General features: G+C 70.5%; 48 protein-coding genes and 2 pseudogenes (2 of these 50 only partly in view). 26 read left to right on the top strand and 24 right to left on the bottom strand.

Features of this window, described 5'->3' with window-relative positions:
- The 5 genes in view from wecB to AC07CM_RS31785 are tightly spaced (at most 50 nt apart) and all read left to right on the top strand, a layout consistent with a single transcriptional unit that may run on beyond the window.
- Positions 1-889: the 3' portion of a non-hydrolyzing UDP-N-acetylglucosamine 2-epimerase gene (gene wecB / locus AC07CM_RS31805; RefSeq protein WP_478879924.1), read on the top strand. Its footprint begins 227 nt before the window's first position; only the last 889 of its 1116 coding nucleotides appear in the window; its start codon lies beyond the left edge, outside the window; it ends in the stop codon at positions 887-889.
- 50 nt (positions 890-939) lie between these two features.
- Complete coding sequence (locus tag AC07CM_RS31800; protein ID WP_478879923.1) at positions 940-1785, top strand: Wzz/FepE/Etk N-terminal domain-containing protein; 846 nt, start codon at positions 940-942, stop codon at positions 1783-1785.
- The gene (locus AC07CM_RS31795) at positions 1748-3235 is read left to right on the top strand and encodes an oligosaccharide flippase family protein (RefSeq protein ID WP_478879922.1); all 1488 of its coding nucleotides are present in this window, start codon (positions 1748-1750) and stop codon (positions 3233-3235) included. The genes AC07CM_RS31800 and AC07CM_RS31795 overlap by 38 nt, the downstream gene beginning before the upstream one ends.
- Complete coding sequence (locus AC07CM_RS31790; protein WP_478879921.1) at positions 3232-4173, top strand: hypothetical protein; 942 nt, start codon at positions 3232-3234, stop codon at positions 4171-4173. Before AC07CM_RS31795 ends, AC07CM_RS31790 begins: the two co-directional genes overlap by 4 nt.
- Before the next feature lie 11 nt (positions 4174-4184).
- Complete coding sequence (locus AC07CM_RS31785; RefSeq protein WP_478879920.1) at positions 4185-4976, top strand: glycosyltransferase family 2 protein; 792 nt, start codon at positions 4185-4187, stop codon at positions 4974-4976.
- Between the two features lie 18 nt (positions 4977-4994).
- Here AC07CM_RS31785 and AC07CM_RS31780 read toward each other — a convergent pair whose 3' ends face one another.
- Both AC07CM_RS31780 and AC07CM_RS31775 read right to left on the bottom strand, forming a co-directional pair.
- Entirely contained in the window at positions 4995-5906 is a 912-nt protein-coding gene (locus tag AC07CM_RS31780) for a glycosyltransferase family 2 protein (RefSeq protein WP_478879919.1), read from the bottom strand.
- The gene (locus AC07CM_RS31775) at positions 5903-7882 is read right to left on the bottom strand and encodes an O-antigen ligase family protein (RefSeq protein ID WP_478879918.1); all 1980 of its coding nucleotides are present in this window, start codon (positions 7880-7882) and stop codon (positions 5903-5905) included. Before AC07CM_RS31775 ends, AC07CM_RS31780 begins: the two co-directional genes overlap by 4 nt.
- A 119-nt stretch (positions 7883-8001) precedes the next feature.
- Here AC07CM_RS31775 and AC07CM_RS31770 point away from each other — a divergent pair, with 119 nt between their 5' ends.
- Positions 8002-8658, top strand: a complete 657-nt coding sequence (locus tag AC07CM_RS31770) for a hypothetical protein (RefSeq protein ID WP_478879917.1) — start codon at positions 8002-8004, stop codon at positions 8656-8658.
- Positions 8659-8675: 17 nt separating this feature from the next.
- Here the strand turns inward: AC07CM_RS31770 and AC07CM_RS31765 are convergent, their stop codons facing one another.
- The 8 genes from AC07CM_RS31765 to AC07CM_RS31730 form a co-directional block, all read right to left on the bottom strand.
- Positions 8676-9722: a glycosyltransferase gene (locus AC07CM_RS31765; RefSeq protein WP_478879916.1), complete on the bottom strand. Its 1047-nt coding sequence runs from the start codon at positions 9720-9722 to the stop codon at positions 8676-8678.
- 73 nt (positions 9723-9795) lie between these two features.
- Positions 9796-13401 carry a DUF4082 domain-containing protein gene (locus AC07CM_RS31760; protein ID WP_478879915.1) on the bottom strand — a complete coding sequence of 1202 codons (3606 nt, stop codon included), beginning with the start codon at positions 13399-13401 and terminating at the stop codon, positions 9796-9798.
- Between the two features lie 69 nt (positions 13402-13470).
- Positions 13471-14589 (bottom strand): DegT/DnrJ/EryC1/StrS family aminotransferase, encoded by a 1119-nt coding sequence (locus AC07CM_RS31755; protein ID WP_478879914.1) that lies wholly within the window; start codon positions 14587-14589, stop codon positions 13471-13473.
- The gene (locus AC07CM_RS31750) at positions 14586-15275 is read right to left on the bottom strand and encodes an acetyltransferase (RefSeq protein ID WP_478879913.1); all 690 of its coding nucleotides are present in this window, start codon (positions 15273-15275) and stop codon (positions 14586-14588) included. Before AC07CM_RS31750 ends, AC07CM_RS31755 begins: the two co-directional genes overlap by 4 nt.
- A complete protein-coding gene (locus AC07CM_RS31745; protein ID WP_478879912.1) occupies positions 15272-16411 on the bottom strand; it encodes a DegT/DnrJ/EryC1/StrS family aminotransferase in 1140 nt (379 codons plus the stop codon). Before AC07CM_RS31745 ends, AC07CM_RS31750 begins: the two co-directional genes overlap by 4 nt.
- On the bottom strand, positions 16408-17382 hold the full coding sequence (locus AC07CM_RS31740; protein ID WP_478879911.1) for an SDR family NAD(P)-dependent oxidoreductase: 975 nt from the start codon (positions 17380-17382) through the stop codon (positions 16408-16410). The genes AC07CM_RS31745 and AC07CM_RS31740 overlap by 4 nt, the downstream gene beginning before the upstream one ends.
- 31 nt (positions 17383-17413) lie before the next feature.
- Complete coding sequence (locus tag AC07CM_RS31735; protein ID WP_478879910.1) at positions 17414-18487, bottom strand: Gfo/Idh/MocA family protein; 1074 nt, start codon at positions 18485-18487, stop codon at positions 17414-17416.
- Complete coding sequence (locus AC07CM_RS31730) at positions 18487-19926, bottom strand: sugar transferase (protein ID WP_478879909.1); 1440 nt, start codon at positions 19924-19926, stop codon at positions 18487-18489. Before AC07CM_RS31730 ends, AC07CM_RS31735 begins: the two co-directional genes overlap by 1 nt.
- A 285-nt stretch (positions 19927-20211) precedes the next feature.
- Here AC07CM_RS31730 and AC07CM_RS31725 point away from each other — a divergent pair, with 285 nt between their 5' ends.
- From AC07CM_RS31725 to tnpA, 7 genes and pseudogenes are all read left to right on the top strand, one after another.
- Positions 20212-21060: a glycosyltransferase family 2 protein gene (locus AC07CM_RS31725; protein WP_478879908.1), complete on the top strand. Its 849-nt coding sequence runs from the start codon at positions 20212-20214 to the stop codon at positions 21058-21060.
- A 24-nt stretch (positions 21061-21084) separates the two neighbouring features.
- Complete coding sequence (locus AC07CM_RS31720; RefSeq protein ID WP_478879907.1) at positions 21085-22356, top strand: MFS transporter; 1272 nt, start codon at positions 21085-21087, stop codon at positions 22354-22356.
- A 56-nt stretch (positions 22357-22412) separates the two neighbouring features.
- Positions 22413-23435, top strand: a complete 1023-nt coding sequence (locus AC07CM_RS31715) for a TolB family protein (protein ID WP_478879906.1) — start codon at positions 22413-22415, stop codon at positions 23433-23435.
- 176 nt (positions 23436-23611) lie between these two features.
- Positions 23612-24286, top strand: coding sequence for a hypothetical protein (locus tag AC07CM_RS31710; RefSeq protein ID WP_478879905.1), 675 nt, complete (start codon positions 23612-23614; stop codon positions 24284-24286).
- 117 nt (positions 24287-24403) lie between these two features.
- Complete coding sequence (locus AC07CM_RS31705) at positions 24404-25582, top strand: phosphatidylinositol-specific phospholipase C domain-containing protein (protein WP_478879904.1); 1179 nt, start codon at positions 24404-24406, stop codon at positions 25580-25582.
- A gap of 130 nt (positions 25583-25712) precedes the next feature.
- Positions 25713-26216 (top strand): hypothetical protein, encoded by a 504-nt coding sequence (locus tag AC07CM_RS31700; protein WP_478879903.1) that lies wholly within the window; start codon positions 25713-25715, stop codon positions 26214-26216.
- Positions 26217-26377: 161 nt separating this feature from the next.
- Positions 26378-26637 (top strand): annotated as a pseudogene (gene tnpA, locus AC07CM_RS31695) (IS200/IS605 family transposase); the annotation flags it as partial.
- A gap of 247 nt (positions 26638-26884) precedes the next feature.
- On the opposite strand, the gene AC07CM_RS31690 reads toward tnpA, so the two are convergent.
- On the bottom strand, positions 26885-27418 hold the full coding sequence (locus AC07CM_RS31690; RefSeq protein ID WP_478879902.1) for an SHOCT domain-containing protein: 534 nt from the start codon (positions 27416-27418) through the stop codon (positions 26885-26887).
- A 434-nt stretch (positions 27419-27852) separates the two neighbouring features.
- Between AC07CM_RS31690 and AC07CM_RS31685 the strand changes: the two genes are divergently transcribed.
- From AC07CM_RS31685 to AC07CM_RS31655, 7 genes are read left to right on the top strand one after another with little or no spacing between them, the layout of a single operon-like run.
- The gene (locus AC07CM_RS31685; RefSeq protein WP_478879901.1) at positions 27853-30606 is read left to right on the top strand and encodes a phosphoenolpyruvate synthase; all 2754 of its coding nucleotides are present in this window, start codon (positions 27853-27855) and stop codon (positions 30604-30606) included.
- The gene (locus tag AC07CM_RS31680) at positions 30603-32249 is read left to right on the top strand and encodes a hypothetical protein (RefSeq protein WP_478879900.1); all 1647 of its coding nucleotides are present in this window, start codon (positions 30603-30605) and stop codon (positions 32247-32249) included. The genes AC07CM_RS31685 and AC07CM_RS31680 overlap by 4 nt, the downstream gene beginning before the upstream one ends.
- A 14-nt stretch (positions 32250-32263) precedes the next feature.
- On the top strand, positions 32264-33397 hold the full coding sequence (locus AC07CM_RS31675) for an SDR family oxidoreductase (RefSeq protein WP_478879899.1): 1134 nt from the start codon (positions 32264-32266) through the stop codon (positions 33395-33397).
- Positions 33394-34338 carry a nucleoside-diphosphate kinase gene (locus AC07CM_RS31670; RefSeq protein ID WP_478879898.1) on the top strand — a complete coding sequence of 315 codons (945 nt, stop codon included), beginning with the start codon at positions 33394-33396 and terminating at the stop codon, positions 34336-34338. The genes AC07CM_RS31675 and AC07CM_RS31670 overlap by 4 nt, the downstream gene beginning before the upstream one ends.
- A gap of 10 nt (positions 34339-34348) precedes the next feature.
- Positions 34349-35329, top strand: a complete 981-nt coding sequence (locus AC07CM_RS31665; RefSeq protein WP_478879897.1) for a ScbA/BarX family gamma-butyrolactone biosynthesis protein — start codon at positions 34349-34351, stop codon at positions 35327-35329.
- Between the two features lie 42 nt (positions 35330-35371).
- Positions 35372-36274: a hypothetical protein gene (locus AC07CM_RS31660; RefSeq protein ID WP_478879896.1), complete on the top strand. Its 903-nt coding sequence runs from the start codon at positions 35372-35374 to the stop codon at positions 36272-36274.
- A complete protein-coding gene (locus AC07CM_RS31655; protein WP_478879895.1) occupies positions 36271-36915 on the top strand; it encodes a nitroreductase family protein in 645 nt (214 codons plus the stop codon). Before AC07CM_RS31660 ends, AC07CM_RS31655 begins: the two co-directional genes overlap by 4 nt.
- Before the next feature lie 45 nt (positions 36916-36960).
- Here AC07CM_RS31655 and AC07CM_RS31650 read toward each other — a convergent pair whose 3' ends face one another.
- Positions 36961-37629 carry a TetR/AcrR family transcriptional regulator gene (locus AC07CM_RS31650; RefSeq protein WP_478879894.1) on the bottom strand — a complete coding sequence of 223 codons (669 nt, stop codon included), beginning with the start codon at positions 37627-37629 and terminating at the stop codon, positions 36961-36963.
- A 59-nt stretch (positions 37630-37688) separates the two neighbouring features.
- Between AC07CM_RS31650 and AC07CM_RS31645 the strand changes: the two genes are divergently transcribed.
- Positions 37689-39311, top strand: coding sequence for an FAD-binding oxidoreductase (locus AC07CM_RS31645; RefSeq protein WP_478879893.1), 1623 nt, complete (start codon positions 37689-37691; stop codon positions 39309-39311).
- Positions 39312-39347: 36 nt separating this feature from the next.
- Here AC07CM_RS31645 and AC07CM_RS31640 read toward each other — a convergent pair whose 3' ends face one another.
- The 5 genes from AC07CM_RS31640 to AC07CM_RS31620 all read right to left on the bottom strand — a co-directional run bounded on the left by AC07CM_RS31640 (position 39348) and on the right by AC07CM_RS31620 (position 43979).
- The gene (locus AC07CM_RS31640) at positions 39348-39518 is read right to left on the bottom strand and encodes a hypothetical protein (RefSeq protein ID WP_478879892.1); all 171 of its coding nucleotides are present in this window, start codon (positions 39516-39518) and stop codon (positions 39348-39350) included.
- A 234-nt stretch (positions 39519-39752) separates the two neighbouring features.
- On the bottom strand, positions 39753-40760 hold the full coding sequence (locus tag AC07CM_RS31635; protein ID WP_478879891.1) for a DNA polymerase Y family protein: 1008 nt from the start codon (positions 40758-40760) through the stop codon (positions 39753-39755).
- Positions 40761-41145: 385 nt separating this feature from the next.
- Positions 41146-41613 carry a DUF2255 family protein gene (locus AC07CM_RS31630; RefSeq protein WP_478879890.1) on the bottom strand — a complete coding sequence of 156 codons (468 nt, stop codon included), beginning with the start codon at positions 41611-41613 and terminating at the stop codon, positions 41146-41148.
- A gap of 39 nt (positions 41614-41652) precedes the next feature.
- On the bottom strand, positions 41653-42537 hold the full coding sequence (locus AC07CM_RS31625) for an aldo/keto reductase (protein WP_478879889.1): 885 nt from the start codon (positions 42535-42537) through the stop codon (positions 41653-41655).
- On the bottom strand, positions 42537-43979 hold the full coding sequence (locus tag AC07CM_RS31620) for an MFS transporter (RefSeq protein WP_478879888.1): 1443 nt from the start codon (positions 43977-43979) through the stop codon (positions 42537-42539). Before AC07CM_RS31620 ends, AC07CM_RS31625 begins: the two co-directional genes overlap by 1 nt.
- A gap of 530 nt (positions 43980-44509) precedes the next feature.
- Here AC07CM_RS31620 and AC07CM_RS31615 point away from each other — a divergent pair.
- The gene (locus AC07CM_RS31615; protein WP_478879887.1) at positions 44510-45451 is read left to right on the top strand and encodes a helix-turn-helix transcriptional regulator; all 942 of its coding nucleotides are present in this window, start codon (positions 44510-44512) and stop codon (positions 45449-45451) included.
- A 17-nt stretch (positions 45452-45468) separates the two neighbouring features.
- Complete coding sequence (locus AC07CM_RS31610; RefSeq protein WP_478879886.1) at positions 45469-46488, top strand: aldo/keto reductase; 1020 nt, start codon at positions 45469-45471, stop codon at positions 46486-46488.
- A 210-nt stretch (positions 46489-46698) separates the two neighbouring features.
- Here AC07CM_RS31610 and AC07CM_RS31605 read toward each other — a convergent pair whose 3' ends face one another.
- The 3 genes from AC07CM_RS31605 to AC07CM_RS31595 all read right to left on the bottom strand — a co-directional run bounded on the left by AC07CM_RS31605 (position 46699) and on the right by AC07CM_RS31595 (position 49404).
- Positions 46699-47709 (bottom strand): DMT family transporter, encoded by a 1011-nt coding sequence (locus tag AC07CM_RS31605; protein ID WP_478879885.1) that lies wholly within the window; start codon positions 47707-47709, stop codon positions 46699-46701.
- On the bottom strand, positions 47706-48314 hold the full coding sequence (locus tag AC07CM_RS31600) for a TetR/AcrR family transcriptional regulator (protein WP_478879884.1): 609 nt from the start codon (positions 48312-48314) through the stop codon (positions 47706-47708). Before AC07CM_RS31600 ends, AC07CM_RS31605 begins: the two co-directional genes overlap by 4 nt.
- 199 nt (positions 48315-48513) lie before the next feature.
- On the bottom strand, positions 48514-49404 hold the full coding sequence (locus AC07CM_RS31595; RefSeq protein WP_478879883.1) for a helix-turn-helix transcriptional regulator: 891 nt from the start codon (positions 49402-49404) through the stop codon (positions 48514-48516).
- 164 nt (positions 49405-49568) lie between these two features.
- Here AC07CM_RS31595 and AC07CM_RS31590 point away from each other — a divergent pair, with 164 nt between their 5' ends.
- Positions 49569-50585 carry a zinc-dependent alcohol dehydrogenase family protein gene (locus AC07CM_RS31590; protein WP_478879882.1) on the top strand — a complete coding sequence of 339 codons (1017 nt, stop codon included), beginning with the start codon at positions 49569-49571 and terminating at the stop codon, positions 50583-50585.
- A gap of 238 nt (positions 50586-50823) precedes the next feature.
- Positions 50824-51027 (top strand): annotated as a pseudogene (locus AC07CM_RS31585) (alpha/beta hydrolase); the annotation flags it as partial.
- Between the two features lie 400 nt (positions 51028-51427).
- On the opposite strand, the gene AC07CM_RS31580 reads toward AC07CM_RS31585, so the two are convergent.
- The 4 genes from AC07CM_RS31580 to AC07CM_RS31565 form a co-directional block, all read right to left on the bottom strand.
- Positions 51428-51619 (bottom strand): hypothetical protein, encoded by a 192-nt coding sequence (locus tag AC07CM_RS31580; protein ID WP_478879881.1) that lies wholly within the window; start codon positions 51617-51619, stop codon positions 51428-51430.
- Positions 51620-52399: 780 nt separating this feature from the next.
- A complete protein-coding gene (locus AC07CM_RS31575) occupies positions 52400-52798 on the bottom strand; it encodes an STAS domain-containing protein (protein ID WP_478879880.1) in 399 nt (132 codons plus the stop codon).
- On the bottom strand, positions 52795-53886 hold the full coding sequence (locus AC07CM_RS31570; RefSeq protein ID WP_478879879.1) for a cobalamin B12-binding domain-containing protein: 1092 nt from the start codon (positions 53884-53886) through the stop codon (positions 52795-52797). Before AC07CM_RS31570 ends, AC07CM_RS31575 begins: the two co-directional genes overlap by 4 nt.
- Complete coding sequence (locus tag AC07CM_RS31565) at positions 53883-55553, bottom strand: PP2C family protein-serine/threonine phosphatase (RefSeq protein WP_478879878.1); 1671 nt, start codon at positions 55551-55553, stop codon at positions 53883-53885. The genes AC07CM_RS31570 and AC07CM_RS31565 overlap by 4 nt, the downstream gene beginning before the upstream one ends.
- 812 nt (positions 55554-56365) lie before the next feature.
- Here AC07CM_RS31565 and AC07CM_RS31560 point away from each other — a divergent pair.
- A protein-coding gene (locus AC07CM_RS31560; protein ID WP_478879877.1) for a family 78 glycoside hydrolase catalytic domain crosses the window boundary here: on the top strand, positions 56366-57671 show its start. 2351 nt of this gene lie beyond the right edge of the window; the window shows 1306 of its 3657 coding nt (coding positions 1-1306); the start codon lies at positions 56366-56368; the stop codon falls past the right edge of the window.

Here is a 57671-nt window from a genome sequence, read left to right as displayed (position 1 = left end):
GACCGCGTTCGAGCCGCTCCTCGACGAGGTGTCCCCGGACATCGTCGTCGTGGTCGGCGACATCAACTCCACCCTGGCCTGCGCCCTGGTCACCGCCAAGGCCGGTCCGCTGCTCGCACACGTCGAGGCCGGCCTGCGCAGCCGCGACTGGAGCATGCCGGAGGAGGTCAACCGCGTCGCCACCGACCGCGTCAGCGACTACCTGCTGGCCCCCTCCCCCGACGCAGCGGAGAACCTGCGCGCGGAGGGGTACCGGGAGGACCAGATCCACCTCGTCGGCAACGTCATGATCGACACGCTGCTGGCCAACCTGGAACGGGCCAGGGCCTCGGACGTCCTCGACCGGTACGGCCTGACCAGGGGTGAGTACGGCCTGGTCACCCTGCATCGTCCCGCCAACGTGGACGACCCCGAGGTACTCGCCGCGCTCCTGAAGGCCCTGGGCGAGATCGCCGGCCGCTGCCCGCTCCTGCTGCCGGTGCACCCGCGTGCGTCCGAACGGCTGGCCGACATCGGCGTCCCCGGAGGTATCCGGCTCGTGCCGCCCGCCGGCTACCTGGACTTCATCGCCCTGCAGGACTCCGCCCGCCTGGTGCTGACCGACTCCGGCGGCATACAGGAGGAGACCACCGCGCTGGGCGTGCCGTGCGTGACCCTGCGGGACAACACCGAGCGGCCCATCACGGTCGAGCAGGGCACCAACGTGCTGGCCGGCCGGGATCCGGCGCGCATCGTGTCCACCGTCAACCGGGTGCTGGACGAGCCGCCCGCACCGCGTCGGCCCGAACTGTGGGACGGGCGCGCGAGCGACCGCATCGCCGATGTGCTGCTGGAGGGAGGTACCGCGAGCAGGCGGCCGAGGCCCACCGACCAAACGTTCCCCATATGATCCGCTTGCAACATATGCTCGTCGAACGTCGGGTCGCTAGGGGGACCACCATGGATCTCGCTGAGATCTTCCGCGTCGTACGCAGGCGTTGGTACGTGCTGCTGCCCGGACTGCTGCTGAGCGCCTGCCTGATGGTCGCCGTGACCCTGCTGGTTCCGGTCACCTACCAGTCGCAGAGCACGGTGGTTCTCCTGAACTCCCAGAAGGCCACCGTGGCCTACGACGGCAACCCCTTCCTCAGCACCCAGACCTCGCTCACCGGTATGGCCGACAGCCTCGCGCGGAACCTCAACTCCGACGTCTCCCTCCGGGAACTCAAGTCCCGCGGTGCCAAGGGCACGTTCGAGGCCAAGCTCGCCGACAACGCCCAGGGGCCGCTCATGTGGCTCACCGTCACCGGCACCGACAAGGCCGCCGTCCTGGCCTCGGACCGCATTCTGACCGCGTATGCCAAGGAGCGGCTGGAGGCGTTCCAGAACCAGCAGTCGGTCGCCCCGAAGGCCATGATCCGCATGACGACCATCGTGCCCCCGCAGAACCCGGTGGCGCAGACCAAGACCCGCCTCGAGTACCTGATCATGGCCGGGGGCCTGGGCCTGGTGCTGAGCCTGGTCGCGACCTTCTACGTGGAGGCGCGCCGCCGGTCGCACACGGCGGCGCGGCCGGAGGAACCCGCGCCGCCGGTCACCGCCCCCGAGACCTCGGGCGAGGAACCGGTCGCGGAACAGACGATGGCGCTCCGGACGCCGCCCAGCTGGTCGCGGTCCGCCGAGAACAGAACCCCCGCGGAGCCGAGGGCCGGGCGGCCCGCCGTGGCCGTGGCACCCGCCGCCGAGCCGCTCGACGAGGAGTCGACTCATGGACAGCGTTCGCACACCGGACAGCGAGACCGCTGAACCGAGCGACATCCCCGCTCCCGCCTCCCTCGGCCGCAAAGTCCGTTCGGCGGCCCGCTGGAGCCTGATCAACACCGTCGTCATGCGTCTCGGCAACTTCGCCACGGGCATCCTGCTGGCGCGCTTCGCCCTCGGGCCGGCCGAGTGGGGCGTGTACGGCATCGCCCAGACCGTGCTCCTGGTCCTGCTCTCCGCGAACGAACTGGGCGTCAGCCTGGCCCTCGTCCGCTGGGAGGGCGACCCCCGCCGCTTCGCGCCGACCGTGCTGACCCTGGCCACGGCGTCCAGCGGCCTGCTGTACGCGGCCCTCTTCGTGTCGGCACCGACGGTGGCCGGGCTGCTCGACTCGCCCGGGGCCTCGGGCGTACTGCGCGTGATGTGCCTGTGCCTGCTGATCGACGGGGTGGCCCAGGTGCCGGCCGGCATCCTGACCCGGGAGTTCGCCCAGGGCAAGCGGATGATCGTCGACGCGCTCAACTTCGTCCTCAGCACCTCCGTGACCCTGGTGCTGGCCTTCGCCGGCTGGGGCGCGATGAGCTTCGCCTGGGGCGCTGTCGCGGGCAACATCGCAGCCCTCCTCGGCTGCGCCCTGTTCGCCCCGGGCACCCTGCGGTTCGGCTGGGATCCCGAACAGGCCCGCGCCCTGCTGAGGTTCGGGCTCCCGCTGGCCGGAGCGAGCCTGCTCGCCCTCGCCGTCGTCAACGTGGACACCATGGTCGTCGGGTCTTCCCTGGGCCAGGTCTCCCTCGGCTTCTACGTCCTGGCGTTCAACATGTCCGGCTGGCCGGTACGCATCATCTCCGAGGCGGCCCGGCGCGTCTCCTTCGCCGGCTTCTCCCGCCTCGCCGACTCCCCGCAGGCCCTCGCCCAGGGGTTCAGCCGTGCCCTGGGGGTGCTGGTCACCGGCACCGTACCGCTGTGCGCACTGCTCGGCGGCCTCGCCTCCCCGGTCGTCCACCTCGTGTACGGGAGCAAGTGGCTGCCCGCCGCCGACGCGCTGCCCTGGCTGATGGCCCTCGGACTGGTCCGCATCGGCTGCGAACTCGCCTACGACTGTCTCGTCGCCACCGGTCAGCGCCGGTCCCTCATCCTCGTCCAGGGCCTCTGGGTCGTCGCCCTCGTCCCCGTCCTCGTCGTCGGCGCCCGTCTGGGCGGCATCGTCGGCGTCTCCCAGGGCCACGTCCTGGTCGCCGCCGCCCTCGTCGTCCCGGTGTACCTCTACGCCCTCGGCCGGGCCGGGATCAGCCTCGTCCACATCGCCAGGGCCTGCGCCTGGCCCTTCCTCGGGGGAATCGTGACAACCCTGTTGATCATCTCCGCCAAGCGTCTCCTCGGCGAGAGCACGCCCGCCCTCTTCGCCATCGGCACAGCCGCCCTGGCCTGCTACGCGGTGTGCGTACTGCCCAGCCGCCGTTTCCTGCTCGGCTCCCGGACGGCGGAGACCGCATGACCGGGCTCTTACGCCTGCTCGCCGTCCTTACACTCGTACTGGCCACCGCCTGCTCCGGCGGCGCCCACCCGCCGCGCCCCTCCCCCGACCGGACCACCACGAGCCCACCACAGCCCACCACCGAGGCACCCCGGAAATCCGGCTTCCCGGACGCCCGCACCACCGGCCCCCGGATCCCCCTCGGGCCGCACTCGCTCGGGAACTTGAGCGTCAAGACCGACGGGACCGTCATCAGGGGCTGGGACATCACCGGCTCACTCGACATCTACGCGAACGACGTGACCATCATCGACACCAAGATCACCTCCACCAACTGGTGGGGGGTCAACCTGCGCCCGGGCTACAGCGGACTGCGCATCCTGCACAGCACCGTCACCGCCACTCCCGGCAAGGGTCCGGACAACGGCGGCGTGGACTACGCCGTCTCCAACATGGGCACCAGCTCCGTCGAGGTCGGCTGGTGCGACGTCTCCGTGTTCGGCAACGCCCTCTCCATGGGCCAGGGCCACATCCACGACAACTACGTCCACGACCTCGTGCCCTTCCGCAACGCGGGTGGCGAGTGGCAGCACACCGACGCGGTGATCAGCGGCGGCGGCAACAAGGGCCGGCTGATCATCCGTCACAACACGCTGCTCAACCCTGTCGCCGTCGACCGGGGAGCGTCCGCCGCCATCGGCCTGTTCGCCGACACCGGCCACGTCTCCAACACCGTCGTCGACGGCAACCTGCTGGCCGGAGGCGCATACGCCCTGTACGGGGGCGGCAAGGGCGCGACCGGCATCACGGTCACGAACAACGTCTTCTCCAACCGCTACCACCGCAATTCCGGCGTCTACGGGGCCGTCACCGCCTGGAACGCGAACGGCCCGGGCAACGTCTGGCGCGGCAATCGGTTCTCGCACGGCGCCCCGATCACCCCCGAAACGGCCGGCTGAGGAAGAGGATCATGCGACGCATCGCCCGCGCCCCCTGGGAGCTCCTCAAGCACGCCTTCGGCTGGCTCGTCCTCTTCGAGCTGCGCAACAAGATCCTCCTCGGCCCCTCCGCGCTGCGGCTCCGCAGCCTGGAGACCGCCGAAGTCCGTCGCCACGCGGCTGCCGCCGCCCTCATGCCCACCGCCCTCGTCGCCACCGTCATCGCCACCCACCGCCGCCCCGACGAGTTGCGGGCAGCGGTCCGCTCGGCGCTGGCCCAGACGGTTCACGACCAGGTGGTCGTCGTCGTCGACGACGGCGCCGGACTCCCTGAACTCCCCGACGACCCACGGCTGTTCGCGGTGTCGCTGACACGCAACACCGGCGTGGCCGGCGTCGTGCGCAATGTGGGCATCCGGCTCACCCGCTCGCGGTACGTGGCCTTCCTGGACGACGACAACCTGTGGGAACCCGACCATCTGGAACGGGCGCTCGAGGTCCTGCAGTCCCCTGACGGTCCCGACGGTGTCTACACGGCACTGCGCCGCGTCCTGCCGGACGGCACCGAGCGCGACGTCCTGTCCGTGCCGTTCGACCGCCGCCGAGCCGCCCGGGAGTCCTTCCTGGACACCAACGCGTTCGTCGCGCGGCGCAACGGGGCCTTGCGCTTCAGTCGTCTGCGGCGCACACCGGACGTGCTCCCGCGCGAGGACTGGGAGCTCGTCCACCGGTACAGCCGCGGCCACGACGTGCGCCACGTGCCACACGCCACCGTGCGCTACCTGGTCAATCCCGAGAGCTTCTACACGACGTGGTCCAGCTGACCGTCCACCGGCCGGGCGTCACGGTGCCGGCGTGGCCCGCAGCGCGCCCGGCCTGAGCAGGGCGGCCGCCGCCGCACGGCTGGCCCTCCTGCCGAGGGCGGCACGCGACGCCTCGCGCAGGAGGACGGCGGCTCTGAAGGACACCGTCGCGAGGGCACCGTGCCGTCGCCCGTACAGGCGCACTCGGTTGAGCGTCAGCAGGGTCCACAGGCGGGGCGACACCCGGGAGTCGCCCCCCAGGTGAACGGCCCGCGCCGTCGGCTCCAGCTGGGTGAGGTAACCCAGGTCCCGCGCGCGCAGGCAGTACTCGGTCTCCTCGGAGTAGAGGAAGAAGGACTCGTCCCACGGTCCGCACGCGGCCAGGCAGTCCGCCGACAGGGCCATGAGCGCACCGGTCGCCCAGTCCGGGCGCGTGGGCCGCGCGTAGGCCGCGGGATCGGTGACCAGTTCGCTCAGGCGCGGGAAGCGCCCGGCCCGCCGGTTGCCGATGAGGGCCTCGCCCAGCGCTCGGGCCACCGTCGACTCGCGACGCAGCGAGTACAGGGGCGCTTCCCGCCCTTCCTCGTACAGGAGGGGTACGGCGATCCCCACCTCGCCGTCGAGACGGTCGACGAGGCGTTTGGCGCACCCCTGCCGCATGCGGATGTCGGGGTTGCAGACCAGCACGGCCCCATACCCTTCGTCCCATTCACCGGCGGCGTCCAGTGCGGCGTTGATGCCCGCGGCGTACCCGGCGTTGCGGCCGGTCTGGACGACCGTGGCCTCGGGAGCGAGCCTCTTCAGGACGTCCACCGTGTCGTCGGCCGAGTCGTTGTCGGCGACGACCAGCCGCCAGTCGAGGCCTGCCATGCCGTCCGGGAGCGCGGCGAGAAACCCGGGGAGCACCGAAGCGCTGTTCCAGGTGACGACTACGACTGCGAGGGGGCTCATCGGATCTCCGCGAGTTGGGGCGGCTGGATTTCGGGTGTCGTGCGGGGGGCCGGGGCGTCGTCGGCAGCGGCCTCGCGCCGGATGAAGCCCAGATAGCTGCCACCCGCCCCCAGGACCAGGAAGAACATGCCGGCGAACATGGGGAAGCTGAGCGAGTCGAAGGTGGCGCTGATGACCAGGGCGACCAGCGACGAGGCGAAGAACGCCTGGCCCAGCTCGCGGTCGGACTCGGTGCGGGCCAGCCGCCGGACGGAGCCGCCGTGGTGGATGCCGGTGACGAACAGGACGAGCAGGGCGGCCACGCCGAGCACGCCCATCTCGGCGAGGGTCAGCATGTACTGGTTGTCCGTGAAGAAGTACAGGTCGGGCGTGAACGTGCCGAACCCCCGCCCGAACAGCGGGTGTTCCTTCACATAGGGCACGATCGCGCTGTACTTGACCGTGCGGGCCTGTGTGCTGCTGTCGGAGTTGGACAGGAACGACGCGAACAGCTCCGTGATGGTGCCGATCAGCCCCGGGATGAGCACCTTGAAACCGGCCACCGACACCGTCATCAGACCGATCGCGGTCCAGCGCCGCTGCGGCTTCCAGCGGGGCACCATCACCAGCGCGATCAGCAGCATCCCGATGATCGAGGTCCTCGACACCGTCAGCGGCAGCGCACCGGCCATGATCACGACGGGCCCCCAGCGGCGCAGTGCGTGGCGGTGGCGGCGTACGGGATCGAAGGCCTGCTGGATTGCGAAGGGCACCAGGATCGCCAGCATGCCCCCGAACTCCAGCGGCTGGGCGGTGGTTGACCGGGGCCGGGTGAAGGAGCCCCGGTCCATGGCGGTGACCTGGGCGACGCTGGTCTGCAGGCCCGGGATGTGGATCGAGTCGGCGATGTTGGTGGCCGCGAAGAAGTCGTAGTAGCCGATCGCGGCGACGACGGTCCCCATCACCACCATCCGGCGCATCAGGACGTCCAGCCGGCCGCGCTCCTGCACCCCCGCCGAGGTGAGCACCACCAGCGACACCCAGACCAGGAACCCGATGAGTCCGCGGTCGGCCCCCAGTACCTCCTGGTGCGAGCTCTCACGCATCGAGTTGGCGATGTACGCCATGAGAACGGCCGTCCCCAGCACGCACATCGCGATCCGCGCGAGTCTGGTCCCCGGCGCCGGAAGGACGCGGCCACCGAGCCAGGTCGCGAGGTACCACAGCAGTCCGAGCAGGGCGAAGACGTTGGCCGGGGTGCCGACGCCGCCGAGCGCGGGCAGAGCGAGGTTCGACGGGACGAAGAAGGCGAGCACCAGGTAGACGGTGAGGATCGCCGTGGCGTCGACCCGCCGGCTCAGCGGGCCCGCTCGTCCCCGCCTGGGAGTGCGGGCGTCCTGCCCTTGCGGCACGACGCTCCTGGCGGCGCGCCGCCGGCGGCGGACCACCGCGACGCCTTCCATCAGGATCGACAGCAGGAACGCGCTGACGACGCCGAGGATCACGACGGCCGCGATGTCCTGGTAGCGGCTCTTCGACTTCGCCACCGGGGTCTGCGGGAGCACGACCGGCGCCGTCTGCACGAGGTAGGGGGTCGGGACCTTGTCGGCCGACTGCAGGGCCTTCAGTTGCTCACCGGCGAAGGTGGTCAGGGTGTTGGTCTCCTCGAGTACCTTCTCCCGGTCTGTTCCGGTGACGCTGAGCACGAGCAGCGGGCTGTCGCTCGCCGGTGCGAAGCCGGCCGTGTACGGGTCCGTGACACCCCGGCCGCGCAACTCCTTGGCGGCGTCGCTGGATTCGAGTGTTCTGATCAGTACGTCGGCCGTGACGATGAGCGAACCACCCGCGTTCGAGATGGGGTTGCCGAACGTGGGGGCCAGCCGGGCCACGGCCGAGGAGTCCAGCAGCGCGACCGAGCTCTGCGACTGGTACGAGACGGGGACGGTGACATACAGATAAGCACCGCCGAGCAGGCTGAGCACGGTGAAAGGCACCATGAAGTACCAACGTCTGCGCAGAATGGCCCATATCTCACCAAGGCTCACGAACCATCCCCCCATCCAGTGGCATCCAGCCCCGCCTCCTGCCAGTATCGGGGGTGACGGAAGGAACTCCTATGTCGCCCGGGAACGTCGCCGACGCGCTGCTCCGCCGCTGGTACGTCGTGGTGGTCGCGCTGCTGCTGACGGCCGCCGGGGCGTACCACGTGGTGCGTCCCGCCCCCCAGTACGTCGGCTCCGCGGTGGTCGTCCTCAAGCCGCCGGTGACCCGGAACCAGCCCAACCAGCTCACCAATCTGCAGCCGCCGCTCGCCGTGGTCTCGTATTCGGTGGTGCAGCAGTTGCTGTCCCCGGCCGGGGCCAGGGAGTTGGCGGCGTCGGGCGTCCACGGGACCTACCACCTCGTTCCCCGCAACAGTGGCACCAGCGCGACACCTCGCTATCTGATCCCGTCCCTGCAGGTGCAGTCGCAGGCGCCCGGCCCCGACTCCGCCGTGACCTCGGTACGCCGCATCATCGACGTCTACACCAGGCACGTGGCGCAGTTGCAGACGACGCAGGGCGTCCCCGCGGGGTCGCGGATCACCGCCTCCGTCCTGGTCGCGCCGAGCGCCGCCGAGGTGCAGGGCAACAAGAGCCGGGGCCTGGCGGGTACGGCCCTGCTGGGCGCGGCGGCCGGCGTTCTCGGCGCGCTGTGGCTCGACCGGTACCTGATGAGCCGCAGGAAGGTCGCCCCCGGCCGCCACGCGGGTCCGGTCCCCGTGGCCAACTGAGCGGAAGTGGTCTTCCATCAGATGCCGCGGCGCTTCCACGACTCCCACCACAGCCACTCCCGGCCGCGCTCGGCCACGGCCGACCACACCAGCGGCTGCAGGTACGGCATCGCCTTCGGACCGATCCGCCGTCTGAGCCGCAGCGCTCGGTACTCCGGCAGCGCCGCGTAGCCCGGCAGGCACTCCGCGGCGAACGCCACACAGTCCTCGACCGGAACGACCTGTGTACGCCCCCGGTCGTAGGCCCGGTACGCGCGGCGCAGTGCGAACCGGGCGAGCCGGGTGTGGACCTCGTCGGCCAGGCGGTCGGCATGGGGCAGCCGGTCGCCGCACTTGGCGAGCACCGAGTCGAAGGCCACGAGGCGCTGACGGAGGTCGTCGAGTTGACCGCCGAAGTCGGTCGTGGACATGTTCTTGCCGTGGACGCGGTAGAAGGCCTGATCGGCACCACGTACGTAGCCGACGTCGGCGTGCGCGGCGAGCCGCATCCACATCTCGATGTCGCCGGCGTGGGGAAGGGCGGGGTCGTAGCCGCCGACCGTGCGCTGGAGGCTGGTGCGGACGACGACTTCCGGCGAGGTGATGCAGCCGGTGCCCTCGCGGAAGCGCCGCTCCAGCCACCACTGTCCGGGGTAGACGACCGAGCCGGTGCCGTGGGTGCGGGCCGGTGGCAGCGGGCCGCCGTGCTGGAAGCGCAGGGGCCGCCCGTAGGCGAACCCCGCCTCGGGATGTGCGTCCAGCAGCGCTGCGGCCCGGACCAGCGAGCCCGGCACCAGCCGGTCGTCCGCGGACAGGAGGGCTGTGTAGTCACCGTCGGCCCACTCCAGCAGGCCCTCGTTGTAGGTGGCGATGTGGCCCTTGTTGGTCTCGTGGACGAGGACCTCGATCCGCGGGTCGGAGGCGGCCAGTTTGCGCGCGACGTCCGCCGAGTCGTCGGGCGAGGCGTCGTCGATGATGAGCACCCGGACGTCCACGCCGTCCTGCTCGTCCAGGACGCTGCTGACGCAGTCGGCGAGGAAATGGCCGTACTTGTAGCAGGGGATCACAACACTGACGGTGCTCATCGGTGGCAGGCCAATCCCCGGTGGTGGTCTCCTCCGAACGGGGCGGAGACCACCACCGGTGCATTCTGGTGGGTCAGTTCTTCTTCTTGCGCACGGTCTTGCTGGTCAGGGTCCAGCTGTGGGACTTCACCGTGTGGCGGTGCTTGTCCCGGGCCGTGATCGTGACCTTGAACCGGGTGCCGTCCGGCAGCGGTGCGGACAGGTGGACGGACACCTTGTGGGTGGCCCGGTTGTAGGAGGTGACGGCCGTGACGTGGAGCTTCCGGGCGGCGGCCGCCCCGGCACCCGGCAGGATCGTCACGGTCGCCTTGACCGACGACAGCTGGGTCTTGGCGGGCAGGGGCGTGACGAGGGGGTCGGCCGCGTCCGCCGTGTGCTTCACGGAGGACGAGGTCACCTCCGAGGCGGTAGCCGTCGTCAGCGACGCGCTGGGGTTGTCCGCGGTGAAGACGGGACCGACCCAGTAGTTCGCCGACCCGTAGGAGCCGTTCGGGAAGGCAGGGTCGGCGCCGTACCGGTAGAGCCCGTTGTGGTGCGCGGTTGTGTCGGCGGTGGCGGTCAGCGGGTAGGACTGGTGGGCTGCCGCGAAGTACCCGCCGTCGACCGCGTAGTTGCCGTGCGGGGCGTGGTAGGAGACGACGTAGGCGGTGTCGGCGGTGACGGCCACCGGGTTGGCGAACGTCATCTGCTGCCAGCCGGACGCGGTCTCACCGGTGAAGGTGCCGGTGGCGAGCAGCGTGCCGTCGTCGGACCACAGGCTCCCGGTGTGGGTTCCGGTGTTGCCGGTGCCCTTGTAGAAGGTGACGCCGGTGATCCAGCCGGCCGTCGAGGAGGTGAACCGGGTGCCCAGTTCGACGGAGTTGGTGTCACCGGTCACGTCGGTGGTGGCCGGTACGGCGGAGGAGCTCCACAGCGTGCAGGGGCAGGTGACCGCGGGCGGGGTGGAACTGGTGGTGAAGGTCCATGCCACCGGGTCCGCCATGGCGTTGCCCCACAGGTCGGAGGCCTGGACGGTGGCGGTGTACGTGGTGTGCAGCGCCAGTTCCGTCGACGGGGTGAAGGTCGCCTTGTTCGACGCGGGGAGCGTCCTGGTCCCTGGCACGGTGTCGCCGTCCGGGTCCTTCACGGTGAACGTCAGGCTGTCGGCGTCGATGGCCGAGCTGAAGACGGCCGACACCGGTGCTGTGATGGACACTCCGGTCGCCCCGGACGTCGGTGAGGTCGAGGTGACGGTGGGCGGGGTGGTACTGGCCGTGGAGGTGTCCAGCACCACGTCGACCCAGTAGTTGCTGCCGGAGGACTGCGAGGACGGGAAGGCGCTCGTCGAGCCGTAGTGGTAGACGCCGTTGCCGCCGTCGGTGCCGGACTGGAGTGCGGTGAGCGGGGCCAGGCCGGCGGTGCTGTTGGAGAAGTAGCCGCCGTCGTAGGAGTATCCGCCGTTGGGGGCGAAGTACGAGGCGACGTACGTGGTGTTGGCCTTGACGGACACCGGAGTGGCGAAGTTGAGCTGCTGCCAGCCGGAGGCCGTCTCGCCGGTGAAGGTGCCGGTGGCCAGGCGGGTGCCGGAGGCGCTCCACAGGCTTCCGGTGTGGGTTCCGGTGTTGGCGGGTGACTTGTAGAAGCGGACGCCGGTGATCGAACCGGCCACCGTGGTACGGAACTTGACGCCCAGCTCGACCGAGCTGCCGTCGCCCGCGTTGACGGTGCCGGGAACGGCCGAGGCGGGCCAGACGGTGCAGGGGCAGGCCTGGGGGCCGACGGTCACCGGGACGGTGGTGACGGCGCCGATGTTGACGCTGTCGTCGACCGCGCGGACCTTGATGGACGCCGGGCCCGGAGTGGTCGGGGTCCAGCTGTAGCTCCAGGAGGCAAGGCCGGTGGCGGCCTTCCAGGTCTTCCCGCCGTCCGTGGACACCTCCACACGGGCGACCACACCGCCGCCGTTGTCGGTGGAAGTGCCCTTGATGGTGACCGGCCTCAGGGCCGGAACGGTGACCCCGGAGGCCGGGCTCGTCACGGTGACGGCCGGGCCGGTGGTGTCGGTGGCGGCCGTGGCGGTGACGAGGTTGCTCTGCAGGGTCTTCGGCTGAACGCCCATGTCGGCGAGGATGTTCACGGTCGCCTGCTGCATGCGGGCGTCCTCGGTGACCACCGTGTCATCCGGGTTGTACGTCGGGATGTTGGTCAGGCCCCAGGACCACTGCACGGTGCCCGAACCGAAGACCAGGGCCCCGGAGTCCTGGTCGCGGAACTCGACGAGACTGTGCGTCGCGGTGCCGTTGCCGTAGACGTTGCCCCAGTCCATACGGTACTTGCCGTCGTTGACGTCCACCGTCGTGGACGACACGTCGATGGCGCCGGCCGGTCTGGTGCCGTTGTCGATGTCGCTGTCCCACTCGTAGCCGAGGGTGCCGGTCGGGAAGGTGGCGGTCTGGCTCGAGGTCAGGTTGGCGATGGAGGTGTTGCGCCAGATCCGGTTCTTGCCGTACGAGCCGGGGACCGTGATGGCGTCGCTGCGGTAGCCGTTCACCTGGAACATGGAGCCGGTGAGGATGTTCGGCGGCTGGTAGTCCTGCCCGTAGCCGGTGCTGGCCGGGTCCATCCAGGTGCCGGTCCAGATGCCGCTGGGATCGGCGATGCCGTTGTTCTGCGCCATCTTGGTCATCTTGTAGCAGACCAGGGTGCGGTTCGCCGTGCTCGTGCCGTCGATGCTGGGTGCGAGCCGGGTCTTCCAGAAGACCTCGTTGCCGCTGAAGAAGGCCTGCCGGACGCCGGCCTTCCGGGCCGCCAGGACGTTGGAGTACTGGCTCTGCGTCCAGTACTCGTCATGGCCGGAGGACAGGTACACCTTGTGGTTCTTCAGCAGGGTTCCGCCGTTGGCCGACACGTCCACGCCGGAGAGATAGCTGACGTCGTACCCGTTGCGCTCCAGCCAGGACAGCATCATGAACTCGGAGCCGTAGATGCCGTTGTCGCCGCCGATGTCCAGCGGCCGGTTGTAGCTGACCTCGTAGGCGCGGCCGTCCGGGGCGGGTCCCGTCCCTCCGTAGAGATCCTGGCCGCCGTAGTCGTTGTAGGCCTGCCAGGTCTGGTCGCTGGTCTGCACGACGACGTCGGAGGAGCTGGAGTCCTTGCGGACGACGAACGGGTACGGCATCAGGCCGTCGCCGTCCGTCTGCGTGATGTTCGCGATGTACAGGCCGGACACGGCGTCGCTGGGCGCCGTCCAGTTCGCGGTGACGGGCCAGTTGCCGCAGTCGACCAGTCCGGTGCCGCTCTTGCTGGTACAGCCGGCGGGCTTGGTGAGGTAGTTGGCGGGATAGGTCACGGCGGCCTGGGCCGCGGTCGACATCTCGCGCGCGCCGTCACCGCCGTACCAGCCCAGGCGGTAGATCTCGATGTGGTACGGGGTCTTCGACTGCACCTTGAACTGGACGGTGTCGCCGGCCTGCACACTTTCCTTGGTGGTGAAACCCTGGATGTCGCCGTAGGCGTTGGGCGAGAACCAGTCGGACTTGGGGGTGCCCGGCTTGGAGTTCTCGCAGACGATCGGGTTCGAGCCCGTGCCGCACGGATCGGATGCCGCCAGGGCGGACCCCGCCTGCGGGAGCACCGCCCATATCAATGCTGCTACGACGGCGAGGCGGCTGCCCCGGATCCGTCTGCTCCATCTGTTCATGTGTACCTCTCAGCGGTGCTGTGCAGGACCGACCCGTGAAGTCGGGGTGAGGCGGTGAAGCGGGGACGTTCAGCCTCGAAGCGCGTCGGCGAGCGCGCCCACGACCCGCTGCTGCTGGTCGGGGGTGATCTGGGGGTAGAGCGGAAGCGACAGGATCCGCTCCGCCGCCTTCTCGGCGTTCGGGAAGTCGCCCCGGACATGGCCGAGATGGCGGTAGGCCGGCGTGAGGTGGACCGGGGTGGGATAGTGCACGCCCGCCCCGATGCCCTCGGCGTTGAGCTTGCCCACGATGTCGTCTCGGTCGGCCCCGGCGACCTGGACGACGTACAGGTGCCATACGTGGACGTTGCCTGCCGCCGTCGTCGGCAGCACGACCCGGCCGGCGGCCGCCAGGTCGGCGAGCAGCGCGTCGTAGCGGGCCGCGGCAGCCCGCCGGGCCGCGTTGCCGTCCGCGAGACGCGCCAGCTTGGCGCGCAGGACGACGGCCTGCAGTCCGTCCAGGCGGCTGTTGAACCCGGGCACGTCGTGTCGGTACTTGGCGACGCCACCATGGTTGGCGATGGCGCGCACGAGACCGGCCAGCTCCTCGTCGTCGGTGAGCACCGCGCCCGCGTCGCCGTACGCGCCCAGGTTCTTGCCCGGGTAGAAGCTGGTGGCCGCGATCCCGCCGCTGCCCGGCGACCGGCCGTCACGGGTCGCTCCCTGGCACTGTGCGGCGTCCTCGACCACCCGTACGCGGTCAGGCAGTCGCCCGGCCAGCTCCGTCACGTCGGCCATCTGCCCGTAGAGGTGGACCGGCACCACCGCGCGGGTGGCGGGGCCGGCCGCGTCCAGTGCCGCCTGCGGATCGAGCAGGTGGCTGTCGGGCAGGCAGTCCGCCAGGACCGGCCGCGCGCCGGTTCTCGTCACCGCGCCCGCGGTGGCGATGAAGGTGTTGGCGGGCAGCACGACCTCGTCGCCGGGCCCGACCCCACTGGCGCGCAGGGCGAGTTCGACGGCGTCGGTGCCGTTGGCGACGCCCACGCAGTGCGCGACACCGCCGAAGTCCGCGTACTCGCGCTCGAACCGGCGGACCTCGTCGCCTCCGATGAACGCGGTGTTGGCCAGGACCCGTTCGAATCCGGCCCGCACCTCGTCGGCCACTTCCTCATGGGCCGCCTTGAGGTCCACAAGCGGAATCTGGTTCATGTCAGCGGTCCCCCCACTGTTCGCTTCGCGAGTTCGTCGAGCGCCGCCGCGTCCGCCGCGCGCAGCCGCCTGGCCGGGCTCCCCACCCAGACCTCGCCCGGCGGTACGTCGCCGAGCACGGCACTGCCCATGCCGATCAGCGACCAGGCGCCGACCGTCGTGCCCTCCCTGACCAGGGCGCCGGAGCCCACATAGGCGCCCTGCTCCAGCCGCACTCCGCCGCCCAGGCGGACGCCGGAGGCGATGGTGGCACAGTCCTCGACCACGTCGTCATGGGTGAGGACGACGTGCGGCATCACGGCGACGTGCGCGCCCACGCGCACGGTGGCGGTCAGGGCGCAGTGTGCGAGCAGGACCGAGCCGGGCCCGACCTCGGACGTCTCCGACACCGACGCCGTCGGATGGATCACGGTGGCGTAGCGGTCCGCGGGCAGGTCGAGACTGCGGACCAGCCGGGCGCGGGCGGCGTAGTTCCCGGGGTTGCCGACGCAGATCACCACCCGGGTGCCGGGCAGGTCGTGGACCAGGTCGCAGCCGCCGAGGACGGGAACGCCGTCCACTTCGGTGCCGTGCAGCGCGGGGTTGTCGTCGAGGTGTCCGAGCACCTTGAACTCGCCCGCGTCCTCGACGGCCTGTACGGTCTCCCGGGCGAAACCGCCCGCACCGACGACGACAAGTTCGTTCATCCGCCGGCCTGTTCGCGCAGCGCTGCCACGACTCGGTCCTGCTGGGCCTCGGTCATCGTGTGGAACAGGGGCAGGATGAGGGAGTCGCGGCTGATCCGTTCGGTGGCGGGCAGCGGCGCTCTGGGGTGGTCGGCGTAGGCGGGTTCGAGGTGGGCGGCCATGATCCCGCGCCGGGCGGAGACGCCCGCCCCGGCGAGGGCGGCCAGCAGGTCGTCCCGGCCGACGGGGAAGTCCTCGTCCAGCAGCACCCAGTAGGACTGGAAGTTGCTCTGCCCGTGCGCGGGGTCGCGTACGGGGATGAGGCCCGGGATGTCGTGCAGGAGGGCGTCGTAGCGGGCCGCCAGCTCGCGGCGGCGGGCGATCATCGCGTCCAGTTTCCCGAGCTGGACGAGACCGACGGCGGCCTGGATGTCGGTCATCCGGTAGTTGAAGCCGACCTCGAGGTAGCTCTCGAGGACCGGCTTGTCGCTCGCGTGGCGCTCGGCGGCCGAGGCGTTCATGCCGTGCTCGCGCAGCCGGCGCAGGCGTGCCGCCCACTCGGGGTCGTCGGTGGTGACCATGCCGCCCTCGCCGGTGGTGACGACCTTGCGGGGGTGGAAGGACCAGGCGGCGAGCAGCGCGCCGTGTCCGACGGGTTTGCCGCCGACGGTCGAGCCGATGGCGCAGGCCGCGTCCTCCACCAGCGGAAGGTCCCACTCGGCGCAGGCGGCGCGCAGGGCGTGCACGTCGGCCGGTACGCCGCCCTGGTGGACGGCGAGGACGGCCTTGGTGCGCGGGGTGCGGACCACGTTCACGGTGGCCGTGGTCAGGTTGCCGGTGACGGGGTCGACGTCGGCGAACACCGGCTCGGCCCCGACGTAGCGGGCGGCATTGGCGGTGGCGATGAACGACAGCGAGGGCACCACGACCTCGTCGCCGGGTCCGAGCCCGAGTGCGACGAGCGACAGGTGCAGGGCCGTGGTGCAGGAGCTGACCGCGACGGCGTGTTCGGCGCCCACCCGCTCGGCGAAGGCCCGCTCGAAGGCGGCGACCCGGGGGCCCTGGGCGACCCACCCCGACAGCACCGCGTCGGAGGCGGCCTCGGCCTCCTCCTCGCCGAGCCAGGGGATCATCACCGGGATGCGGTCGGTGCTCACTTGGCCGCCTCCCGCTCCGCGCGCCACCACTCCACCAGGTCCTTGAGCCCCGTGCGCAGGTCGATCCGCGCGGCGAACCCGAGCCGCTCGGCGGCTCGTGAGGTGTCCGCGAGCCGCCGGCTCACCCCGTTCACCGCACGGGCGGGACCGTGCTCCGGCTCCAGGCCCTGCGCGCCCATCGCCTCCAGCAGGCCCTCGGCGAGCTCCTTCAGCGAAGTCTCCGTACCGCTTGCGATGTTGAACACCTCGTCGGTCAGGTCCGACTCGGCTGCCAGCACATTGGCCCTGGCGATGTCGCGGACGTCGACGAAGTCCATGGTCTGCGTGCCGTCGCCGAGGATCAGCGGCGGCTCGCCCGCCTCGATGCGCTCCATCCAGCGGATGAGCACCTCGGTGTAGAGGCCGTGGATGTCCATCCGGGGGCCGTAGACGTTGAAGTAGCGCAGCGCCACGTAGTCCAGGCCGTACATGGCGTGGAAGCTGCGCAGCATGCCCTCGTTGAAGGCCTTGGCCGCGCCGTAGAACGTGTCGTTGTTGTACGGGTGATGGCGCTCGGTCGTGGGGAACGTCTCGGCCATGCCGTACACGGACGCCGAGGAGGAGGCGATCACCTTGGCCACTTCGGCCTCGGCCGCCGCCTCCAGGACGTTGAAGGTGCCGTCGACCAGGACCTCGTTGGCGAGCCTCGGCTCCTCCGCGCACTGGGTGATGCGGATCGCGGCGAGGTGGAACACCAGGTCGGCGCCCTCGGTGGCCTTCCGTACGGTGTCGGCGTCCCGGACGTCGCCCTCCACGACCTCCACGACGCCGCTCGGCAGGGCCTGGGCGAGGTTGGCCCGCCGCCCGCGCACGAAGTTGTCGAGCACCACGATCTCGCGGGCGCCACCCTCGGCCAGGAGGTCGACGAGGTTGGAGCCGATGGTGCCCGCTCCCCCGGTGACCAGGATCTTCTTGCCTCGTACGCTGCTCAACTGCCTTGCCCTCTCAGTGAATTGAACTCGCTCAACGCCCGGCACGCAGACCGACGACCGCACCCTTGAACTCGAGGCTGCGGGACGCCGCCTCGAGAATGTCCAGCACCCGCAGGCCCGCCCGGCCGTCGGTCAGCGGCGCCCGGCCCTCCCTGATCGCCGCCGCGAACTCGTCGACCATGCCGCGCAGCGCTTCCTTCTCGCCGATGGCGGGCGCGACCATGTCTCCGGAGCGGTACGAGACGAGCATGTCCCGGCGCTCGTCGGCGCCGATCTCCTGGGGCGAGGCGAGGTCCACCCCCCGGTCGTAGATCGCCACACGTTGCAGGGGGTTGAGGTCGTCCCAGACCAGGGTGCGTTTGGCGCCGCCCACCATGGTGGTCCGCACCTTGGTCGGCGACAGCCAGTTGACGTGCACGTGGGCGATGGCCCCCGTGTTGAGCTGGAGCGTCAGGTAGGCCACGCAGGCCTGTCCGGCGCCGATCGGGTCGGCCCCGTGGGCGGCGACGGCGACCGGCTCGACGGTGTCGGGGAGGATGAAGTCCAGGATCGACAGGTCGTGCGGGGCGAGGTCCCACATGACGTCGATGTCCTTCTGGACGAGCCCGAGGTTGATCCGGACCGAGTCGACGAAATGGATCTCGCCGAGTTCGCCGGAGCGGACCAGTTCCCGGATGCGGCCCACCGCGGGGGTGTAGCAGTAGGTGTGATCGCACATCAGGGTGAGCCCGCGCTCCTCCGCCTCGGTGACCAGGCGCATTCCGTCGGCGTACGTCGCCGCGAGCGGCTTCTCCACGAGGACGTGCTTGCCGGCGCGCAGGGCGGCCAGAGCGATGTCGAGGTGGGTTCCGGCGGGCGTGGCGACGGCGACGGCCGCGACGGAGGGGTCGCCGAGGACGGCCGCGTAGTCGGAGGTGGCCTGCACCGTCGAGTAGCCACCGAGGACCCGCTGGGCCCGGTCCACGTCGAGGTCGCACAGCCAGCGCAGCCGGAACCGCTCGCTGGCCTGGAAGTTGCGTACGAGGTTCGGGCCCCAGTAGCCGGCCCCGACGACCGCGACCCCCAACGGCTCCTGCGTCACTGTCTTCCTCTTCCTCTGGTCCATCAGTAGGCCCCCGTTCCTCGCACCACCGCGGACCCGGTGCGCACCAAGATCGTCAGGTCGAGGCCCATCGACCAGTTGTCCACGTATCCGAGGTCGAGCCGGACGGCTTCGTCCCAGGGCAGGTCGGAACGGCCGCTGACCTGCCACAGGCCGGTCAGGCCGGGTTTCACGAGCAGCCGGCGTTTGATCTCCGGCGTGTACTCCTCCACCTCCTCGGGCAGCGGAGGCCGGGGGCCGACGAGCGACATGTGGCCGCCGATCACGTTGATCAGCTGCGGCAGTTCGTCGAGCGAGGAGCGGCGCAGCAGTGAGCCGACCCGGGTGATCCGTGGGTCCTGCTTCACCTTGAACAGCAGACCGTCGCTGTTCTGGTTCAGATGTGCCAGCTCCGCCCGGAGGGCCTCCGAATCCTGCCGCATCGTGCGGAACTTCAGCATGGTGAAGTGGTCGCCGTACCGGCCCACCCGCCGCTGCCTGAAGAGCACCGGCCCCTCGCTGTCCAGCCGGACGACCAGGGCGATCAGCAGCATGGGCAGGACGAGGACCATCAGGAGCGCTGCCGCGAGCGCCCGGTCCAGGAGTTCCTTGGGCAGCCGGGAGAGCCGGGAGAGGTTCGGCGCCTGTATCCCCAGCAGCGGTATCCCGTTGGTGGGCCGTACCGCCAGCCGTGAGGCGGACACGTCGGCCAGCACCGGGGCCATCAAGAAGTCGGCGCCCTGCACGGCCGCCGTCCAGGACATCCGGCGCAGGACGGAGGCGTCGAACTCGGGGGCCGGCAGCGCCACCACGGTGTTGATGCCCAACGCCCTGACGACATCGTGCAGGTCGCCGATGCCGCCGAGGACGGGCAGCCCCAACTTGCGTATCTCCACGGCGTTTCGTGGATCGCTCAGGCACACTCCGGCGACCTGGAGTTCCTGTACGCCGCCGCGTCGCAGCACCGTGACCAGTTCCACGACGCCGCGCGCCGGCCCGACCAGGAGCGTCGTGCTCCGGTCCCGGCCCCGCGCCCATCGTCTGTGCAGCCGGCGCCGCAGCGCGTACCGGCCCAGCAGGGCGAGGCCGGCCGCCGGGATCGCGGCCATGGTCATGTCATGAAGGAGGCCCGATTCTCGGGTGAACAGGCAGTACGCGACCGCCGCCAGCGCGGGCAGTGCGACGGCGCCTCGAAGCACCCGTCGGTACTCCTCGGTCCCCAGGCCCAAGGCGCTCCGGTCGTAGGAGCGATGGGCGACCATGGCCACGATCCACGTCGGGGGCAGCACCAGCGCCACCGCCCAGCGGCCGTACGCCGCGTGGATCACGAAGGCCGCGAGAGCGGCAGCGAAGCCGTCGGCGACCAGCAGAACGATCCGGTACTTCTGCTCCCACCGTCTTCGGCGCGCTTCCGGACTTCCTCGTTCCACAACCAGTTGTTCATGCGTGACCTCAATGGTCATGCTCCCCCCACCACATGCGCGGCTACCCCTGACCGAAGTGCCCTCGACACAGCGGCACCGGAAAGCGAGGGAGCTTCAGCGGTTCCCCAACCGCCTCGTGCCCCCAGCATGCTGGTTACTGACTGTTCAAAATCGTTCAGAACGCCGTACCGTGACATGCAGTCAAGAACAAGTTCCCCACCCAAACCGGTCCGGCGGCCCTCAATCTAGACCACCGATCGCAGTCACGGGAACGGTTGGACGAAACACACATCGCATTAGTGATATCAGCTGCATACTGCCCACGTGACGAGCATCGTGATCCCGGCTCACAACGAGGCACGAGTCATCGGCCGGCTCCTCGATTCGCTGCTGACCGGTTCCTTCGAGGACGAGACCGACATCGTGGTCGTGTGCAACGGCTGTACGGACGACACCGCGCGCATCGCGGCCGCTCGCGGCCCGGGCGTCCGGGTGGTGGAGATCCCCGTGCCCTCCAAACACGCCGCCCTGCGGGCCGGTGACGACCACGCGCGCGGCTTCCCCCGCCTCTACGTGGACGCCGACGTCGTGATCACGGCCGCGGACGTGCGGGCGCTGTGCGAACCCCTCGACGACGGGACCTCGGGGATCCTCGCCACCGCCCCCGAACGGCGGATTCCGCTGGCTGCCTGCGCATGGCGGGTGCGTGCCTACTACCGGGTGTGGCAGCGGCTGCCCGCCGTACGCGAGGGACTGTTCGGCCGAGGCGTCATCGCGGTCTCCAAAACCGGCCACGCCCGGATCGCCGCACTGCCACCGCTCATGGCGGACGACCTCGTCGCGTCCATGGCGTTCGCCCCGGCGGAGCGGCTCGTGGTCGACACGGCCAATGTCGTGATCCAACCGCCGCGCACCTGGCCGGACTTGATCAGAAGACGGATCCGGGCCGCGGTGTCCACCGCCCAGGTCGAACGACAACAGGGCGGGGAACAGGCTGCGCCACGCACCAGCAAGGCGGATCTGAAAACCCTGCTCCGCCGGGAACCGAAGCTGCTCCCGGGCGTCGTCGTCTTCGTCGCGGCGGCCGTCGCCGCCCGGCGGGGTGCCAGAAAGGCCATCCGGACACAGGACTTCGGCACCTGGCTACGGGACGAGAGCAGCCGGCAGAACTGATCGCACCGCACCTGGAGCCTTGCCTTGTACCTCACCGACCGTTCCGCGTCTCCGAAGGCGGAAACCGGCCAGGGCCGAAGACGCGGCCCGGGCCCCAAGGTCGCCCCGGTCGTACTCGTCCTGGGTACCGTCAGCCTGATCACCGACATCTCCTCGGAGATGGTCACCGCCGTCCTGCCGCTCTACCTCGTCACCCAACTCGGCTTCAGCCCCTTGGGATTCGGCACCCTCGACGGCGTCTACAACGGGGTCAGCGCACTCGTCCAGCTCACCGGCGGCCACCTCGCCGACCGCGTGCGCAACCACAAGCTGATGGCCGGGCTCGGCTACGGCCTCTCCGCGCTGTGCAAGCCACTGCTGCTGCTCGCGAGCAGCCTCGGCACACTCGGCACGGTCCTCGCCCTGGAACGGACCGGAAAGGGCCTGCGCACCGCCCCGCGCGACGCGATGATCTCCCTGTCCACCCCGCCGGAGAACCAGGGCCGCGCCTTCGGCGTGCACCGGGCGATGGACACCACCGGCGCGATGCTCGGCCCACTGTCGGCCTTCCTCATCCTGCGCGCCGCGGCCGACGGCTACGACGCCGTGTTCGGCGTGAGCGCGTGCGTCGCCGTGCTGGGCGTGCTCGTGCTGGTGCTGTTCGTACCGGGCAGGCGACAGGACACACACACGGACGAAGCCGGTTCGAGGGACGGCAAGCCACCCGTCCGCGTCCGCGAAGCGCTGGCGCTGCTTCGTCTGCCGCGTCTGCGGGCCCTCGCCGGCTGCGCCGCACTGCTCGGCCTGACCACCGTCAGCGACGCCTTCGTCTACCTGCTCCTGCAACGACGCGCGGGGATCGGCGAGCAGTGGTTCACGCTGCTGCCGCTCGGCACCGCCGCGGTGTTCCTGCTGCTGGCCGTGCCCGTCGGCACGCTCGCCGACCGGGTGGGACGGCGCACGGTGTTCCTCGCCGGACACGTAGGTCTGCTCACCGCGTACGCCCTCCTGCTGTGGGCCCCGGCCACACCGGTCCTTCCCCCTCTCGTACTCGCCCTGCACGGCACGTTCTACGCGGCCACCGACGGCGTGCTCCCGGCCGCCCTCGCCGGCATCGTGCCCGAGCAGCTGCGCGCCAGCGGCCTCGCCATCGTCGGCACCAGCCAGGCGCTGGCCCGGTTCTGCTGCTCGCTGGCCTTCGGCGCCGCCTGGACGGTGTGGGGAGACGGCCCGGCGCTGGCCGGATCGGCGATCGGCCTGCTGTGCTGCGCGGCCGTCGCGGCCGCGGTGCTGCGCCCGACCGACGGAACCCGATGACTGGTGCTGCGACCGACCGACGGGACCCGATGACCACCACAGCCACAAGGATCCACATGACATCGCTGCGCCGCCGCCTGCTCGTACTCGTCGCGGCGGTCCTGCTGCTCGCGGGCCTGGGAACCGGCCTGGTCCTGCACGCCGCCGCGCGCGCCGACCGGGCGAACCACCCGCAGCCGGGCGGGCCTGCCGTCAGCAGGGGCAAGCTGACGCTCGACCAGAAGAACCTCCTGGCCTTCGTCAACGCGGCCCCCGGCCCGCACCGCACCGCGGTCGCCTCGGTCCCGTCCACCGATCCCAAGGGCGGACGAACCGCCTCGAGCCTGAAGTGCGCGCGCTTCTACGCGGCGGCCGGCACGGGCGTCTGCCTCCAGTCCTCCACCGGCGTCCTCGAACAGAGCAACCGTGCCCTGCTCCTGGACGCCGACCTCCGCACCCGGCGCACCTTCCCGCTCGCGGGCACCCCCAGCCGGGCCCGGGTCTCGCCCAGCGGCCGCTTCGCCGCCTGGACCGTCTTCGTCTCCGGCGAGTCCTACTCGTCCGCGTTCTTCTCCACCCGGACCTCGATCCTGGACACCCGCACCATGAAGCTGACTCCGAGCCTGGAGACCTTCTCCATCGTCAAGGACGGCAAGCCCTACCACGCCTCGGACATCAACTTCTGGGGCGTCACCTTCGCCTCCGACGACGACACCTTTTACGCCACCCTGAACACCGCCACCAAGACCTACCTGGTCCGGGGTTCCCTGTCCCGTCGTACGGTCACCACCCTGACCGAGAACGTGGAGTGCCCCTCGCTCTCGCCCGACGGGACCCGCGTCGCCTTCAAGAAGCGGATCCTGTCCCACACCAACCTCTGGCACGAGTACGTCCTCGACCTCAAGACCCTGCGCGAGACCCCGCTCGCCGAACGCCACAGCGTCGACGACCAGGCGACCTGGCTGGACGACCGCACCGTCGCCTACGCACTCCCGGCCGACGGCAAGGTCGGCAGCAGCGACCTGTGGAGCGTGCCGGCGGACGGCACGGGCACGCCCCGCCTGCTGATCGCGGGGGCGTCCTCGCCGGCGCCGCTGTAGGCCGGGGCCTGCTCAGCGCTCCGCCTGGGCCGGTCCCCGACCTGTCACGAACCACCCCAGGCCATCACGAGTCGGCAACGACCAGTCGCCAGCCGGAACCGGCACGTGGCTTGAAATCATCCGTCCCTGCGACAGACACAGGCCCTGGGGGCCGCGACCAGCAGAACGGATCCGTCATGGCAACGATCAAGAAGTGCACCCGTCACAGACCCGGCGCCGCTCTCCACACGACCGCAGTGAGCGCGTCCGTCGTCGCCGCCCTGGCGCTGACGCTGACGGCCTGCAATGGAGACGGCAACGCCAAATCATCCCCGACCATCGGCCACACGGCGACGACCGAGCCCGGCGCCGGCGGCGCGGGAACCGGCGCCACCCCGGCCGGGGCGAAGCCCGCCGGCTCGCCCACGCCGGCCGCGAACGGCGCCAAGCCGTCGGCCGCCTCGACCGCCACCGCCGCCCCGGCCCCCGCCAAGCCGGCCTCCTCGACCACCGCAAGCACGGGCTGCGACCACAAGATGCCCATCTCGCCCGACGAGATCGCGGTCTACCGCTACACCCCCGAGGGCGGCTCCCTGAACCTGATCGTCAAATACGGCAACTGGGGCTGCGCTCCGGCGGATTCCGACGGCGCGCCGTTCGTCACCGTGGGCAAGGAGACGTACCTGCCGATGGACCAGGCCGCGTACGTCACCGCCACGAACCCCGTCGTGGAGAGCACGGAGAACCAGCACATCGGGGTCCAGGAGTTCCTCGACTGGCTCGAAGCGCACCCCAACAGCGGGCTGGTCTTCAAGTACCACCTCGGCGACGACGGTGCCATCGACCACCTGGACGAGGTCTTCACGCCCTGATCCGCCCCCGGATCAGGCCGGCGCCCTCCGTTGGGGAGATTCTCTGGGCATTGTGCCCAGCGCCCCCTACCCTCTGTGGCCGACCTCGGCCTCTTCCCCCAAGGAGGGCGTACGAAGATGAGACATGGAACGGACTGCACTCGCTTACGGCGTTCGGCGGCCGGTCTGCTCGCCCTGATCCTCGCCGTCGCGGCACTGACGATCAGCAGCGGACCGGCGCAAGCTGCGCCGGCCGCGCCGACCGGCCGGGTCTCGGCCGGGACGGTGGACCTGTCCCACTGGATGGGCGAGATGCACCCCTATCTCGACAACCAGCCGCTGAACCGGATCGCGATGCCCGGCAGTCACGACTCCGGCAGCTGGAGCATCCCGGCCGACCCCGCGCTGTGCACCAGCGGCTGGTCCTACAACGTGGCGTCGCTCGACCGACAGCTGGCCGCCAGCATCTCGCGGGCCCAGAGCGGCAGCCTCACCGACCAGCTCGACCAGGGCGCCCGCTATCTCGACCTGCGGCTGTGCTTCGAGGGCGGACAGTGGAGGACCTTCCACGGCGCCCCGATGGGAGGGCTCTTCTTCGACGACGCCACGGGTGAGGCGGCCTCACTCAAGCGCTGGATCGACGAACACCCCTCGGAAGTCGTCATCATCAGTGTGTCGGCCGCTGTTCCGGCGGGCGCCGACGCCAAGGAGCCGCTGACCAGGTTGCGGGACCTGTTCGGCACCCGCGTGGCCGCCCGGACCGAGCTGTCCCCGACCTCCACCTACGGCGACTTCGTGAAGGCCGGCAGGAACGTCGTGCTCGTCGACTCGTCGGCGGCGGTCGACCAGCCCTGGGCCTGGCACGCGGACAGCATCTCCGACCGCGGCAGCTACCCGGCCGGAAACCCGTCCTGGTGGGACATCCTCAAGTCGTTCTTCAACGGAAGCCCGCCGCAACAGGTCTACGACCAGACAATGTCCCTCAACCAGGCGGCCCTTGCCCGCGACCCCGGTGCGGACGCGGACCGGTTCTTCGTGCTGTCGAGTATCGTCCAGCCGGATGTGCAGATACCCCAGCTGTTCCTGATCCGCCTGCTCTCGCCGTTCTTCCCGGCCTCCGTCCGGGACAACTACCTGATGTATCTCGCGAACGGCCTGAACCCCCAGCTCGTCACCAAGCTGAGGACGGACTGGCGGGCACCCGAACTGGCCCGCAACATGAACATCGTGACGATGGACGACCTGGGCCACCGCCCCCAGGGCGACCTCCAACGCGCCGTGATCGACATCAACACCCTTCCTGACCGGACTACTTGACGGCCCCCGACGTCCGTCCGGCCTCGGGACCGGGCCGGACGGACGTCGGCCCGGTGCCCGCCCGCGCGCAGTGACCTGAGGATCACCGGAAGCCGTCCGTCCGTGAAAACCCGCGGGTAGCGTCGCCACCATGGAGGACTCACAGAGCACTCACACCTCGTCCACCGCGCACACCCGGTACGTCCGGCGTGTCACGTCCGCCGTCGTGGGAGCGGCGGTTCTGGTGGCGCTGAGCGTCGGTGTCGCCCTCGCGGCCGGCTCGGACGGCGATTCGACGCCCAACCCGTCTCCGTCGCCCAGCTATTCGGCGTCGGCCGCAAGCCCGACCGACGACACCGGCAGCGGCGGCACCAGCGGCGGTGACGGTGGCACGAGCACCGGTGCGGACGGCGGCATCAGCGGCGGTGTCGACGGGGGCACGTCCAGCGGCGTGGACGGCGGCGTTGATCCGTCGCCGACGTCGACATCTCCGACCGACCCCTCGCCGTCGCCGTCCCCGAGCGGTGAGACCGATCTGGCCGAACTCAACCGGCGCATCTCGGAACTCGACAAGAAGGTCGACCAACTGCCCACCAAGAAGGAACTGGCCGACGCCCTGCGCGCCTTCGCCGATGAACTGGACCACTCCAATTGACATCCTCGCCCGCCTACAGGAGGGCGATACCCGCCTGCCGCGTCGTTCTCGGGTGCGGCTTCGGGTGGGTTCCTGCTTCATCGCGCTGTGCCGGAACACGTTCTGGTCTTACCTGCGCTCCACGGGCTGTCACCGCCAGTCCGGCGGCCTTGGCGACGAGGGAGGTATGCACGGACTTCGAGGCCGACCTGAAGCAGTTCAACGGCGAAGATGATCACGTGCACCTGCTCGTCCACTACCCCGCCCAAGGTCCGGCTCTCCAGGCTGGTCAGCTCCCTCAAGGGCGCCCGGCTCCTACGCAAGGAGTACCAGGCGCACGTACGGCGGTACCTGCCGAGGGGACTTCTGGTCCGGCTCCTACTTCGCCGGAAGCTGCGGCGGGGCGGCCCTGACCGTTGCACGCCAGTACATCGAGAACTAGACGCCCCCCGTGGGCTGAGGTGCACACTCGTGACCCATGCTTACCCGCACGTCAGAGCAGTCTCGTGGATGGCCTTCACGTCTGGCGTAGACGCCGGAGCACTGGCGTAGCCCTTGAAACGCGCCACACGACCACAGCTCCCACGGTCAAGGCCCCCGGGAGGCCATCGCTGAGCCCTCCCGGGGGCCTGCAGCCGTGTGCGGGTATCCCCCCGGCAGGTACGCCGGCTGGTGCAACCGTGCGCGTGTCACATGCGGGCGAGAATCTCCGCCTTCTTGGCGGTGAACTCCTCCTCGGACAGGATGCCGACCTCCCGCAGCTGTGCGAGCTGCTGAAGCTGCTCGACCGGCGTGGCGGTCGGAGGCATCGGCGGCGCGGTCGGGGCCGGGGCCGGGGCCGGCGCCGGATAGGGGGCAGCGACGGGAGCCTGAACCGGGGCGGAGTACCTGCCGAGAATCAGATCGGTGAGCAGTGACTTGATGCCGGGCGCGGCGTCGTGCGGCACACGGAAGTCGATCGTGTTGCCCGAAGCCACGACCACCACCTTGGTGAACATCAGGCCGTCCCGCTTGGTGACCACACTGGAGACGTTCTTCACGGGGATCATCTCGCTCCCCGCGTCACCGCTGCGAACTCCGGTGGCCAGGAACGACATGCCTCCCGTGAGGAGACCCGCGGTGAGTTTCTTCCCGCTCAGACCACGGCTGCGGGCCCACTCGATGCGGTCGTGGTAGATGGCCACGTCGGCGTTCTTGCCCTCGATGTGACTCTTGAAGGTCATCAGGGGTGCGCTGTGCATGGGTGTCCCAGTTCGATGGTTGAGCGGTGAAGAAAGTGTGTGCGGCCAGATCATAAGCACAGTTCAGACGCTTGCACAGCGCCCCCCGCCCTGCTCACGCCGCAGGAAGCCCAGCTCCGGAAGAAGCTGACGTGCTGTCGCATGCCGCCACCCGCGAGCCGACCTGCGATGCCGGGGCTCCTGCTCACTCGATCCGGGCCTCCAGGCCCTCCGGCCGCTGGGCTCGGCCGGGAAAGCGCAGTGCCTCGGTGCCCTGCCGGTCGCCCCGAACGGCCCTGCATCATCGGGAAATTGAAAACCCTACGACGACCGAAAAGCGACTACTCCGAACCCCCCAGGTGTTTTGATCGGCGCCATTGTGAAACATTCGGCGCCATCGAGTAACACTGGCGAGTAACCCTTGAAGGGGAAACGAGTTGTCGCGCATCACAGGATCCCGACACCGGTCCCTGCATGTCCTCACACCGTCCAGTGAGGAATCGCTGATCGTCGAATGGGCCGGCGGAAAAGGGAGGAACCTTCACACCCTGACCGCGTCCGGCTTTCGCGTACCGAGCTGGTCGGTTATCGGTCTGGACGTCTTCGGGGAATTCTGCCGAGGCAGCGGAGCGGACGAGCACCTGGCACGGCTGCTCGCCGACGGGTGGGAATCGAACGCCCGGCAGGTCGCCGACGAGATCGCCCGTCTGATCGAGGCCGCGCCCGTTGAGGAACACGTCGCCGAGGCCATCGCAGTGGCCTACCGGCAGGCCGGCGGCGGGGCGGTGGCCGTCCGCTCCTCCGGGCCGCAGGAGGACGGCTCGCGGCACTCCTTCGCCGGTCAGTTCGACAGCTTCCTCAACGTGCGCGGCCTCGCCGAGGTCACGTCCCACGTTCGCCGCTGCTGGGCCTCCGGATTCTCCGAGCGCTCCCTACGCTACCGGGCCCAGCGCCGGCTGCCGCCCGACGCCGGTGGGATCGCCGTGATCGTGCAGCGCATGGTGGCCGCAGAGCGCAGCGGCGTGCTGTTCACCGCCGACCCGACGACCGGTCGTACCGACCGCCATGTGGTCAGCGCCGTCCACGGGCTCGGGGAAGGGCTGGTCTCGGGCGCGGTCGACGCCGACACCGTCGTCCTGGACGCCACCAGCGGCAAGCCGCTGCCCGAGGTGACCGCCGGCGAGCAGGAGCGCTGCGACGCAGGATCGGGACCCGGCCGCCAGGTGTCGCCGTTCGCCGACGAGGACCGGACCGCGTCGTCCTTGACCACTGCCGACCTGGCCAGGCTGCACGAGGCCGGGGTCCGCGTCACCGCGCACTACGGCGTCCCGCAGGACATCGAGTGGGCCATCGCCGAGGGCACTCTGTGGATCCTGCAGAGCCGCCCGGTCACCGCTCTCGCCCCGGTGCCGAACCCCGAGGGGGAGCTGAGGATCTGGGACAACTCCAACATCATCGAGAGCTTCGGCGGTGTCGTCTCCCCGCTCACCTACAGCTTCGCCGCAGACACCTACGCCAAGGTGTACGACAGTTACGCCCGGGCCATGGGCGTCCGCGGTGAACAACTGCGCGAGGTGCGGGAATGGACCCCGCATCTGCTCGGCTACGTCCACGGACGGGTCTACTACAACCTGTTCCACTGGTACCGCATGGTGCGCCTGGCGCCGCTGTACCCGCTCAACCGGCGCGTTCTCGAGAAATGCCTCGGTGTCGCGGAGAGCATCCCCGACGAGATCGCCGACACACTCCATCCGTTCACCCCTCGCCCCGGGCTGCGGGGCCGGTTCTCGCGTCTGTCCCGCACGGTGGTCTTCGCCCGGAGATTTATCACCATCCGCAAATCCGTGGACGCCTTCCTCCGGGATTTCTACCGGGCTTACGCAATTTTCAACAATGTGGATTACGAAGAGCTACCCGGTGACGAGACCTACCGCCGCTTCCGCCGGCTGCAGCGGGAAATCATCGAGAAATGGGGCCCGATGCAGGCCCTGGACGCGACGATCCTGCTTTCCGTGGGACTGCTGGCCCTGCTCACCCGCAGGTGGCTGCCGGAAGCACCGGAGTCGTTCATCTGGGCGGCGGCTGCTCCCAACAGCCCCGTGGAGTCCGCGGAGCCGGCGAGGGCGCTCCGTGAGCTGGCGGCCGAGGCACGCGCCGACGCCGAGGTCCTTCGGCTCCTCGAAGACACCTCCGACGCCAAGGCCCACCAGGCGCTCCGCGACGCCGGCCGCACACGGTTCCTGGCAGCCGTCGACGCGTACATCACCGACTACGGCTATCGCAGCCCCGACGAACTCAAGCTGGAGGTCCCCGACCTGCACGAGAACCCGGCAGGGCTGTTCACACTGCTGCGTGACGCTCTGCCGGACATCGCGGACGGTGGTGCCCCCGGCCGTGGCGGCGAGGCCGACACGTACCTCGACGAGCACCTGCGCGGCCCGCGCCGGCTGCTGTACGAGCGGGTGCGTGGGAAGGCCCGGGCCGCCCTCGTCGACCGGGAACGGCTGAGGTTCTGCCGCACCCGCGCCTTCGGGGCCGCCAAACGCATGCTTCGTGCCCTGGGCCGCGACCTGGCGCACGCCGGCGCCATCGACGCCTGGGACGACGTGTTCATGCTCCGCCTGGAGGAGATCACCGGCGCGTACGAGGGCATGATCGCCCACGACGAACTGCGGGACCTGGTCGCGCTGCGCCGCTCGCAACTGGCCGCCGACGCGGCACTGCACGCCCCGTCCCGCTTCACCACCCGGGGCGCCCCGTACTGGTCGGGCAATCTGGAGCAAGCGGGCTGGACCAGCGGCCCGGCCGTCCGCAGCGGTGCCCGCGAGCTGCGCGGCACCCCCTGCTGCCCCGGCGTGGCCGAGGGGCTCGCCGTGGTCACCGACACCCCGGTCGACATCGGCGGCGGCATCCTGCTCGCCTACCGCACCGACCCCGGCTGGGTCGCCGCGTTGCCCTCGGCCGCCGCCCTGGTCGTCGAACGCGGCAGCCCGCTCACACATGTCGCCGTCGTGGCGAGGGAGTTGGGCATTCCGACGGTGGTCCAGGTCAAGGACGCCACCACCGAGATCCGCAGCGGCAGCCGGTTGCGCGTCGACGGCGCCGCCGGGACGGTCACCGTACTCGCCGACCCGCCCGGCGATGGTACGCCCGCCGCGGCGGGCACCGCCCGAACGGAGACGCACCCGTGATCCTCACCGAGGACCAACTGCAGGACCTGCTCGACAAGTCCCTCGCCGAACTGCCCCACTCCACAGGCTGGGCCGTGGTGCTCGAAGGCTCCATCGCGGAGGGGTTCGGCAACCCTTCCTCCGACATCGACTTCCTGCTCGTGGGACGAGTCGAGGGCGACCTGCCGACCATGCCGTCACTGCTGTTCGTGGACGGCCGGCGGGTGGAGATCCGCACCCGGTCGGTACGCCAACTCGTCGACCAGTTCCGCGCCGTGGAGGAACGGGCGAAACGGCCCGACCTGCTTCACGAGGACCTGCTGAACCGCTGCCAGCGGCTGCTGCACAGCCATCCGCTGCGCGGGCACGCCCTGATCGAGGAGGTGAAGGCGGCGATGCCCGTCGAGCGGTTCCGCCGGATCACCGCCGACTGGTGGGCGTACCGGGCCCGGCAGTCCCTGCGGCACGCGATGGCGCTGCTGTGCCTCGGCGAGACCGACGAGGCGGTCGACTGGACCCGTGCCGGACTCGTCCAGACCGTCAAGTCCTGGGCGGCCGGCCTGGGCGAGACATACCTCGAGCCCAAGTGGCTGTCCCTGCAACTGGACCGGGCGGGCCGCATGGACGTACGCGATCGCTACTGGGAGTTGGAGGCCGCCGCTCCCGGCCGCGCCGAGACCGCCCGCGGCCACCTGGTCGCGTGTCTCGCCTTCGCCGAGGACCTCGGTCTCACCGGCGGTCCCTGGCGCCCGGACCGGCTCACCGTCGAACGGGCCACCAAGGTGACCACCTGGCAGACCGGCGAGCGGGTCCACGTCATCCGCGGCCGCCGCGAGGTCTTCGCCCTGGGGGACGAAGCCGGCGCCGTCTGGCGCTCCCTGGTTCTCGGCCGACCGCTGCTGAGCGTGCTGGCCCAGGCCATGGACACCGGCGTCACCGACCCCGGCCCGCTGCTGGCCACGTTCCTGCGCTACGGGCTGATCCGCCTCGCCTGGAAGGGCGGCGGCACCGTCACCCCCTCGCTGCCGCCGGCCGCCCCGTCGGGCCCGGTCAGCCCGCCGCCCTCCAGCGCACGGCCGCTGCTGTCGGTGCACGGTGCGGCCGTGTCCGGTCCCCGTGCCGTCGACCTGATGCCGCTGTCCGCCGACCGTTTCGCCGCCGCGGCCATGGCCCTCGTGTGGTCCAACGTCGTCGTCGAGAACGCCGTCGAGGATCTGACCGGCGCCCTGCGGCGCGGGCAGTGGCGGGTCGCCGAACTCACCGCGCGGCGCGCCGTGCACGCCGCGCTGCGCGGACTGTTCAGCGCCCACGGGGTCGACCCGCTGCCCGCCGACTCCGACCTCGTACGCCGTCTCGACCTGTTGCCGCCCGCGAGCCGCACCATCGGGGCACGCGCCGGCGAGCTGCTGCGGCGCACCATCGACTCGGCTGACCACGGCGACACCCTGCTCACGGAGGTGTGCGCCTGCATCGCACAGGTACGCACCGCCGTGGGCGCCGACTCCTTCCCGCTGTCCTTCGAATCCGCGGACGCCTGGCGGGCCACCCTGCAACTCGGCTACGACTGGCTGCGCATCGGCGTCCACCTCGACGCGGAGCTGCCCGTCGAGGAGGCTCGCGACCTGCTGGCCAGCAACGGCGCCCAGCCGCACCAGGCCCTGTGACGGGACCGAGCCCCGTGTCCGCATCGCTGCCGACCTTCCGCCCGGAGCAATGGATGTCCGACCCGATGACCGTGCTGGTGACCGGTGCCACCGGTCTGGTGGGCGCGGAGGTGACCGCCCGGCTCACCGCCGCCGGCCACACCGTGCTGGCGCTGCTGCACCGCAACGCCGAACTCGTACGCAACAACGGCAGGAGACTCGACCCCGGCCCGGGCACCCTGATCCGGATCAACGGCGACATCACCCGCCCCTGCCTCGGGATGACCGAGGGCGACCGGAGGCTCGCGGCCATCGCCGACCGGATCGTGCACTGCGCCGCCGTCACGGATTTCGGACTCCCGGACGAGCGGTACGACCTGGTCAATGTCACCGGCACCAGGCACGTCCTGGATCTGGCTCTCGCCGCCCGCATCCCCTTGGTGCACGTGAGCACCGCCTATGTGTGCGGGGAACGCGACGGCCTCGCCCGTGAGGACGAACTCGACGTCGGCCAACGTCCCGGCAACGGCTACGAGAAGAGCAAGCTCACCGCGGAGACGAGCGTCCAGGAGGCCGCGGCGGACGGCCTGCCGGTGACCGTCGTGCGCCCGAGCATCGTCACCGGCGCCGCCCGCACCGGCCGAGTCCGCGACTTCAGGACCATCTACCCCGTGCTCCGGGTCCTCACCAGGGGCCTGGTGCGCACCGTGCCCGGTCGTTACGACGCCGTCCTGGACCTGGTCCCGGTCGACCGCGTCGCCGACCTGGTGGCCGGGGCCGCCATCCGCTTCCAGGACGCCGAGGGCCACACCCTGCACGCCGTCGGCCACGAGCTGACCCTGCGTGACTTCTCCGACGTCCTCGCCGAGTACCCCTCCTTGCGGATACCGCGGTTCGTGCCGCAGGCCGCGTTCTCCGCCTCCGCCCTGTCCGACCGCGAACGCGCCTACTACGACCGTGTCGTCTCCCTGTACGACACCTACTTCCGGCGGCGCGTCCACTTCGACGACACGCAGGCCGCGGTCTTCAGCGGCCGTCCGGCGCGCATGAGCGGCCGGCCCTACCTGCGCCGCCTCCTCGACCACTGCCTGAGGACCGGCTATCTCGGCCCGGCTCCGGGCCAGGAGCCGACCGCCACGGCCCGAGCCGACGGGAGCACCCACCCATGACCCCCGCGCACCTCACCGAGCCCTCGCACGGCATACCCGTCTCCCCGTTGCTGACCTGCCAGCCCGCCAAACAACGGCTGTACGGCGCGGACACCTACTTCCAGGAGAGTCACGGCCAGCTCTCCGCGCTCACCGACGACGTCACCGGCTTCGCCCACCGGCACGCCGCGCTGCTGCTGAAGCCGGATGCCGTGGTGTCCCGCCGGCTGGTCACAGCCGTGGGCTGGCTGAGCGGGAGGGGTTTCAGGATCGTCGGCGCGGCGGTCACCCGGCTGACCCGCACCATGATCCGCTCCCTGTGGTACTTCCAGTGGAACCTCGCGACCCCCTACCGCAGGAAACTCGCCGCCCTCTTCCTGGAGGACGCCGACGCCCTCGTACTGCTTGTCCGCCCCGCCCACGACCTGGACATTCCGGCGTCGGTCGAACTCACCCGGCTCAAGGGACCCACGGACGCCGACGCCCGGCAGCCCGGCCAGCTGCGCCACCTCCTCGGACGCTACAGCTACCTGCTGAACCTGGTGCACACCCCCGACGAACCCGCCGACGTACTGCGGGAGCTGGCCGTCCACTTCGACGACGGCGAACGCGAGGCCCTCTTCCGCTCCGCCCTCGCCGACGAAGACCGCACCGCGGACGCCCTGGAGCTGACCGCCAGGCTGTACGCCGCCAACGGGCCCCGGAACCTCGAGTTCGAGCCCGCCCTCGAACGGCTGCGCGTGGCCATGTCCCGGTACCCCGGCACGAGTCCGACGGCCACTCCGCGCCTGCTGCTGGAGACCGCATGGGAGCGCGGGTTCGATCTCGACCCCTGGGACACCGTCATCGTCGGCTCCACGGTGCTCCCCATGCGGCACCCCGGCCGCGCCCCCGTGCTCGACGGGGCCGACGCCGGCACCTGGCGCCGCCATCTGCACACCGTCCACACCACCCCGACCTGAGGAACGGACCATGCAGTTCACCCGGACACTCCGCAAGGAGCTGGTGCACCGCGCGGCGGTCGCCGAGGTCTTCCTGACCGACCTGCAGCCGCGCAGCGAGGACGAGATCCTTCTGGCCGCGCAGCTTCCCCGCCGCCACGCCTTCTACCACGACTCCCTCAGCCCCTGTATCCGTCATGATCCGCTGTTGCTGCTGGAGGCGTGCAGGCAGGGCATCTTCGTGGTGGCCCACCGCTGCTTCGACATCCCCCTGGATCACAAGTTCCTGCTGCGCGCCGTCGAGTTCGAGCTGCTGGCCCCGGAGGCCCTCACCTGCGGCGGCCATCCCACCGAGGCCGTCATCACCGCCCGCGTCGAGCACCGGTTCCGCACCCGGGCCGGACTGACGGGCCTCCGGTTGCACTTCACCCTGTCCGTCGGCGCACACGAGGCCCTGCTGGCCCGCATCGACTACTCCTGGATGCCCCCCGAGGACTGGAAGCGCATGCGCAGCGGACAACGCCGGGCACTCGGCCTGCCCCCCGTGCCCGTCGCCCTGCCCGGACCTCGCGTCGACCCGGCCGTCGTAGGCCGCCGGGACCCTGCCAACACGGTCATCTCCCCGCCGTACACCGCCGGTGACGGCACGCACAGAGCGCGTCTGGTCGCCGAGACCACGCATCCCACCCTGTACGACCACTGGGTGGACCATGTGCCCGGCATGCTGGAGCTGGAGGCGTTCCGGCAGATCGCCCTGACCGCGGCCGTCGCAGCCGGGACCGTCCGCACGCGGGCGGCGCTTCCGGTCCATCTGGCCGCGCGGTTCCGCTGCTTCGCCGAGATGGACCTCCCGCTGGAGTGCCGGGCCGCTCCGGTCCTGCCCGGCGCCGACATCGAGTGTGCCCTGCGCCAGCACGGCGGCGTCGCCGCCGAGGCCCGGATCAGACTCGCCGACCCGAACCCGGTCGTGGCGGGTGTCCTGGCGGCCCACGCGGCCCACGGAACCGCCTGAGGCCGGTCCCGACCCGACACGTACCAGAGCAGGGAGGGTCCCGTGGTGACCACCGTCGCCGCCGCTCAAGTACCCGCCAGAATGGGCCGCTTCGTGCTGCGCATGTTCCCGCCGCACGTCTACGCCGCCTACGGACTGCTGTGGGTCCTCGCCCTGGAGAGCTCGGCGGTGGCCGCGACCGGCGCGAACTGGCGTCCGTCGGGTGCCACTTGGGTGCGGGTCGCAAGCGTCGTACTCGCGCTGCTGTTCCTGCGGATGCTGGACGAGCAGAAGGATCTCGGGTACGACCGCGTGCACCACCCGGACCGGCCCCTTGTCACCGGCGCGATCACCGTCGCGGAACTGCGCGGCGCGATGGCGGTGATCACCGTGGTGGTGACGGCCCTGAATGCCGCTTGCTCGGCCACGGCCGCCCTCCTGCTTCTCGCGGCCCTCGGATACGGGCTGTTCCTCGGCGCCCTGGAACGGCTGTCACCCGCGGTGCGCGACCGGCCGCTGCTCAACCTGGCGATCACCTACCCGGTACAGGTGCTGCTCGGTGTCTACGTGTACGGGTCGCTGGTCGCCGCGGGGACCGTCACCGCCGACTGGCGCGGCGCCGCACTGCTCACCCTGTGCGCCTGCGTCTTCCTGCACTTCGAGTTCGCCCGCAAGACGGCCTGGGAGGCGCCGCCCGACGCGCTCCTGTACTCGGCGGCCCTCGGCCCGCGCCGCAGCGCGGCGGTCACGGCGGGCTTCGCGGCCGGCGCCGTCGGCTGCCAGGTGCTGCTGTTCGCGCCGGGCGACGCGCGCGGCCTGCTGCCCTGCCTCGCGGCTGTCCTGCCCGCATGGGCCACCTGGCGGTTCCTGTCCGCCGGGCGCGGCGGCTGGCCGGTGCCGGCCGCGACGGGCTTCGTCGCGATCACCCACCTCGCGCTGGTCGTCCGGGCGGTGCTGCTGCCATGACCGCCGAACTTCCCCTTTCCTGCGAGGAGTTGCTGACCACAACGCGATGCGTGCGGCGCGGCCTCGACCTGGACCGGGCGGTGGACCCGGAACTCGTCGAGGACTGCCTGCGCATCGCCCTGCAGGCACCCAACGGCAACAACCGGCAGAACTGGCGCTGGATCCTGCTCACCGACCCGCGGATCCGCGCGGGCGTTGCCGAGGTGTACCGGGCCGCGTTCTACGACCGCAACGCCGCCGCGCTGGAGCGGTCGGCGGAACTGCCCGCCGGGCAGCGATCCGTCCTCACCGCGGCACGGGCGCTGGCCGACCGGCTGCACCGGGTGCCCGTCCTGCTCGTCCCGTGTCTCGAACTGGCCGAGGGACGGCTGCCGATGGGGAACCAGGCGGGTCTGTGGGCGTCGTTGCTGCCCGCCGCCTGGAGCTACGCGCTGGCCGCCCGCAGCCGTGGCCTCGTCACCGCCTGGACGGCTGTCCATCTGGACCGTGAGCACGAGGTCGCCGACCTGCTGGGCCTTCCGCCCACCGTGCGTCAGGGCGCGCTGCTTCCGACGGCGTACCCGCTGCGCGGCACGTTCCGGCCAGGGCCACGGCTCGCGCTGGAACTGGTCCTGCACCACAACGGCTGGCACGACGGTTGACCGACGCACGCCTGGGCGTTTCGCCCCGCCGGGTGACCAACTGGTTCAGGCGCCGTTCCGGATGGCCGCGAGGAGGCGGGCGCAGCGTGCGCTCATGTCCTGTGCGGAGAGTTCGGGATGGGAGATCCACCAGCCGACCAGTGCGCTGACCGTGCCCGTCCAGATGTGCTTGAGCGCGTCCGCGTCCAGGGCGTCGTCGTTGCCCTCGCCGTGCAGCAGGGTGGCCGTGCCGATGGCCGCCAGTTCGTCGATGGTCTCCCTGTGGTGTCGGGCTGCGCGCCAGGGTTCGGAACCAGCCGGCACGGACCGGTCGTACAGCACGAACCAGGCGTGCCGCTGTCCTTCCAGGGCCCGGAAGAGGGCGGTGAGCACGGCGTGGGGCAGCCTGCCTCGCGGCGGGTCCGACGCCATGGCCCGTTCGATCGCCTCGAGCAGGTGCGGGCCGATGCGGTCGACGCAGGCCGTGTAGAGGCCGTCCTTGGAGCCGAAGTAGGTGTACAGCAGTGGTTTCGTCACACCTACGCGGCGGGCGATCTCGGCCATGGAGGCAGCGGCGTATCCCTGCCTGCCGAACTCCTCCACCGCGGCGCCGAGGATCTGCCGTTCCCGGTGGGCCCGGGGTACGCCCTTGGTCCCCGCGCGGGTCGCGGGCCGGTTCCGTTCCCGATCGTCACCCGTTGGATCCGGTGGGGGCGGGGTTCTTGCGATTGCCATGACAGAACTATACGTTGCAGTAACTTACCAAGAGGTAAATTACTGGAAGGTCAATTCTCGTGGCCGACAGCAGCACGCCCAACACGTCGTCGACCGGCACCACCCCGCGCCGCTCCTGGTGGGGCTGGGGCGCCGAGAACAAGGCACTGTCCGACGCCGAATGCACCGCACTCGGGCGCTTGCTGCCCGGCGCGGCGGACGCTCCGCTACCCGTCCCCGACATCTCCGCGCTCGCCCTGCCGAAGGTGCGCGTGGATCCGCCCACGGAACTCGCCCCGTTGATGTCGGCCGCACCCTGGGACCGCGCCTCGCACACCTATGGCAAGGCGTACCGCGACGTGATGCGCGCCCTCGCGGGAGACCTCTCGGCAGCACCCGACCAAGTCGCCCGCCCCCAAAATGAGCAGGACGTCACCGACATCCTCGACTGGGCGGCGAGTACCGAGGTGGCCGTCGTGCCGTACGGGGCGGGGAGTTCGGTCGTCGGCGGAGTCGAGTACCGTGCCGACCGGCACCGTGGTGTGGTGTCCCTGGACCTCTCGGCGCTGGACCGGGTGCTGGAGATCGACAGGACCAGCCGCGCCGCACGGATCCAGGCCGGTGCCCTGGGTCCCGCCCTGGAGGCCCAGCTGCGACCGCACGGACTGACGCTGCGTCACTTCCCGCAGAGCTTCGAGTTCTCCACCCTGGGCGGGTGGCTCGCCACACGGGCGGGAGGCCACTACGCCACGCTCTACACCCATATCGACGACCTCGTGGAGTCGCTGCGCGTGGCGACCCCGGTCGGTGTCAACCAGTCGCTGCGGGTGCCGGGTTCGGGTGCGGGCCCCTCCCCCGACCGACTTTTCCTGGGGTCCGAAGGCACGCTCGGTGTGATCACCGAGGCCTGGATGAGGCTCCAGGAGCGTCCGCGCCACAAGGCGTCGGCCACGGTTCTGTTCGATGACGTCCACGCCGCCATGGACGCGGTGCGCGCCGTCGCGCAGTCGGGCCTGCACCCGTCGAACTGCCGGCTCCTGGATCCCGGGGAGGCCGGCCTGGCGGGCATCACGCAGAACGGCGAAAGCGTCCTCGTCCTGGGCGTGGAGTCCGCGCACTCCCCCGTCGAGGAACGACTGGCCGAACTCCTCGCCCTCGCCCGCGATCACGGCGGCACGCCCACCGCGAGGGAATCCGGCGCCACGGACACCGCCGCGGACACCTGGCGCTCGGCGTTTCTGAGAATGCCGTACCTCCGCGATGCGCTCGCCCGCATGAGCGTGATCAGTGAGACCTTCGAAACGGCCTGCACCTGGGACCGGGCACCGGAGTTGTACGAATCGGTGCGGGTTCGGCTGGGCGAGGTCGTGAAGGAGGTGACGGGCGCGGCCGGCACGGTCAACTGCCGCTTCACGCACGTTTATCCGGACGGCCCCGCGCCGTACTTCACCGTGATCGCACCGGGCAGGCGCGGCGCGGAAGTGGCGATGTGGGACGAGATCAAGTCCGCGGCCATGAGCATCCTGCACGATCACGGTGCGACGGTCACCCATCATCACGCGGTCGGACGCGACCACCGGCCCGGCTACGACCGCCAGCGTCCGGAGCCTTTCGCCCTCGCCCTACGGGCCGCGAAGCGGGCGCTCGACCCGGCCGGGATCCTGAACCCGGGTGTGCTGCTCGACCCCGACCCGGCCCGCTGAGGCTCACGCCACGAGTTCCAGCACCGGATCGACGAGTTACAGGGCGATGCGTGCGACCGCCCCGTCCTCGGGGTTCCCGTACTTCGAGATCACCTGCCGGTCGCTCATGCGGTCGACTTCCTCGCTCCGTTCGACGGGAAAGATCACGTGAGTGCCCTTGTCCGTCCAGTACTCGACCACGCGGTGGGTGGCGGTGGCTCGGCTCATGCTGTGCTCCCTTGCAACGCGTGGGGTTCAGGGTGCTTGTGTGCACGTTGAAGGGTCAATAGCAGAAGGGGCTTCCCTTTTGGATTTCGGAAGCGTAGGTTCCGGTTACCCCGCGTCGGCGCCCCTCAAGGCGCCGGCCCTCCGATCCCGGGAAGGCGGGCCCGCGGGGGCCAACTGTCTGATCACGACCGAACACTGCGACCCGCCCAGTGCGGGTTGCACTGGGCGGACGGATCAGGAAGCGCGGGGGAAGGTGGCCGCAGGGCCGACCGCGCCGGGACCGAACCTGTCACGGATGCGGTCCATGGCTCCCTCGGCGACGAGCCGCGACTCGCGCGCCTGGTCGAAGCTGATCTGCTCGGCGACCTGGTCGGCGCCGACGAGATCCTCCCCCCTGAGGCCGAGGCCGGTCAGCCGGGCGCGCTGCAGAGCGGCGGCGTCCATCAACTGGTAGGCCAGAATGCGAAGATCCTCTTCGTGCGCCGACGGCTCGGACAGCCGACGGGTCTTCTCCCAGCTGGTGCCGCCGGCGAAGCGCAGGGTCAGGGTCAGGGCGCGGGCGGCCTGACCGCGGCGGCGCAGCAGCAGGCCGAGCCGGACGACCAGGTCCAGCAGGGCAGCCCGGACGGCCGCACCGTCGAGGGCGTGCTCGGGAAAACGGTGCTGTACGGCGGCGGAGGCGGGCAGGGTACGGGGGACCACGGGGCGAGGGTCGATGCCGCGGGCGCGGTCGACGGCGAGCCTTCCGTTCTTCTTGCCCAGCAGACGCTGCACGGTGGCCGGCGGGACGGCGGCGAGCAGTCCGACGCAGTGGATGCCGTAATCACGCAGTACGGCCGCCTGGCGGGGGCCGATGCCGTACAGCGCCTCGACCGGGAGCGGCCCCAGCCACTCGGCGGCCCGCTCGGGCTCGACGGCGAGGACGCCTCCTGGGCCGTCGATCCGGCCGGAGGCGGTGGCGGCGACCGTGACGCTCGGGCCGATTCCGACGCGGAGGTCCACTCCCAGGCGGGAGATGGTCCGCACGCGCAGGACTTCCCCGAGGTGACGGGCGTCGGTGCGGTGGTAGCGCAGGGCGCCCCTGAGCTCGACCAGAGCCGCGGCCGGGGGGAGGGCCTGGACGACGGGGGAAAGACCGGCCAGCTGCTCCAGCACCTGCCGGTACGTCTCCTCCGGCAGCCGGTCGGGGCAGCGTACGTGCATCACCGTCGCCTGCACGGCCTGCGTGTCGCCGTTGTCCATCAGGTCACCTCCCACCCGCCTCACATTATCGAACGAAAAATCGAACACGCGAGTTCGCGGGGCCCCGAAAGACTGTGGTCCGGGTCTTGCTGCGCCCGAGCACTAGGACCTCTCTTTCGGATCTTGCCGGGGTCGCGGTGCCTGGTGCGCACATCTGCCGCGTTGTCGTCGGTTGCCAACTCCCCCACGCTCGGCTTCGCTCGCGCGGGGGCGCCCCCATCGCGTCGACGCCCTCCTCCACCTTGCAGCTGCACGCACCAGACCCCCGCTCGGGCCGGACACAAGGCGCCGCCGCTCCGAGCCGGCCAGATCCGAAAGAAAGGCCCTAGATCTGTCAAATGAGCGCTGGACGTGTCACACGCTGCATTTCAGTCGGCCATCGCTGTCAGCGGGGTTCGAGGCGGAGGGTGGAGCTGCGAGCGCGGTCGGTCAGGACGTGCTCGACGATCGTGGTGTAGCGGCCGTACTTCTCCCGGTAGGCGGTGTCCACGTCCGCGAATTCGCCGGGATCTGCCTCACGGAAGGTGACGTCCTGCTGCACGCCGCCGGCGTCGATGCGGCCTTGGTGGCGGGACTGGGTGCCCCGGTACCAGGGGCCGTCGGTGCCCTTGACCGAGCGGACGTAGAGGTGGTCGCCGGCGCGGACCACCCACATGGTCACGCGGTCGCGCAGGGTGCCGTCGGCGCGTTCGGACTCCAGGTCCAGCTCTTCCGCTGCACCGACCTTGGCCAGGTCCGCGTCGTTCCAGTGCGTCATGGTCGTTCCTCCAGGCTGGTCGCGGCGTTCGATGGTGAGGGGAGCGAGCGGCTGACGTACGTCATGGGCGCCGAACGCCTTGACGGTGGTGGACACGGTGAATCCTTCGAGCGGAGTTGTGCTGAGTGGTGCGGGTCAGGCTTCGGGGATGGCGCGGCCGTAGGCGGCGAGGGTGACGTTCTCGGGTTCCGGGCCGCCGCGCCGGCCGGTCTCCAACGCGTCGAGCGCGGTGAGCTCGTCAGCGGTGAGCTCGAAGTCGAAGACGTCGATGTTCTCGGCGATGCGGTGGCGCTTGGTGGACTTGGGGATGACCGAGCGGCCCTGCTGGAGCCCCCAGCGCAGCAGCACCTGGGCGGCGCTCTTGCCGTGCGCATCGGCGATGCGGGTGACGGCCGGGTCCTCAAGGACGCTCTTGCGGTCCTCGCCGTAGCCCGGGTAGAAGGTGATCCCTCCGATCGGGGACCATGCCTGGTTGAGGATGTGGTGCTGGTCGTCGAAGTCGAGCACGGCGCGCTGCTGGAAGTAGGGGTGGATCTCCAGCTGGTTGACCGCCGGGACGACGTCGGTGGCTTCGAGCAGCGTGGTCAGCTGGTCGACCATGAAGTTGCTGACACCGATGGAGCGGACCTTGCCGTCGGCCAGGAGCTTCTCCAGGGCGCGGTAGGCGGCGAGGGTCTTGTCGAAGTCCGACGGCAGAGCCTGGTGCAGGATCAGCAGGTCGATCTTGTCGACCCCGAGCTTGGTGGCGCTCTTCTCGAATCCGTGCAGGGTCTCGTCGTATCCGTAGTCACTGATCCAGATCTTCGTCTCGATGAAGATCTCGTCGCGCGGCACTCCGGAATCGCGGATGGCCTGGCCGACCTCGCGTTCGTTGCCGTAGGCCGCGGCAGTGTCGATGTGCCGGTAGCCGAGATCGAGCGCGGCCTTGACAGCGGCCTGTGTCTCGTCGGGCGGGGTCTGGAAGACGCCGAGTCCGAGGGCGGGCATCTCGACGCCGTTGTTGAGGGTGAGGGTCTGCATCACAGGGACCTTTCATGGTGAGTAGCCCGTGCGGGCACGATGAGGGCGAGGACGGTCACGACCGCCAGCGCGAGCAGCACGGCGGAGCCGGTCAGGGCCGTTCCCGAGCGGGCCGCGATGTCTGCGGCCGCGTGCCCGGTGGAGACGGAGGCGGCTGCGGCGGTGAGGATGCTCAGGCTCAGGGCGCTGCCGATCTGGTGCACGGTGTTGACCAGGCCCGAGCCGGCCCCCGCCTCCGCGGGGGCGACGCCGTCGACGCCGCTGGAGGTCAGCGGCGCCAGCGTCAGGCCCTGACCGGCGCCGATGAGCACCATCGGCAGGGCCACGCCCGTCAGATAGCGGGTGTGCAGGCCGAGGCGGCTGAGCCACGCCATGCCCACCGCGGTCAGGACAACCCCGGTGAGCAGCACCAGCGGCCTGGCGGCCCGTTCCAGCAGCCGCGGAACCTGGACGGCGAAACCGAAGTTGACCAGTGTCATCGGCAGAAACGCGAGGCCGGCCTGTAGCGGTGTCCAGCGGTAGACGCTCTGCACGAACTGCGCGGTGAAGAAGAAGAACCCCATCATCGCGCCCATGTAGAGCATCCGGGCGAGGTAGGCACCGGAGCGCTCCCGGCCGGCGAACAGCCGCAACGGCACGATCGGCTGCGCGGCCCGCCGCTCCACCCGGACGAACAGCCCGAGCAGCACCACGCCCGCCACCAGCGGCACCAGCGTCCAGACAGCGGTCCAGCCGAAGTCGGCGGCGTCCACGATGCCGAGCACCAGCGCGGTCGAACCCAGTGTCGCCAGCACTGCCCCGGCGATGTCGAAGCGACCTTGCCGGCGTTCGGTCTCGGACAGGAACCGCAGGGCCGGCACCGTCATCACGACGCCGACCGGGACATTGAGGAAGAACCCCGCCCGCCACGAGATCAGATCGGCGACGAGACCCCCGACGACCAGCCCGAACGCGGCGCCGAGACCGGCGACGGCGCTGTAGGCGGCCATCGCCCGGTTGCGGGCCCGGCCCTCGGCGAAACTGCGCGTGAGCAAAGACAGCGCGGACGGGGCCAGCACCGCGGCGCCGACGCCCTGGAGCGCGCGGGCGCCGATCAGCCACCACTGGGTCTGCGCGGCACCGACCAGCAGCGAGGTGAGAGAGAAGACGACCAGGGAGAACAGGAACACCCTGCGGTGTCCGAACAGGTCACCGGCGCGGGCGCCCAGCAGCAGCAGTCCGCCGAAGACCAGGACGTAGGCGTTGGTGATCCAGGACAGGCCGGTCTCGGAGAACCCCATGTCGGAGCGGATCTGCGGCAGCCCGGTGAAGACGATCGAATTGTCGAGGATCACCATGAAGTAGCTGACGCAGACGATCGAAAGGATCAGCGTCGGGTGGACCGGAGTCCCGCGGGGGCGAGTCGCCGCAGGTGCCGACGCCCGCTGTGCGGTGGTGGTCATCGAGTCACCAGCCCCATCGTCAGCGTCGCCCTGCCCAAGATCCCGGCGATCGCCCACACGGCGGACGATGCACCACCGCGGCAGGCCGAGGCGTCCACCGTGCTGATCACAGGCTGCCTGTTCACAGCCGCACCAGCACCTTGAGGGCCTCGCGGTTCCTTGAGGGACGGTCGGCTCCGTATCCGACGCGGCCGTCGTCGGCTGTGTCCATGAGTGCTGAACGCACGGTGTTCCTTCAGGTCGGTTCGATCGGCTCCTTGAGGACTCGCCGTCCTCGGCCTCTTCCAGGGAACCGCGGGCGGACGCGCAGGTGGGAGTCACTCCTTTTCCAGGTAATGGCAGTACCTCGCAGGCGCTCACCGACGCACCTACCGTGAGAGTGCAGGCCAGACACCCACCGCCCGAGCAACAGGAGGTCCCCGTGCCCTGGGCCGCCCACGCCGAAGCCTTCACCCACCCTGCATTCGACGCCGACCGGTCCGAGGGCACGCCCGCCGGCGCCTCGCCCGTCGAGCTTCCGAGGCCTGACCATGACTGAGAGTGACAAGCAGCGGAATCGGGCCGCTGAGGTCCGCGAGTTCCTCAGCACCCGGCGCGCCCGGATCACTCCGGCGCAGGCCGGGCTGCCGGTCTTCGGCGGGAAGCGCCGTGTCGCGGGGCTGCGCCGTGAAGAGGTCGCTCTGCTGGCGGGCATGAGCGTGGACTACTACGTCCGGCTGGAGCGCGGAAACCTCAGTGGAGCGTCCGACTCGGTCCTCGAAGCTCTCGCGCACGCTCTGCAGTTCGACGAGGCCGAGCGCACCCACCTTTACGACCTGGCCCGCGCGGCCACTGCCTCAGGCCGACGGCCCACGGTGACCGCTTCCCGGGTGCGGCCGACGATCCTGCGGCTGCTCGACTCCATGACCGACATACCGGCGTACGTCCGCAACGCACGGTTCGACATCCTGGCCACCAACGGGCTGGGCCGGGCGCTGTACGCACCCGTCTTCGACTCGCCGCTGTTCGCTCAGCGCGGGCCGGTCAACAGTGCTCGTTTCATGTTCCTGGACCCCGCGAGCAGGGAATTCTGGGTCGACTGGGACAAGGGCGCCGACGACGCAGTGGCCTTCCTGCGGACCGAGACGGGCCGGGCACCGCACGACAAGGCGCTGACCGATCTGGTCGGAGAGCTCACGACGAGGAGCGGTGACTTCGCCCGCCGGTGGGCTCGCCACGACGTCAAGTTCCACCGCTCGGGCGTCAAGAACCTGCACCATCCGTCGGTCGGCGATCTCGCCCTGCCCTACGAGGCCATGGACCTGCCGTCCGACCCCGGCCTCCGGCTCAACTTCTACACACCTGAACCGGACTCGCGAGAGCGGGAGGCACTCGGTCTCCTCGCCAGTTGGGCGAGCACCGGAACGGCCGTCTCCTCCGGGAGTGACCGTCCAGGGAACAACTGGCAAAACGGACATGAACAACGGACATGAACGAGGAGAACAGCTTCATGCAGTACCGACCGCTCGGCCGCACCGGTGTACAGGTCAGCCCCCTGTGCCTGGGCGCGATGATGTTCGGCCCCTGGGGCAACGAGGACGAAGCCGAGTCGATACGGATCATCCACCGAGCCCTCGACGCGGGCATCAACTTCGTGGACACCGCCGACGTGTACTCCGGCGGTGTCTCGGAGGCGATCGTCGGCAAGGCGCTCAAGGACCGTCGTGACGGCGTCTTCCTCGCCACCAAGTTCTTCATGCCGATGGACCCGGACGACCCCAACCAGCGCGGCGGCTCGCGACGCTGGATCATCCGCGCGGTCGAGAACTCCCTGAGGCGGTTGGGTACCGATCACATCGACCTCTACCAGGTCCACCGCCCCAGCCCGGACACCGACGTCGAAGAGACCCTCGGCGCCCTCTCCGACCTCGTTCACCAGGGCAAGATCCGCTACATCGGCTCCTCGTCCTACACCGGCTCCCAGATCGTCGAAGCCCAGTGGGCATCCCAAGAGCGACGTCTGGAGCGGTTCGTGACCGAGCAGCCGCCGTATTCGATCCTGGTCCGCGGCATCGAGGAAGACGTCCTGCCCACCGCGCGCCGCCACGGCATGGGCACGCTCACCTACAGCCCGCTCGCCGGCGGCTGGCTCTCCGGCCGCTACCGCAAGGACAACACCTCCGGCCCGGCCTCCGCAGCGCGCCCCGCGGCCCGGTTCGACATGACCAGCCCCGACAACCAGCGCAAGCTCGACGCTGTCGAACAGCTCGCACTCGTGGCGGAGAAGGCCGGCCTCACCCTGATCGAGCTGGCCGTCGCCTTCGTCATCAACCATCCGGGGGTCACCTCCGCGATCATCGGCCCCCGCACGATGGAGCAGCTGGTGGCGTTCCTGCCTGCCGCGGACGTCACGCTGTCGGCCGACATCCTTGACCGCATCGACGAGATCGTGGCACCCGCGGTGACCGTCAACCCCGCCGACAACAGCTACGGCGACTTCGAACTCCGCGCCGGCCAACGTCGACGCTGACGTACAACCCGAGCGGGCAAGTGTTCGGTGCCACGTCGACCAGGGCGACGGCACTGTTCCCGTCGGCACGGCCCCGCCCAGCACCGCCGCGTGATCCGCTCACCGCCCTCACCCAGCCGCCCCCTTGACGCCAGACGCTGCCGCTGACGCCAGACGCTGCCGCGTGGCGCGCCTACGACGCTCAGTCACACTCTCGCGGCCACGAGCGCCTTACACAGCGCCGGGGCGCACCAGGTCCCCGTGCAGCGCTTCGCCGGGATCATCGCCCGGTGCCTGCTCGCCAGGTTGTCGCCGGCGACGGAGCCCCGGTGCCGGAGCAGTGAGGACAGCCAGGCATGCGACGACCAGTGCGATGCCGGTCCAGCCGGTGGCAGGGAGGCGTTCACCGACGACGAGGACGGCGAGGACGGCCGCGACGGCCGGTTCGAGCAGGGACAGGGTCGTGGCTGTGCTGGCGGGCACGTGCGTGAGTCCCCAGCCGAACAGGACGTAGCCGGTGAACATGGGGACCAGCGCCATGTAGGTGCCGACGGCCGCGTTGGACCAGGAGCCGATCAGCGGGGCGCCGGTCGCCGCCAGGACCGGCAGGAGGAGCAGTCCGCCGAACCCGAAGACGGTGCCCATCGCCGCCCGGGAGGGGATCCCGCGGCTGATGAGCCGGTGTGCGGCCCAGGAATAGAGGGCGTAGGTCGCGGCGGCGACGAGGCCGAGGCCGACACCGAGCAGTGTGGCGGCCACGGACGTCTGTCCCGTGCCGTCGGCGGCGTGGGCGGCTTCGGCTACACACAGCAGGACGGTGCCGAACAGGCCGAGGCCGGCCGCGAGCATCCAGCGGCGCGTGAGCCGGCGGTCGTCCACGACGCGTTCGATCAGGGCCGAGGCGAGCGGGGCGGTGCCGATCGACACCACGGTGCCCACGGCGACTCCGGCCAGGCGCATCGAGCTGTAGAAGGCCAGGGGATAGACCGCCACCGAGGCGGCACCGAGCAGCACGGTGCCACGCTGGGCACGCAGCCGAGGCGCGTGGCGGGTGATCTGCGGGGCGGCGACAAGGGCCTGGAGGATTCCACCGAGGCCCATGGCGACGGCGCCGATGGCGAGCGGGCCCACGCCGGGGGCGAAGGTGGCGGCCGTACCGGTCGTGCCCCACAGAACGGAGGCCGCCAGCACACACAGCGCCCCCACCGCGGCGGACCGGCCGTGTCCGGGCCGCCGCCTCACAGCCGGTCCAGCAGCTCGGCCGCCATGGCGCGGGCGTGCCGGAGGCGGTCGCCGTCACCTTCCAGGCCGGCCCGCGCCATCGCGCCCTCCAGAAGGAAGGCGAGGTGCTCGGCCATCGCGCGCGCGTCGCCGGGGCGGTCGGGCAGCAGTTCCTCCAGATGACCGGCGATCAGCCGCTCGACCTCCTCCTTGTGGGCGCGCACCACGGCTCGGCCTTCGTCTCCGGCCGGGAGCTCGGCGGCGGCGTTGAGCAGTCCGCAGCCGCGGAACCCGCGCTCGTACGCGAACGCCGCGTGGTCGGCGTACGCGTCGAACACCGCGAGGACGCCGTCGCGCGGCCCCTCGGTCCGCTCCAGCCGGGTCCGGTACAGGCCGAGCCACTCCTCGTGCCGGGCGTCGAGATAGGCCCTGACCAGGTCGGCCTTGGAGGCGAAGTTGTTGTAGAGGCTCATCTTCGCCACACCGGCCTCGGCGGTGATCGTGTCGATGCCGGTCGCCGCGACGCCGTCGGCGTAGAAGCGACGGGCCGCCGCCTCCAACAGTCGTTCCCGAGCCGGACGCCGCCTGCTGCCGGCCGCCGTACTCACATCCGTCTCGTTCACCATGGCTCCACACTAGGTAGGTAGGTCTACCTAGTGTAGGGGATCGGTCTGCGCTTCGGCCACACGTCCGCCGCCGCACGCGGGCGCACTGAAGCCGGGCTACGCGCTCCTGGTTCCGGGCGTGCACCACCACAGCGTGCACGGAGGGAGCAGTGAATCCGCCGCTTTGGGGGCCCAGCCTGCCGCCGGCCGTGGTCGGGCTTCAGCCTGTTGTCGATCGTTGCGTCAGCGAGTCGGCCTCCTGGGTTGCGGCCCACGACGCGAGCAGGCGCAGGCCCTCCTCGGAGGGCGAACCGGGTTCCGCGGTGTAGATCGTGAGGGTCAGACCGGGTTCGGCGGCCATGTCCAGGCCCTCGAAGGCGAGAGTGAGCTCTCCGACGGCCGCGTGGTGGAACCGTTTGGTGCCGGTTCCGTGGTGGCGGACGTTGTGGGCACCCCAGCGGGTGCGGAACTCCTCGCTGCGGGTGGACAGCTCGCCGACGAGGTCGTGCAGGTCCTTGTCGTACGGGTCGCGGCCGGCTTCGGTACGCAGGATGGCCACCGCCATGTCGGCGAAGAGATCCCAGTCGGGGTAGAAGCGCCGGGAGGCGGGGTCGAGGAAGTTGAAGCGGGCGAGGTTCGCCTGGTTGTCGGCCATGGCGTAGACGTCGGCGTAGAAGGCCCGGGCGAGCTGGTTGGCGGCGAGCAGATCCATGCGGCCGTTCCGCACGAACGCGGGTCCGGCGGTGATCGCGTCCAGGGTCCACTGCAGACTGCGGTGCGGCGTCCAGTGCCTGCTGGCACGGCGCCGGGGGCGGGTGAGGACGTCGGAGCCGTCGGCCGCCTGGGCCAGATGGAGCAGGTGGGCACGCTCGGCGTCATCCAGTTGCAGGGCGCGGGCGACGGACTCGAGGACGGCCGGTGAGACACCGCCGAGGTTGCCGCGCTCGAGTTTCGCGTAGTACTCGACGCTCATGTCGGCCAGGGCCGCCACCTCGCTCCTGCGCAGCCCCGGCACGCGGCGACGGGAACCGGCAGGCAGCCCGGCCCGCTCCGGAGTGATCTTCGCTCGCCGCGAGGTGAGGAACTCGCGGACCTCGTCACGGTTGTCCACCCCTCGACCGTACGGCCTGCACGGCTCGGGAGGGGTGTACCAGCAGTACACCTCCCGCTGGTGACTCGCTGCAGGTGCGGGGAGCCGGTTACCTGGATGTCAGGTACTCCCCGCGGCCCCGGCCGTGCCGGCGGGCCGCCCCTCAGATGTAAGGAACCCCCCTCATGCGCGGAGCAGTGATCCACGCCCCTGGCGATGTGCGCTTCGAGAATCTGGAAGACCCGAAGATCCTCCAGCCGACGGACGCGATCATCCGTACCGTCCTCACCTGTGTGTGCGGCTCGGACCTGTGGCCCTACCGCGGCCTGGACCCCGTCGGCGACCCCCACCCGATCGGCCACGAATACGTGGGCATCGTCGAGGAAGCCGGCAGCGAGGTCACCTCGGTCAGGCCGGGCCAGTTCGTGATCGGTTCGTTCGCCACCTCGGACAACACCTGCCCGAACTGTCTCGCCGGCTACCAGTCCAACTGCGTGCACCGCGAGTTCATGAGCACCTGCCAGGCCGAGTACATCCGTGTCCCGCAGGCCCAGGGCACCCTGGTGGCCACCCCCGAGCAGCCCGACGACGCCTACCTGCCCAGCCTGCTGACCTTGTCCGACGTCATGGGCACCGGCTGGTACGCCGCCAGGGCCGCCGAGGTCGAGCCCGGTACCACCGCCGTCGTCGTCGGCGACGGCGCCGTCGGCCTGTGCGGCGTCATCGCCGCCAAGGAACTCGGCGCCGAACGCATCATCGCCATGAGCCGCCACGAGTCCCGCCAGAATCTCGCCCGCGCGTTCGGCGCCACCGACATCGTCACCGAACGCGGCGAGGAGGGCATCGCCCGCGTCAAGGAGCTGACCGACGGCGTCGGCGCCGACTCCGTGCTGGAGTGCGTCGGCACCGCGCAGTCCATGCAGCAGGCGCTGCGCTCCACCCGCCCCGGCGGCAACGTCGGCTTCGTCGGCGTCCCGCACGAGGTGGCCATCGACGGCCAGGAACTGTTCTTCTCCCACGTCGGCCTGCGCGGCGGCCCCGCACCCGTGCGCGGCTATCTGCCCGACCTGATCGACCGCGTCCTGACCGACCGCATCGACCCCGGCAAGGTCTTCGACCTCACCCTCCCCCTGGACCAGGTCGCCGAGGGCTATCGCGCCATGGACGAACGCCGCGCCATCAAGACCCTCCTCACGCCCTGACTTCCCCTGTCGCGTCTGCGGGCCGAGCACCCCTGCGGCCCGGCCCCGCGCACTCGTTCCCGCCCTCGCGCAAAGGACGGACGTCGACCACCGTCCTTGTGGTAACTTCGCCGTCGCCGTGCACCATTGCGCATTCGAGGAGGTGAGTCCGATCAACACTGTGACGCGTCGGGGCTCCCTCCTTTGCATGGCCTAGGGAGCGCCCGCACAAGGGATTCCCGAAAGGCTTGAAACGCTGATGCGCTTCACCTCCCAGACGTCGTCGGATGGCGTCACCGAACGCTTCTTCTTTCTCGACGAGATCCCGGGCGTGCTCTGGACGCCCGAACGCGCCCATGGTCCTCGCCCCCTGATCCTGCTGGGCCACGGCGGCAGGCAGCACAAGACGGCCCCCGGTACCGTGTCCCGCGCGCGCCGCTACGCCGCCGAGGGTTTCGCGGTCGATCACGAGAGGACAAGTTGCCCTACAGGCACAACGAAGCGAACACCGCCGCTGCGCGGCTCCGCACCGAGGAAGCCATTCCTCCCGGGGCTGAAGCCGATTGGCCTGGCCGACCTGCCCGGAGGGGAAACAGGCGAGCGTGAGGGACGGTGTGTTGAGCAGGCCGAGGCCGAGCAGTCCCCCGTCGCCTTGGGCGTGGGTGCCACTGGCCGTGACGAGGACCGCCGCAACGGCCGCGGTGCCGAGGGAAGCGAGTTTGGTGGCGAGCTTCACAAAAACCTCTCCCGTGAGCGGCTGCGAATCTGAATGACGGCGACAGAATGCCGAGTCCGTCAGGCAGACAGCTCCATGGCACACCGACACATCACCGTCATGCAGTCCTACGCCCCAACGAGGGCGGTCAGGTCCAGGGGCCGCTGATGACGTGTCGCTCGGGGAAGATCCGGGACTCCACGTACCGTGCGACCGCGCGCACTTCGTCCGGCGTGCCGATGCCGGCAAGTTCGAGGTACGCGGTGGTCGCGGCGCCGGCATCGTTGTAACGCAGGCCCAGGGAGGCGGTATTGGTGAGGCACGTACCGAACGTCCGCACATAGCCCGCGACTCGGTAATCTGGTAGTACCAGATGAACTGGACCATGCGCCGGACGAAACCGGACTTCACGTCAACGCCGTACTCGTAGAAGTCCGCTCCGTTGGTCCGGGATTTCACGTAGGCGACGATCGGGCAGGCGACTACCTGGGCCGCGGCGGCCAGGACGGTCAGCACCGCGAGCGACTGCAGGGGTGCCGGCGCCCCGACACGTCCGCCGATGACGGGCACCAGCACCGCCAGGACGACCGCGAGCGGGGACACGGGTACCGACCAGACCGGTACGGGTGGCGGAGGAGGGGTGCCGGTGGGCGGTCAGGACGCCTCGGTGCCGGATGCGAACGAAGGTGGGATGCCGCCCGCGACCGACGGGGGCGGCCCCGGTGGGGCAGCCGTTGCAAGGGCCCGACGACTTCGTCGACGGCATCAAAGTCATCGGTGAACCCACGTCCACGGACTCGCGAACCCCGAGACGCCTCAAGTGCCCGGCGCATCACCTCACCGGCAGGCCGACATGAATTGCGTACCGAATCGTCGGAACGGGACCAGGACCAGGCCGACTCCGCCGACAGCGGCCACGGTCCCCGCTACTTCGCAGGGCAGGACTTCGGAGCCGGTTCGTTCCACCTTGCCGGTGATCCCGGACCGGATCTCGGTACGGACACCGCCTCGTCCCCGGAGGGCGACGCACCGGCGTCCGAGTTCGACGCCTTCTCCTTCTCCGCGTCACCTGAGGCGCTCGCCCGACCCTACTGCCCTGTGACCGTGGCCGGCCCGCGAGTCAGGTGGCGCCCGCTCCGGTGATGCCGTCGTCCTCTGCCATTCGTACGGCTCCCTCGCCCGGTGCCGGGGCGGTGAGGTGGTCCAGGACGTTGGTGAGGTGGAGCATGCGCTCCAGATGGTCCGGCCGGTTGTCCAGATGGAGGGTGGCGCCGAGGGCGCCGGCACGACGGTGGATCATCAGCAGTGCGGACAGTCCCGAGGAGTCGATCCACGTCAGCCCGCTGAAATCGAGGCGTACATCGCTGAGCGGAGCGTGGCCGACGGTCAGGTTCTCGGCGACCGCGTCGAGCAGGTCGTCGCTCGTGTCGTAGTCGAGTTCGCCGACCACCCGCACGGTCAGCGTGGCGGGGTCACGGTCGAAGCTGAGGGTGAACTCACTGGGTGGCAAGGCTGTCATGCGTGGATGTCGGGGCCGGGGACAGGACGGATGGAGCGTTCGCCCAGGGCGGCGGTGCCCTCCTGGATCAGGTTCAGACTACGCGGGAAGTCGCGGAGCTGACCGGCCAGGGCCTCCAGACCGCTCACGAGGGAGTGGGCGGGGACGTGACGGGCTTCGAGGATGTCGGCGGTCCAGGTGAGGAACGTGGTGAAGATTTCGGGGTCGTCGATGTAGAGGGCGGTCGCCAGGAAGTCGACGACATGGGCGATGTCCTCCGCGGTGCGCTCGCGTTGGGCGTCGGTGTATCCGCGCATGGCGGGGAAGCGGGTCTCCAGGTCGACCAGGGTCTGTTTCACGAGCTGGGGGCGGGACTGGACGACCATCGTGTACTCCTGGTCGGCCAGGTGCGGCAGGTCGTCCACCGCCTGCCGGCTGGCCGACGGGTCCGGCCGTCTCATTCCTTCTTCCAGTACGGCGACGGCGCCCCGCGCGTCGGCCGCCCATCCGTCGGCGCGAAGAGCCCGGGCGTAGCGGCCTTCGGAGCCGAAGGCGCGGCCGCCCACGATGACAGGGACGCCTATGGCCTGGCAGGCGGTGATGGCGGCGTGGGCGGTGGGCAGGTTGGTGGGGATCGATCCGGACAGCAGGACGGCGTCGGGGTTGGTGTGGTGCAGGTGGGCGACCAGGTGCGGGGCGGGGGTCTGGGCGCCGAGGAAGTCGACCCGCCAGCCCCGCAGGGACAGGACCTCGGCGACGAGCCGGGCCGGGAAGGCGTGCCACTCGCCGTCCACACAGCAGACCGTGACATGCCCTCGGTGATGACCAGGGCGCCCGCCGTCGCGGTAGCGTCCGTGGGCCAGGGAGGCGATGACCCGCTCGTTGATGGCGGTGGCGGCGTGCTCCTGAGCGACGGTGATGCGGTCGGCGGCCCATTCGACGCCGACCGTCTCCTGGACGGGCGCGACCACCTCCAGCAGCAGCGTTTCCTCATCCACACCGTCGGCGAGTGCCTCGTGAACGATCTCGGCGGCCGCGTGTTCGTCGCCGTCGGCCACTGCCTGCCACAGCCGCTTCACCAGATCGGCCGTCGCGGTGGGACGAGTCACCTGTTCCTCCTGCTGTTCGGACCGCCTGCGAAGCCGTCGACCCCCCTCAGCGAGCCGGTCCTGGGGGCACTGATGGCCACGGCGGCCATGTCGTCGTGGCCACCCGAGCCCAGCCACTGGGCGGCCAGCATCTGCACCCGCTCCACGACCGCTTCAGTCGGCATGCCCGCGCATTCGGCGAGCACACGCCGCAGACGGTGTTCGCCGAGGAGTTCGTCGCCCAACGGGCCTCCGCGGGCTTCGGTGATGCCGTCGGTGTAGAGCAGACAGGTCTCGCCGGGGGCGAGCACCGTCTCCACCGTGCGTGCGGTGACGGCCGGAAGAGCACCGACCAGGGTTCCGTGCGTGGGCGCTTCCTCCACCGTGCCGTCGGCTCGGACGATCAGCGGCGGCAGATGGCCCGCACTGGTCAGCCGCACATGCGCCCGGCCGCCGCGGCGGCGTACGGAGGCCAGCACCAGAGTCGCGAAACGGGTGTGGTGCGAGGTGAGCAGGGCACCGTTGAGCAGACCCAGAACCCGCTCGTGATCCTCGGCCAGGGGCAGCAGGGCGTGCAGCGTGTTGCGGATCTTGCCGGTGAGTACCGCCGCGTCCAGGCCTTTTCCTGCTACGTCTCCCAGGACGACGAGGGTCTCCTGGGCGGGATCGGTACCGGGGTGGACGTCGTAGAAGTCCCCGCCGATCCGTTCATGGTCGTTGGAGGCCCGGTAACTGCCGGCGTACTCGATGCCATCCACGTGCCGCAGCACGGGCGGCAACAACTCACGCATCAAGGTCGCGGTGATGGTGGCCTGTTCGGTGTAGAGGCGGGCCGCGGAGAGGGCGGCTCCGGCACGGGCCGCGAACATGCGGGCGAAGACCTCCTCACCCTTGGTGAAGGCCTGTTCGGTACTGGAGCGCAGCAGGATCAGGGCTCCCGCCGGTACGCCGTGGCCGGGAAGAGGGGTGACGATCACGGAGCCGACGGGTCCGGCGAAGCCGTCCGGGATCACCCAGTCGGGGATGTCGGCGGGATTGATCCAGCGAGCGGGCACGGGCGGGAACCCCTGGAGGGCCTCGCTCAGGCCCGGCACGCTGGAGATGTCGACTTGCCGCGTGGTCTGGATGACGCGCTCACCCGGGCGTGCGTACGTCAGCGGGTAACGCCGTCCGAGCGGCGGCGCGACGAGGACGGCGGCTTCGGCGAGATGATCTGCGGCCATGGAGGCAGCCACTTCCATGCAGCGCGGCACGTTCAGCGTGGACAGCAGCGCGCTGGAGGCCTGGGCGAGGACTTCGAACCGCATCCGCGCGTCGCTCAGGGCGGCCTCGGCCACGTGCCGGTCGGTGTCGTCGACCAGCCACCACACGACATCGCCATCGCCGCTGAAGGTCGGATGCGCTTCGTAGAGACGGTCGTTGATGCATCCGGTCAGTGGACCGGCAGAGGCGCTGCGCGAACCGTCGCTGATGCTCTGGTGCGCTCCCCAGAGCCAGGACGGAGCCCTCTCGTGCAGCCGGTCACCGCTGGTGACCTCGGGCAGGAGCAGCCGGGCAGCCTCGTTGATCCGGACAAGGCCGCCGTGTCGGTCGACGACCAGTACGGGGTAGGGCGCCTCGGTCCACGTCGCGCCGACCCTGAGGTCGGCGTCGGACGGACGGGATGAGGGACCGTGAGAAACAGACACAACCGGAGGCACGCACCGTGCGCACCCCACCACCTTCCTGCCATGGAAAACAGATGTCCTACGACAACCGTCCCGCATCCACCCCCGGGGTCGCAACCCGCCCGGAAAATACATACTTACGGCCGCGCATGATGACGCGGAAGGTCTGACCCCGGATGAGGAAGCGCTTGTCAGACCCTGCTTCCAGCGTTCGCCGGCACGGGAATCCACTGCGAGTACGTTCGTCTGTCCGCTGCTGAGCCGGAGCGAGCCCTGGGCGATCCGTCTCGGGCCCAGGACCGAATCGACGGCCTCGGCGACGCCTGGGCCGACCCGGCCGCGGGCCGGACACGAATTGGAACGTCTCAAGGTGATCGCGCGACGCTGTGGGGTGAAGCCCTGAGAGCCGAGGCGCGGTGGCCGCGGGGCGATGTCGAGAGCCATTCCGGCGTGGGCGACGGCGTAGCCGGACGCCTCGGCGAGTGACCTCGTACGCGTCCGGAACGACGGTACGCATCCCTTGACGGCACTCGCCAACTCTCATAAGTTGCGACCGCATTGAGAATTTGAAACGTTTCAAGCAAATCTCTGTGCGATCTTGCCACCCGCTCCACCCGCATGTGCGCTCCACCAAGCCTGTCCCCGGACCCGGACCCATGACCCCCGTCCAGGTCCGCCGCTCAGCCGATTCGTCCTGCTTCGCCCACCCCGTGTGAAGGAGAACCCCGTTGGCCGGCCAGACCACTCCCCCCACTCCCCCCAACCCCGACTCGCCCACCCCCCACTCCCAACCGCCCGTAAGCCGAAGGCACTTCCTCGGCACAGCGTCGGCGGTGGCCGCGGGCGCCCTCGCCACAAGCGCCCTCGGCGCGTTCCCGGGCCGTGCCCAGGCGGGTACCCGCGCACCGCAGGCGGAGCCCGTCGGGCTCTCCCCGGCCCACTGGATCTGGTATCCGGAAGGGGATCCGCGCACCGACGCCCCGACCGGACACCGGTACTTCCGCACCAGATTCACCGTCGCCGAGGGCGAGGTGACCGACGCGCAGCTCGTCGTCACGGGTGACGACACCGTCGACGTGTGGCTGAACGGAAAGCCTGTCGCCGGGTCGCCCAGAGTCGCCGACTCCTGGCGCAGGGCCCTGTATGTGGACCTGCGGCCCGCTCTGACGCCGGGTACCAACACCATCGCACTGGCCGGCCGGAACCAGGGCGGCCCCGCGGGTGTCATCGGGCGGTTGCGCGTCCTGACCTCCGGGGGCACGACCGACGTCGTCACCGGCAGCGGCTGGTCCGCGGGCAAGGACGCGCCCGAAGGATGGGAGCAGCCCGGCTTCGGCGACGGCAGCTGGCCCGCCGCCCGGGACCTCGGCGCCTACGGAACCGCTCCCTGGAACACCGGGGTGGCCGCTCCCGACCTCACGGCACCGTCGCCGCTCAGCATGGGCACCTGCACCGTGGAGCACCGCACCAGCCCGTCGGGGATCGACGCGGCGCATCCGCGGTTCGGCTGGAAGCTGGACTCGACGGCGCCGCAGCAGCGGCAGGCCGGCTACCAGATCCAGGTCTCCTCGCAGGCCGACGGCACCGGCGACCTGTGGGACAGCGGCCGTGTCCCGTCCGACCGGCAGATCGACATCTCCTACGCCGGTCGCTCCCTGGCAAGCCTGACGCGTTACTTCTGGCGCGTGCGGGTCTGGGACGCCCAGGGCCGGACGGGCGCGTGGAGCAAGCCGCAGTGGTTCGAGACCGGGCTGCTGGCGCCGGCCGACGAGTGGCGCGCCGCGTTCATCGGCGGACCGGCGGGCCCGGACCTGTCGGGGGCCGGCTGGATCTGGTACCCCGAGGGCGATCCCGCAGCAGGCGTCCCCGCCGGGACCCGTTACTTCCGGCGCACCTTCGGCCTGACCGGTGCACCGACCCGCGCGAGCCTGGTCATCACCGGGGACGACACCGCGGACGTCTGGATCAACGGGACCCTGGTGAGCACGTCGCCCCGGGTGACCGACTCCTGGAAGAGCGCCGCCCTGGTCGATGTGACCGCCCATCTGACGACTGGCCACAACACGATCGCGATCGCCTGCCGGAACACCAGTCAGTCCCCGGCCGGACTCGTCGCCAAGCTGACGGTGACCGGCGGAC

It is taken from the genome of Streptomyces sp. NPDC044061 (assembly GCF_056434305.1).
This window is presented reverse-complemented; position numbering and strand designations above follow the sequence as displayed.

Coding starts and splice junctions, on each gene's coding strand:
- AC07CM_RS31650 (WP_478879894.1), bottom strand. CDS start 37,629: ATGGCAATCGCAAGAACCCCGCCCCCACCGGATCCAACGGGTGACGAT.
- AC07CM_RS31635 (WP_478879891.1), bottom strand. CDS start 40,760: ATGGACAACGGCGACACGCAGGCCGTGCAGGCGACGGTGATGCACGTA.
- AC07CM_RS31750 (WP_478879913.1), bottom strand. CDS start 15,275: ATGAACGAACTTGTCGTCGTCGGTGCGGGCGGTTTCGCCCGGGAGACC.
- AC07CM_RS31600 (WP_478879884.1), bottom strand. CDS start 48,314: ATGGTGAACGAGACGGATGTGAGTACGGCGGCCGGCAGCAGGCGGCGT.
- AC07CM_RS31715 (WP_478879906.1), top strand. CDS start 22,413: ATGACATCGCTGCGCCGCCGCCTGCTCGTACTCGTCGCGGCGGTCCTG.
- AC07CM_RS31665 (WP_478879897.1), top strand. CDS start 34,349: ATGCAGTTCACCCGGACACTCCGCAAGGAGCTGGTGCACCGCGCGGCG.
- AC07CM_RS31780 (WP_478879919.1), bottom strand. CDS start 5,906: ATGAGCCCCCTCGCAGTCGTAGTCGTCACCTGGAACAGCGCTTCGGTG.
- AC07CM_RS31610 (WP_478879886.1), top strand. CDS start 45,469: ATGCAGTACCGACCGCTCGGCCGCACCGGTGTACAGGTCAGCCCCCTG.
- AC07CM_RS31710 (WP_478879905.1), top strand. CDS start 23,612: ATGGCAACGATCAAGAAGTGCACCCGTCACAGACCCGGCGCCGCTCTC.
- AC07CM_RS31770 (WP_478879917.1), top strand. CDS start 8,002: ATGTCGCCCGGGAACGTCGCCGACGCGCTGCTCCGCCGCTGGTACGTC.
- AC07CM_RS31765 (WP_478879916.1), bottom strand. CDS start 9,722: ATGAGCACCGTCAGTGTTGTGATCCCCTGCTACAAGTACGGCCATTTC.
- AC07CM_RS31775 (WP_478879918.1), bottom strand. CDS start 7,882: ATGGTGCCTTTCACCGTGCTCAGCCTGCTCGGCGGTGCTTATCTGTAT.
- AC07CM_RS31690 (WP_478879902.1), bottom strand. CDS start 27,418: ATGACCTTCAAGAGTCACATCGAGGGCAAGAACGCCGACGTGGCCATC.
- AC07CM_RS31800 (WP_478879923.1), top strand. CDS start 940: ATGGATCTCGCTGAGATCTTCCGCGTCGTACGCAGGCGTTGGTACGTG.
- AC07CM_RS31575 (WP_478879880.1), bottom strand. CDS start 52,798: ATGACAGCCTTGCCACCCAGTGAGTTCACCCTCAGCTTCGACCGTGAC.
- AC07CM_RS31620 (WP_478879888.1), bottom strand. CDS start 43,979: ATGACCACCACCGCACAGCGGGCGTCGGCACCTGCGGCGACTCGCCCC.
- AC07CM_RS31615 (WP_478879887.1), top strand. CDS start 44,510: ATGACTGAGAGTGACAAGCAGCGGAATCGGGCCGCTGAGGTCCGCGAG.
- AC07CM_RS31730 (WP_478879909.1), bottom strand. CDS start 19,926: ATGACCATTGAGGTCACGCATGAACAACTGGTTGTGGAACGAGGAAGT.
- AC07CM_RS31785 (WP_478879920.1), top strand. CDS start 4,185: ATGCGACGCATCGCCCGCGCCCCCTGGGAGCTCCTCAAGCACGCCTTC.
- AC07CM_RS31655 (WP_478879895.1), top strand. CDS start 36,271: ATGACCGCCGAACTTCCCCTTTCCTGCGAGGAGTTGCTGACCACAACG.
- AC07CM_RS31670 (WP_478879898.1), top strand. CDS start 33,394: ATGACCCCCGCGCACCTCACCGAGCCCTCGCACGGCATACCCGTCTCC.
- AC07CM_RS31705 (WP_478879904.1), top strand. CDS start 24,404: ATGAGACATGGAACGGACTGCACTCGCTTACGGCGTTCGGCGGCCGGT.
- AC07CM_RS31795 (WP_478879922.1), top strand. CDS start 1,748: ATGGACAGCGTTCGCACACCGGACAGCGAGACCGCTGAACCGAGCGAC.
- AC07CM_RS31755 (WP_478879914.1), bottom strand. CDS start 14,589: ATGAACCAGATTCCGCTTGTGGACCTCAAGGCGGCCCATGAGGAAGTG.
- AC07CM_RS31760 (WP_478879915.1), bottom strand. CDS start 13,401: ATGAACAGATGGAGCAGACGGATCCGGGGCAGCCGCCTCGCCGTCGTA.
- AC07CM_RS31735 (WP_478879910.1), bottom strand. CDS start 18,487: ATGGACCAGAGGAAGAGGAAGACAGTGACGCAGGAGCCGTTGGGGGTC.
- AC07CM_RS31590 (WP_478879882.1), top strand. CDS start 49,569: ATGCGCGGAGCAGTGATCCACGCCCCTGGCGATGTGCGCTTCGAGAAT.
- AC07CM_RS31640 (WP_478879892.1), bottom strand. CDS start 39,518: ATGAGCCGAGCCACCGCCACCCACCGCGTGGTCGAGTACTGGACGGAC.
- AC07CM_RS31625 (WP_478879889.1), bottom strand. CDS start 42,537: ATGCAGACCCTCACCCTCAACAACGGCGTCGAGATGCCCGCCCTCGGA.
- AC07CM_RS31700 (WP_478879903.1), top strand. CDS start 25,713: ATGGAGGACTCACAGAGCACTCACACCTCGTCCACCGCGCACACCCGG.
- AC07CM_RS31790 (WP_478879921.1), top strand. CDS start 3,232: ATGACCGGGCTCTTACGCCTGCTCGCCGTCCTTACACTCGTACTGGCC.